The organism is Rhodococcus sp. AW25M09 (genome assembly GCF_000333955.1).
GTDB lineage: Bacteria > Actinomycetota > Actinomycetes > Mycobacteriales > Mycobacteriaceae > Rhodococcoides.
Genome location: NZ_CAPS01000063.1, coordinates 1 through 53,153 on the forward strand (window position 1 = coordinate 1; position 53,153 = coordinate 53,153).

General features: G+C 62.2%; 61 protein-coding genes, 1 pseudogene and 1 riboswitch. Of the genes and pseudogenes, 26 read left to right on the plus strand and 36 right to left on the minus strand.

All coding sequences use genetic code 11. The annotated features are described in order from the left end of the window. On the minus strand, positions 1-113 hold a 113-nt coding region (locus RHODMAR_RS28245; RefSeq protein WP_008714817.1), incomplete at its 3' end, for a CoA transferase. A 218-nt stretch (positions 114-331) separates the two neighbouring features. Here RHODMAR_RS28245 and upp point away from each other — a divergent pair. After that, the gene (upp, locus tag RHODMAR_RS11855) at positions 332-955 is read left to right on the plus strand and encodes a uracil phosphoribosyltransferase (RefSeq protein ID WP_042938910.1); all 624 of its coding nucleotides are present in this window, start codon (positions 332-334) and stop codon (positions 953-955) included. Between the two features lie 324 nt (positions 956-1,279). On the opposite strand, the gene RHODMAR_RS29050 is transcribed toward upp, so the two are convergent. Further along, positions 1,280-1,606, minus strand: a complete 327-nt coding sequence (locus tag RHODMAR_RS29050) for an amidase family protein (protein ID WP_332307762.1) — start codon at positions 1,604-1,606, stop codon at positions 1,280-1,282. Here RHODMAR_RS29050 and RHODMAR_RS29055 point away from each other — a divergent pair. Next, entirely contained in the window at positions 1,503-1,940 is a 438-nt protein-coding gene (locus RHODMAR_RS29055; RefSeq protein ID WP_051047978.1) for a hypothetical protein, read from the plus strand. The genes RHODMAR_RS29050 and RHODMAR_RS29055 overlap by 104 nt on opposite strands. A 58-nt stretch (positions 1,941-1,998) precedes the next feature. Here RHODMAR_RS29055 and RHODMAR_RS11870 read toward each other — a convergent pair. From RHODMAR_RS11870 to RHODMAR_RS11880, 3 genes and pseudogenes are all read right to left on the minus strand, one after another. Continuing rightward, a pseudogene (locus RHODMAR_RS11870) lies at positions 1,999-2,813 on the minus strand (Fic family protein); the annotation flags it as partial. 135 nt (positions 2,814-2,948) lie between these two features. Beyond that, positions 2,949-3,134 carry a hypothetical protein gene (locus tag RHODMAR_RS11875; protein WP_042938911.1) on the minus strand — a complete coding sequence of 62 codons (186 nt, stop codon included), beginning with the start codon at positions 3,132-3,134 and terminating at the stop codon, positions 2,949-2,951. Beyond that, positions 3,113-3,607 (minus strand): hypothetical protein, encoded by a 495-nt coding sequence (locus RHODMAR_RS11880; protein ID WP_008714832.1) that lies wholly within the window; start codon positions 3,605-3,607, stop codon positions 3,113-3,115. Before RHODMAR_RS11880 ends, RHODMAR_RS11875 begins: the two co-directional genes overlap by 22 nt. Positions 3,608-3,698: 91 nt before the next feature. On the opposite strand from RHODMAR_RS11880, the gene RHODMAR_RS11885 reads away from it, so the two are divergent. The 3 genes from RHODMAR_RS11885 to RHODMAR_RS11895 all read left to right on the plus strand — a co-directional run bounded on the left by RHODMAR_RS11885 (position 3,699) and on the right by RHODMAR_RS11895 (position 5,706). Further along, positions 3,699-4,406: a DUF3558 domain-containing protein gene (locus RHODMAR_RS11885; protein ID WP_008714834.1), complete on the plus strand. Its 708-nt coding sequence runs from the start codon at positions 3,699-3,701 to the stop codon at positions 4,404-4,406. Positions 4,407-4,419: 13 nt separating this feature from the next. Beyond that, on the plus strand, positions 4,420-4,821 hold the full coding sequence (locus tag RHODMAR_RS11890) for a hypothetical protein (RefSeq protein WP_008714835.1): 402 nt from the start codon (positions 4,420-4,422) through the stop codon (positions 4,819-4,821). Positions 4,822-5,129: 308 nt separating this feature from the next. After that, a riboswitch (SAM riboswitch) is annotated at positions 5,130-5,249 on the plus strand. A gap of 28 nt (positions 5,250-5,277) precedes the next feature. Next, entirely contained in the window at positions 5,278-5,706 is a 429-nt protein-coding gene (locus RHODMAR_RS11895; RefSeq protein WP_008714838.1) for a hypothetical protein, read from the plus strand. 39 nt (positions 5,707-5,745) lie between these two features. On the opposite strand, the gene RHODMAR_RS11900 is transcribed toward RHODMAR_RS11895, so the two are convergent. From RHODMAR_RS11900 to RHODMAR_RS28250, 3 genes are all read right to left on the minus strand, one after another. Then, positions 5,746-6,210 carry a nucleoside deaminase gene (locus RHODMAR_RS11900; RefSeq protein ID WP_008714840.1) on the minus strand — a complete coding sequence of 155 codons (465 nt, stop codon included), beginning with the start codon at positions 6,208-6,210 and terminating at the stop codon, positions 5,746-5,748. Positions 6,211-6,382: 172 nt separating this feature from the next. Beyond that, on the minus strand, positions 6,383-6,760 hold the full coding sequence (locus RHODMAR_RS11905; protein ID WP_008714841.1) for a DUF6941 family protein: 378 nt from the start codon (positions 6,758-6,760) through the stop codon (positions 6,383-6,385). Beyond that, entirely contained in the window at positions 6,757-7,575 is an 819-nt protein-coding gene (locus tag RHODMAR_RS28250; RefSeq protein WP_008714842.1) for a hypothetical protein, read from the minus strand. Before RHODMAR_RS28250 ends, RHODMAR_RS11905 begins: the two co-directional genes overlap by 4 nt. Before the next feature lie 74 nt (positions 7,576-7,649). Between RHODMAR_RS28250 and RHODMAR_RS11915 the strand changes: the two genes are divergently transcribed. From RHODMAR_RS11915 to RHODMAR_RS11945, 7 genes are all read left to right on the plus strand, one after another. Then, positions 7,650-10,109, plus strand: a complete 2,460-nt coding sequence (locus RHODMAR_RS11915; protein ID WP_157226075.1) for an SEC-C metal-binding domain-containing protein — start codon at positions 7,650-7,652, stop codon at positions 10,107-10,109. Positions 10,110-10,261: 152 nt separating this feature from the next. Continuing rightward, entirely contained in the window at positions 10,262-10,786 is a 525-nt protein-coding gene (locus tag RHODMAR_RS26990; RefSeq protein WP_157226076.1) for a DUF3558 domain-containing protein, read from the plus strand. An 11-nt stretch (positions 10,787-10,797) separates the two neighbouring features. Then, on the plus strand, positions 10,798-11,199 hold the full coding sequence (locus RHODMAR_RS11925; protein WP_008714850.1) for a hypothetical protein: 402 nt from the start codon (positions 10,798-10,800) through the stop codon (positions 11,197-11,199). A gap of 70 nt (positions 11,200-11,269) precedes the next feature. Next, positions 11,270-11,593, plus strand: coding sequence for an SAV_915 family protein (locus tag RHODMAR_RS29060; protein WP_008714851.1), 324 nt, complete (start codon positions 11,270-11,272; stop codon positions 11,591-11,593). After that, the gene (locus RHODMAR_RS11935; RefSeq protein ID WP_008714854.1) at positions 11,590-11,874 is read left to right on the plus strand and encodes a hypothetical protein; all 285 of its coding nucleotides are present in this window, start codon (positions 11,590-11,592) and stop codon (positions 11,872-11,874) included. Before RHODMAR_RS29060 ends, RHODMAR_RS11935 begins: the two co-directional genes overlap by 4 nt. Next, positions 11,871-12,944 (plus strand): hypothetical protein, encoded by a 1,074-nt coding sequence (locus RHODMAR_RS11940; protein WP_042938914.1) that lies wholly within the window; start codon positions 11,871-11,873, stop codon positions 12,942-12,944. The genes RHODMAR_RS11935 and RHODMAR_RS11940 overlap by 4 nt, the downstream gene beginning before the upstream one ends. Before the next feature lie 101 nt (positions 12,945-13,045). Beyond that, entirely contained in the window at positions 13,046-13,843 is a 798-nt protein-coding gene (locus tag RHODMAR_RS11945) for a hypothetical protein (protein WP_008714858.1), read from the plus strand. A 140-nt stretch (positions 13,844-13,983) separates the two neighbouring features. Here RHODMAR_RS11945 and RHODMAR_RS11950 read toward each other — a convergent pair whose 3' ends face one another. Continuing rightward, on the minus strand, positions 13,984-15,207 hold the full coding sequence (locus RHODMAR_RS11950) for a type II toxin-antitoxin system HipA family toxin (protein WP_008714861.1): 1,224 nt from the start codon (positions 15,205-15,207) through the stop codon (positions 13,984-13,986). Next, a complete protein-coding gene (locus tag RHODMAR_RS11955) occupies positions 15,204-15,464 on the minus strand; it encodes a helix-turn-helix domain-containing protein (protein ID WP_008714863.1) in 261 nt (86 codons plus the stop codon). Before RHODMAR_RS11955 ends, RHODMAR_RS11950 begins: the two co-directional genes overlap by 4 nt. Before the next feature lie 262 nt (positions 15,465-15,726). Here RHODMAR_RS11955 and RHODMAR_RS11960 point away from each other — a divergent pair, with 262 nt between their 5' ends. Continuing rightward, positions 15,727-17,472 carry a TerD family protein gene (locus RHODMAR_RS11960; RefSeq protein ID WP_008714864.1) on the plus strand — a complete coding sequence of 582 codons (1,746 nt, stop codon included), beginning with the start codon at positions 15,727-15,729 and terminating at the stop codon, positions 17,470-17,472. Positions 17,473-17,575: 103 nt separating this feature from the next. Continuing rightward, on the plus strand, positions 17,576-17,863 hold the full coding sequence (locus RHODMAR_RS11965; RefSeq protein ID WP_008714867.1) for a hypothetical protein: 288 nt from the start codon (positions 17,576-17,578) through the stop codon (positions 17,861-17,863). Between the two features lie 229 nt (positions 17,864-18,092). On the opposite strand, the gene RHODMAR_RS11970 is transcribed toward RHODMAR_RS11965, so the two are convergent. The 4 genes from RHODMAR_RS11970 to RHODMAR_RS11985 form a co-directional block, all read right to left on the minus strand. Next, positions 18,093-18,485 carry a tautomerase family protein gene (locus RHODMAR_RS11970; RefSeq protein ID WP_008714869.1) on the minus strand — a complete coding sequence of 131 codons (393 nt, stop codon included), beginning with the start codon at positions 18,483-18,485 and terminating at the stop codon, positions 18,093-18,095. A 311-nt stretch (positions 18,486-18,796) separates the two neighbouring features. Further along, positions 18,797-19,378, minus strand: a complete 582-nt coding sequence (locus tag RHODMAR_RS11975; RefSeq protein ID WP_008714872.1) for a zeta toxin family protein — start codon at positions 19,376-19,378, stop codon at positions 18,797-18,799. Between the two features lie 27 nt (positions 19,379-19,405). Continuing rightward, positions 19,406-19,759, minus strand: coding sequence for a TA system antitoxin ParD family protein (locus RHODMAR_RS11980; protein WP_008714873.1), 354 nt, complete (start codon positions 19,757-19,759; stop codon positions 19,406-19,408). Between the two features lie 84 nt (positions 19,760-19,843). Next, positions 19,844-21,469: a long-chain fatty acid--CoA ligase gene (locus RHODMAR_RS11985; RefSeq protein ID WP_008714875.1), complete on the minus strand. Its 1,626-nt coding sequence runs from the start codon at positions 21,467-21,469 to the stop codon at positions 19,844-19,846. Between the two features lie 101 nt (positions 21,470-21,570). Between RHODMAR_RS11985 and RHODMAR_RS11990 the strand changes: the two genes are divergently transcribed. Further along, positions 21,571-21,969 carry a PPOX class F420-dependent oxidoreductase gene (locus tag RHODMAR_RS11990; RefSeq protein ID WP_042938915.1) on the plus strand — a complete coding sequence of 133 codons (399 nt, stop codon included), beginning with the start codon at positions 21,571-21,573 and terminating at the stop codon, positions 21,967-21,969. A 3-nt stretch (positions 21,970-21,972) separates the two neighbouring features. Here the strand turns inward: RHODMAR_RS11990 and RHODMAR_RS11995 are convergent, their stop codons facing one another. The 3 genes from RHODMAR_RS11995 to RHODMAR_RS12005 form a co-directional block, all read right to left on the minus strand. Beyond that, a complete protein-coding gene (locus RHODMAR_RS11995) occupies positions 21,973-23,034 on the minus strand; it encodes an alpha/beta hydrolase (RefSeq protein ID WP_008714879.1) in 1,062 nt (353 codons plus the stop codon). A 45-nt stretch (positions 23,035-23,079) separates the two neighbouring features. Beyond that, positions 23,080-23,871 carry an acyl-CoA thioesterase gene (locus tag RHODMAR_RS12000; protein WP_008714881.1) on the minus strand — a complete coding sequence of 264 codons (792 nt, stop codon included), beginning with the start codon at positions 23,869-23,871 and terminating at the stop codon, positions 23,080-23,082. Positions 23,872-23,950: 79 nt separating this feature from the next. Beyond that, positions 23,951-25,000, minus strand: a complete 1,050-nt coding sequence (locus tag RHODMAR_RS12005) for an SDR family oxidoreductase (RefSeq protein WP_008714883.1) — start codon at positions 24,998-25,000, stop codon at positions 23,951-23,953. Between the two features lie 90 nt (positions 25,001-25,090). Between RHODMAR_RS12005 and RHODMAR_RS12010 the strand changes: the two genes are divergently transcribed. Then, positions 25,091-25,408: an ArsR/SmtB family transcription factor gene (locus RHODMAR_RS12010; RefSeq protein ID WP_051047982.1), complete on the plus strand. Its 318-nt coding sequence runs from the start codon at positions 25,091-25,093 to the stop codon at positions 25,406-25,408. Here the strand turns inward: RHODMAR_RS12010 and RHODMAR_RS12015 are convergent. Next, positions 25,392-25,697 carry a hypothetical protein gene (locus RHODMAR_RS12015; protein ID WP_157226078.1) on the minus strand — a complete coding sequence of 102 codons (306 nt, stop codon included), beginning with the start codon at positions 25,695-25,697 and terminating at the stop codon, positions 25,392-25,394. The two genes, RHODMAR_RS12010 and RHODMAR_RS12015, sit on opposite strands and share 17 nt — an antisense overlap. A gap of 62 nt (positions 25,698-25,759) precedes the next feature. Further along, entirely contained in the window at positions 25,760-27,262 is a 1,503-nt protein-coding gene (locus RHODMAR_RS12020) for an SAM-dependent methyltransferase (protein ID WP_008714885.1), read from the minus strand. A gap of 87 nt (positions 27,263-27,349) precedes the next feature. Here RHODMAR_RS12020 and RHODMAR_RS12025 point away from each other — a divergent pair, with 87 nt between their 5' ends. After that, positions 27,350-27,853, plus strand: coding sequence for a DUF1648 domain-containing protein (locus RHODMAR_RS12025; RefSeq protein WP_008714886.1), 504 nt, complete (start codon positions 27,350-27,352; stop codon positions 27,851-27,853). Between the two features lie 18 nt (positions 27,854-27,871). Continuing rightward, the gene (locus RHODMAR_RS12030) at positions 27,872-28,651 is read left to right on the plus strand and encodes a hypothetical protein (protein WP_042938926.1); all 780 of its coding nucleotides are present in this window, start codon (positions 27,872-27,874) and stop codon (positions 28,649-28,651) included. Positions 28,652-28,720: 69 nt separating this feature from the next. On the opposite strand, the gene RHODMAR_RS12035 is transcribed toward RHODMAR_RS12030, so the two are convergent. Beyond that, entirely contained in the window at positions 28,721-30,001 is a 1,281-nt protein-coding gene (locus RHODMAR_RS12035; RefSeq protein ID WP_008714888.1) for a TetR/AcrR family transcriptional regulator, read from the minus strand. A gap of 177 nt (positions 30,002-30,178) precedes the next feature. On the opposite strand from RHODMAR_RS12035, the gene RHODMAR_RS12040 reads away from it, so the two are divergent. Beyond that, the gene (locus RHODMAR_RS12040; RefSeq protein ID WP_008714889.1) at positions 30,179-30,439 is read left to right on the plus strand and encodes a LuxR C-terminal-related transcriptional regulator; all 261 of its coding nucleotides are present in this window, start codon (positions 30,179-30,181) and stop codon (positions 30,437-30,439) included. Positions 30,440-30,443: 4 nt separating this feature from the next. On the opposite strand, the gene RHODMAR_RS12045 is transcribed toward RHODMAR_RS12040, so the two are convergent. Continuing rightward, a complete protein-coding gene (locus tag RHODMAR_RS12045) occupies positions 30,444-31,067 on the minus strand; it encodes a DedA family protein (protein ID WP_008714891.1) in 624 nt (207 codons plus the stop codon). A gap of 87 nt (positions 31,068-31,154) precedes the next feature. Between RHODMAR_RS12045 and RHODMAR_RS12050 the strand changes: the two genes are divergently transcribed. Further along, a complete protein-coding gene (locus tag RHODMAR_RS12050; RefSeq protein WP_008714892.1) occupies positions 31,155-32,171 on the plus strand; it encodes an SMP-30/gluconolactonase/LRE family protein in 1,017 nt (338 codons plus the stop codon). 61 nt (positions 32,172-32,232) lie between these two features. Here RHODMAR_RS12050 and RHODMAR_RS12055 read toward each other — a convergent pair whose 3' ends face one another. Further along, positions 32,233-32,676, minus strand: coding sequence for an SRPBCC family protein (locus RHODMAR_RS12055; protein WP_051047991.1), 444 nt, complete (start codon positions 32,674-32,676; stop codon positions 32,233-32,235). A gap of 45 nt (positions 32,677-32,721) precedes the next feature. Next, positions 32,722-33,063 carry an ArsR/SmtB family transcription factor gene (locus RHODMAR_RS12060; RefSeq protein ID WP_008714895.1) on the minus strand — a complete coding sequence of 114 codons (342 nt, stop codon included), beginning with the start codon at positions 33,061-33,063 and terminating at the stop codon, positions 32,722-32,724. Between the two features lie 109 nt (positions 33,064-33,172). Between RHODMAR_RS12060 and RHODMAR_RS12065 the strand changes: the two genes are divergently transcribed. The 3 genes from RHODMAR_RS12065 (at position 33,173) to RHODMAR_RS28265 (ending at position 34,907) form a co-directional block, all read left to right on the plus strand. Continuing rightward, positions 33,173-33,862 (plus strand): DUF998 domain-containing protein, encoded by a 690-nt coding sequence (locus RHODMAR_RS12065; protein ID WP_008714897.1) that lies wholly within the window; start codon positions 33,173-33,175, stop codon positions 33,860-33,862. A gap of 114 nt (positions 33,863-33,976) precedes the next feature. Further along, positions 33,977-34,498 (plus strand): DUF3558 domain-containing protein, encoded by a 522-nt coding sequence (locus RHODMAR_RS26995; RefSeq protein WP_232433640.1) that lies wholly within the window; start codon positions 33,977-33,979, stop codon positions 34,496-34,498. Between the two features lie 172 nt (positions 34,499-34,670). Further along, entirely contained in the window at positions 34,671-34,907 is a 237-nt protein-coding gene (locus RHODMAR_RS28265; protein ID WP_157226081.1) for a hypothetical protein, read from the plus strand. Positions 34,908-34,964: 57 nt separating this feature from the next. On the opposite strand, the gene RHODMAR_RS12080 is transcribed toward RHODMAR_RS28265, so the two are convergent. Next, the gene (locus tag RHODMAR_RS12080; RefSeq protein ID WP_008714901.1) at positions 34,965-36,335 is read right to left on the minus strand and encodes a dicarboxylate/amino acid:cation symporter; all 1,371 of its coding nucleotides are present in this window, start codon (positions 36,333-36,335) and stop codon (positions 34,965-34,967) included. A 317-nt stretch (positions 36,336-36,652) separates the two neighbouring features. Between RHODMAR_RS12080 and RHODMAR_RS12085 the strand changes: the two genes are divergently transcribed. After that, the gene (locus tag RHODMAR_RS12085; RefSeq protein ID WP_008714902.1) at positions 36,653-37,330 is read left to right on the plus strand and encodes a SanA/YdcF family protein; all 678 of its coding nucleotides are present in this window, start codon (positions 36,653-36,655) and stop codon (positions 37,328-37,330) included. 30 nt (positions 37,331-37,360) lie between these two features. Here RHODMAR_RS12085 and ehuA read toward each other — a convergent pair whose 3' ends face one another. Genes ehuA through RHODMAR_RS12105 form a run of 4 tightly spaced genes read right to left on the minus strand, consistent with a single transcriptional unit; the run spans position 37,361 to position 40,429 of the window. Further along, positions 37,361-38,122: an ectoine/hydroxyectoine ABC transporter ATP-binding protein EhuA gene (gene ehuA, locus RHODMAR_RS12090; RefSeq protein ID WP_008714903.1), complete on the minus strand. Its 762-nt coding sequence runs from the start codon at positions 38,120-38,122 to the stop codon at positions 37,361-37,363. Positions 38,123-38,141: 19 nt separating this feature from the next. Continuing rightward, positions 38,142-38,786, minus strand: a complete 645-nt coding sequence (gene ehuD / locus RHODMAR_RS12095) for an ectoine/hydroxyectoine ABC transporter permease subunit EhuD (protein ID WP_008714905.1) — start codon at positions 38,784-38,786, stop codon at positions 38,142-38,144. Further along, complete coding sequence (gene ehuC / locus RHODMAR_RS12100; RefSeq protein ID WP_008714907.1) at positions 38,783-39,514, minus strand: ectoine/hydroxyectoine ABC transporter permease subunit EhuC; 732 nt, start codon at positions 39,512-39,514, stop codon at positions 38,783-38,785. The genes ehuD and ehuC overlap by 4 nt, the downstream gene beginning before the upstream one ends. 24 nt (positions 39,515-39,538) lie before the next feature. Next, positions 39,539-40,429 carry an ectoine/hydroxyectoine ABC transporter substrate-binding protein EhuB gene (locus RHODMAR_RS12105; protein ID WP_008714908.1) on the minus strand — a complete coding sequence of 297 codons (891 nt, stop codon included), beginning with the start codon at positions 40,427-40,429 and terminating at the stop codon, positions 39,539-39,541. Between the two features lie 365 nt (positions 40,430-40,794). Here RHODMAR_RS12105 and RHODMAR_RS12110 point away from each other — a divergent pair, with 365 nt between their 5' ends. Then, positions 40,795-42,390 (plus strand): ABC-F family ATP-binding cassette domain-containing protein, encoded by a 1,596-nt coding sequence (locus tag RHODMAR_RS12110; protein WP_008714911.1) that lies wholly within the window; start codon positions 40,795-40,797, stop codon positions 42,388-42,390. Between the two features lie 15 nt (positions 42,391-42,405). Here RHODMAR_RS12110 and RHODMAR_RS12115 read toward each other — a convergent pair whose 3' ends face one another. The 8 genes from RHODMAR_RS12115 to RHODMAR_RS12150 all read right to left on the minus strand — a co-directional run bounded on the left by RHODMAR_RS12115 (position 42,406) and on the right by RHODMAR_RS12150 (position 52,577). Then, positions 42,406-44,022, minus strand: coding sequence for an AMP-binding protein (locus RHODMAR_RS12115; protein WP_042938918.1), 1,617 nt, complete (start codon positions 44,020-44,022; stop codon positions 42,406-42,408). Positions 44,023-44,042: 20 nt separating this feature from the next. Further along, a complete protein-coding gene (locus tag RHODMAR_RS12120) occupies positions 44,043-45,344 on the minus strand; it encodes a DUF2786 domain-containing protein (RefSeq protein WP_008714915.1) in 1,302 nt (433 codons plus the stop codon). A gap of 89 nt (positions 45,345-45,433) precedes the next feature. After that, the gene (locus RHODMAR_RS12125) at positions 45,434-46,243 is read right to left on the minus strand and encodes a hypothetical protein (RefSeq protein ID WP_008714916.1); all 810 of its coding nucleotides are present in this window, start codon (positions 46,241-46,243) and stop codon (positions 45,434-45,436) included. A gap of 276 nt (positions 46,244-46,519) precedes the next feature. After that, a complete protein-coding gene (locus RHODMAR_RS12130) occupies positions 46,520-48,118 on the minus strand; it encodes an FAD-dependent oxidoreductase (protein WP_008714917.1) in 1,599 nt (532 codons plus the stop codon). A 60-nt stretch (positions 48,119-48,178) separates the two neighbouring features. Then, a complete protein-coding gene (locus RHODMAR_RS12135) occupies positions 48,179-49,198 on the minus strand; it encodes an AurF N-oxygenase family protein (RefSeq protein WP_008714918.1) in 1,020 nt (339 codons plus the stop codon). Positions 49,199-49,291: 93 nt separating this feature from the next. Next, positions 49,292-50,593 carry a T3SS (YopN, CesT) and YbjN peptide-binding chaperone 1 gene (locus tag RHODMAR_RS12140; protein WP_008714919.1) on the minus strand — a complete coding sequence of 434 codons (1,302 nt, stop codon included), beginning with the start codon at positions 50,591-50,593 and terminating at the stop codon, positions 49,292-49,294. Positions 50,594-50,684: 91 nt separating this feature from the next. Continuing rightward, positions 50,685-51,878, minus strand: a complete 1,194-nt coding sequence (locus RHODMAR_RS12145; RefSeq protein ID WP_157226082.1) for a hypothetical protein — start codon at positions 51,876-51,878, stop codon at positions 50,685-50,687. A 24-nt stretch (positions 51,879-51,902) separates the two neighbouring features. After that, the gene (locus RHODMAR_RS12150) at positions 51,903-52,577 is read right to left on the minus strand and encodes an NUDIX hydrolase (RefSeq protein WP_008714923.1); all 675 of its coding nucleotides are present in this window, start codon (positions 52,575-52,577) and stop codon (positions 51,903-51,905) included. Between the two features lie 61 nt (positions 52,578-52,638). On the opposite strand from RHODMAR_RS12150, the gene RHODMAR_RS12155 reads away from it, so the two are divergent. Further along, a partial coding sequence (locus RHODMAR_RS12155; protein WP_008714925.1) for an ADP-ribosylglycohydrolase family protein occupies positions 52,639-53,153 on the plus strand: 515 nt, incomplete at its 3' end.

Here is a 53,153-nt window from a genome sequence, read left to right on the forward strand (position 1 = left end):
TCGACCTTGATCACTCGCGCGCCGAGATCGCCCAGCATCATTGCGGCCTGGGGCCCGGCGAGTGCGCGTGAGAGGTCGACGACGAGACAGTCCGACAGCGGGCCGACGGTCATCGGATTGTTCCGCACGTGTCGATGAACTGTGTGTCGGCGGCGAGCCCGAAGGGAATGCAGCGAGGCGTCATGAGTCCGAGTCAACGTGTCCGTCGCCGCCGAGTCGTTGGCAAATGTTGCCGACGCTGATGGGTCGGCTTCGGACCTCGGTGAGCGCTTGTGGATCGAGGACACGGCAGGTGGACGAACGGCCGATCGACGGCCCATACTCACCGACCATGGACACACAGGTAGTCGACCATCCCTTGACCGCAGCGCTTTTGACGACCATGCGCGATGTACACAGTGACAACGCCACCTTCAGATCTGCGTTGCGAAAGCTGACCCACACGTTGGTCTACGAAGCGTTGCGCGATGCGCGAGTGGTGGAATTCGAGGTCGAAACTCCGGTCGCCCGCACCGCCGGGGTTCGGTTGGCGCACCCGCCGCTACTCGTGCCGGTGCTACGCGCGGGACTGGGCATGGTCGAACAGGCGAGCGCTCTGATTCCGCAGTCGGGCGTCGGGTTCATCGGAATGGCGCGCGACGAGGAGACACTCGAACCCGTCCCGTATCTGGAGTCCTTGCCCACCGACCTGTCGGGTACACCGGTCTTCGTTCTGGATCCGATGGTGGCAACCGGTGGATCGATGATCCGGACGATCGATCTGCTGGTGGCGCGCGGAGCAACCGAGGTGGTCATCGTATGCGTGGTCGTGACGCCCGAAGGCATTGCTGCACTGGAGAAGTCAGGTCATCCCGTCAGAGTCGTCACCGCAGCCGTCGACGATGAGCTCAGCGAGCAGGGCATCATCGTGCCCGGGCTCGGCGATGCTGGGGACCGTCAATTCGGGCCTCGCTGAACTGTCCTCGTCACCGGCCGCCGTATTTCGAGGTGATGCGGGTTTCCAACCACTGCCGCGCAATTGTGGGGGCAACACTGCGTCGACCATCTCGAACGTGGAAGTCATGGCCCCGCGGAATCGGTCGCGACCAGTGAGTGCACGGACGCGGTCGATCTCGGAGATGCTCAGAACCAACGCTATTCGCTCACGGGTGGCGCGTGGGAAGCGCAAAGGCTCAGTGTGGAGCAGGTGTCGATGGAAGCGAGCGAGATCGCTGTACGCGATCGTGTAGATGATGTCCTGGGCATCGGCCGCGTGCGTCAGCTCGATGGGGACGATCTCCTACCCCAGCTCGGCGAACGTGCGCACCGGGACCGCGACGGTCTGCTCGACGCCCGGGTCCACATCGGCGGTGAGGAACAAGCTGGGCACACCGATGCGCGCCACGGCCGAGGGCTCGGATGGGCTGGGGGACAGGACATGGAACAGAGCCCTGACCTCCGCGACCGACCGCGCCACCGGGCCGACGGTGTCGAACTGCTCGCTCACCGGGAACACCCCGTCGTTGCTGATCGATCCCCAGCTCGGACGTAGGCCGGGAATTCCGCACGTCGCAGCGGGTAGGCGAACCGACCCGCCGGTGTCGGTGCCCAAGGACGCAACGACCAACCCGGCGGCGACGGCAATCCCCGAATCGCCCCCCGTAGCGGTGTCGCGAAACTTCAGAGATGGCGACGCATTCGAGGCCGATACCCAGATGCTGGCAGGTCTCGGTTTCGTCGGTCGTGCGTGTATCCACCCGGCTCAACTCGCTCCTGTGCGAACGGTATTCGTACCCTCGGCGGATGAGGTGCGGGAGGCAGAGGAGTTGCTGGCGGACCTCGAGCAAGCGACCTCGGGTGTTGTCGTGGACAGCAAAGGATTCCTGATCGACGAAGCAGTGGCCCGAACCGCTCGACGAGTGGTGGAGCGGGGTGCTGCGCGGGAGTCGATCAGCACCTGACGTCAGCCGAAGTCGATGCGAAGCCCGACGCTCGCCGTGGCCCCGCCAGCGCTCGAGCTCACTGGCTGAGTGTCCGTTTTCCGATCGCGGCGCTCAGTGCGTCGAGCTCGGCCAGAACGTCGGTTGCCGCCCATATCTGGTTTCGCTTGCTGGTGGAGATCAACTCCAAGATGCCGGCTTCGGTCAGTCGACCAAGTGCGCGATACGCGCTGACATCGGTTGTCCGGTGATCTCTGTCGCCATGTCTGCGTTGAGGATCGGCACCTCGAGTAGTCGGGCCAGCAGGGCTTCGTCAGCGGAATTGGCGCGAGGTTTTGCTACGTGTTTCCACGCACCCGGCAGCTCGGAGAGAGCCTGCGCCGACTCCGCTGCTGCTTCGTTTGCGTGCACAGCGGCCGAAGCAAGATATTGGACGAACTCGTCAGCTTGTCCACTGCGGTATCCCGTCAAGAACTAGAAGTACCGTGTCGTGTCGGCGAGCATCGCCAAGGCCAGCGGAACGGTGATTCGACGAGTCAGGCCGCGTCGGCGCAATATTGCGCTGATCAATGCGCGTCCGACTCTGCCGTTTCCGTCGGTGAACGGGTGGATGGATTCGAACTGTGCGTGAGCGATGGCGGCCTGAGCGATGATCGGCATGTCCGTGCGGTTCGCGAACACGAGCAAGTCGTCCATCAGTTCGGGGACGAGATCCGGCGGCGGTGGAACGTACAGCGCATTGCTGGTTGTGTAGTCGCTGCCACCGATCCAGTTCTGCACATCGCATAGTGCGCCAATGTCTTTCGCAGTGTAGAAATCGGGAGCCATGAGAAACTGGTGAGCGTCGCGGAAGGTGTCGAGCGACATCGGTCCACGGCCCGCAGCGTCGACCAAGCACGAAGCTCTGTGCCACCGAGTCCGCGTCCTGGTCGTCTGGTGTCAGCCGAAGGCGATGCGAAGTCCGACGCGCGTCGTGGTCCCGCCGGCACTGAGGATGAAGTTGTGCCGCCCTTTGTCGCGGAACAGCTCCTACGCTGTCGTACGCAGAGCCCGCGCCCGCGCCCGCGCCAGCGCAAAGGTTGCTACGAGTACGCACAGCACCGTCACGATGACGGCGACGAAGGTGGATGCTGACGTCGAGAATCCGAGAACCCAGGCAGCCCCCATTCCGACGAGGGTGGCGAGGACACCGCCTATCGGAAGGAAGGCGGCCACAATCTTGGTCGTTCGGGTCGACAGTGGATCGTGAGCTGCTTTGAGCAGCAACTGAACCGAGATGGTTCCAAGCACATACGCCAAACCGCGGTGCCTGCATAGATCGGCAACAAGTAGTCGGTCGACACACTCGAACTCGGACCGGAAAAGCTCGCTCCGACCAGGACCAGCACGGGCGTCATCCCGAGCGTCACGCCGATCAGACCGGCAACGACGACCAGCCCCACTCGCCGAGTGGGTTCGACGGCAAATCGAACGCCACTCAGGTGCAGCACCAGGCCGGCGAGCATGCCGACCACTGCGCCGACCGCAGCGGCGACAACGGGCCGCACCCACGGCCCCAACGCGGTATCCGGACCGTAGAACGAACCGCCGGAGACGTACGCCGAGTACCCCGAATTTCCGGTCATCGACTGACCCAGTACTGCAATCACTGCGCCGAGCAGAGCAAAACCGATTCCCTGTTTGATCACCCGTCAATGATGACGGATGCCCAATCTGCGTAGACGAATTCGGAGGGAGTGTTGCGCGGTCGTTAATGGATGGTTCGGTCCCTGCCGCAGCGTGGCCCCGGGGTGGGACGACGTCCACCTGAGCGAGATCGTCGCACTCATCGCCGACGCCGGGCGCACCTGCGTCCGGTCCGAGGGAACCGATGCGACGTTGGCTGCGTCCAACATCAAGGATGGGTTCCATGGACGGAGTGCGGTGAACAAGATGCGATTGCTGATCGCGGTTGCGGTCGGTGCGATGCTGGTGGCAACCGGCTGTGGTGGGGCGACCGAAGGCGCGCCGGTTGCGGCACCGTCGACGACGTCGGTTGGCGCTGCCCCTGCGGCGAACGGGGCGTGGGATCCGTGCACAATCCCGGACTCGGCCATCGAAGACGCAGGCTTGGCGGTGGAGACGAAATCCTCGAACTTGATAGGGAAATTGCCGATTTCGGAAGACTGGATGACGTGCTTTTGGACTAATCCGCTACCCACGCCGTGGTACCGCGTCGGTATCTTCTCGTCCGTCGAAAGCCTGGACTACCTGCGTGAGCGGGGACCGTTCGAGAATTTCGAGCCCATCGAGGGGTTCGACGGCATGCGCTTTCAGCGGACCATCAGGTACGACGAGGTCAACTGTGGCGTCGCTTTCGGACACCCGGGTGGCGTCGTGTACCTGAATCTTGATGGGTTGGTAATGACACCAGCTCTGGGGGATCCGTGTGTCGAGGTCGAACGGTTGGCGCGTTCGCTCCGGCTGTCGTTGCCATCAGAAAAGTAGTTGGAGGTAGTCGATGGGTTCGGAGACGAACGAGCTGGCGTCGTCGATGCAGTACTGGCAATCGCTGTCGATGCAGGCAGAGTCCGGGCAGCTCGAGATTCCCGAAGGCGTGGCGTTCCGGTGCGACGAGGTGTGCGCTGCTTACATCAGGCACTTAAAGGATATGGTCGTCAAGACGCAAAACTTGGTCGACGTCGAGGCATTCGGCACGTTGGATTCGGCCAGGCAGCTCGGCGAAAAGTTCGAGAGGATTGCCTTCAGTGGTGACCGATCATTGCGCGTCGTGCTGATGCAGCACATCGAAGTTATCGAGTTGATGCGGTCGGTGTTCAGGCGCTATTTCGATGAGGCCGAATATGCCGATCAGCGGACATTGAAGTCCATCGGGGAGATCGCGGAGGGTTTGGGCAGGTGACTTTCATGCCGAGAGCCGGTGTGATCGGTGCTGCCGTGCATCTGAGCAGATGCTGCCCTGCTGTCGAATATGTACTCGCGCTGAGACTCGGTCGTGATTGAAATACATTGAGCAGCAGGGTAACCGAGTGTCGTGCCCGAACGGCAAGGTTGTACTGGTGGTCGTCCCTCATCTGGGCGGTACCGGTCACGTCCTTGATCTGCATGGCAGGTACTGGACTCACGCTGACGATCGCGTATGCAATCGGCGGTGACGAGCCAGCGATTAGTGATTGTCCACGTCGTACCCCTCGGCTATTGTCGAGGAAGGTTCAAGAGCGATAGCCGTAGGTACCTGGCCGGCTGTCCGGCAACCCCGTCTCCATCGACAGGGGTGCCCCAGGGGAAGAACCGGCGCGTCCCGCAACCGCAGGCGCGCAAGTCGATGGAGGGTCGCACCTCCAGGACGAGGTGAACTATGTCCGGTAGAGACGAACTCCAAGCAGCACAAGCGAAATGGGAACCCATTCCGCCGGAGCGCCGTCGTGCCTGGTGCCAGACGCTACTGAGTTACCCTCCGATCTGGTACGGCGTATTCCCGATGATCGACACTCGGAGGCGGGTACTCGAAGGTGGGCACACCAACGCCGAGGCCTGGATCGACCTCGCCAAACGTGCTGAAGCAGTGGGCTTCACACCGCAGACGTGGTTGATCTTTCGGCAAAGTCTCGACCCCGCTCACCTGAAGGATCGGTTCCCGTCTCATCCCGAGAACATGCCCAAGCGGCGAGGGAACGGTGGAGTCGAGACGGTGGTCGTCGATCCCGAGGACTTTTCCGAGTGGCCATGGCTGTTCGAGGCGGGGTATCGAGCGGGGGAGGCGACCTTGCACGCGCTTGCTCGTTGAGCTACTCAAGCAGGGGCCGGAAGGTTTCGGCGGCGCGGTTCATGCGTCCTCCCCAATATCCTCGAACCACAGGCTCGGGCGCTCAGCGAGCATGCGTTCCATCAGCTGCACGCATTCGGCGTTATCGACGACGTCGACCTGCACGCCGTGGTCAGCGAGCAATCGCTCCGACCTCTCGAACGACCGATTCTCGCCCACGACGATTCGCGGAATCTCGTACAGCAGGGCGGTTCCCGCACACATGAAGCATGGAGACAAGGTGGTGTAGAGCACCGACTTTCGGTACACCGAGATGGGGAGTCGGCCTGCCCGCTCGATGCAGTCGGTTTCGCCGTGACGGATTGCGCTGTTCATCTGAACTCGCCGGTTGCGGCCGACCGCGAGAACCTCACCCTCGTGGACCAGCGCCGCGCCTATAGGAACGCCGCCCTCCTCCCAACCGATCCTGGCCTGTTCGAGTGCAAGTGCGAGAAAGTACTCGTCGCCGCCCAATGGGGTGTTCACTTGCTCTCCTCGGTGTTCAGAAACAGGATTTGCAATTGGTGTCCATCGAATAGACCTGGGCAGACCATTCGCGAGGCGGTGCCTCGCGCCATGATGACCTCCGTTTGTGAGCGGTGCCGAGAACGCTGACGGGATCGGATGTCGGCGCGGCCATGAGTGGCGCGGGCCAGCGTCAGCCGAAGGCAATGCGAAGCCCGACGCTCGCCGTGGCTCCACCGGCGCTGAGGATGAAGTTGTGCCGCCCTTCGTCGCGGAAGACCATCTGCATCGGCAGGAACCAGAATCGATTCTCGCCGGTGAAGCCGGCTCCGGGGATCTGAAGGCCTCCCTGATTGACGATGTGCTCGCCGTTCGCGTCCAGCACTTCGAGTGTCGCGGGGAAGTCCTTACCGATGTCATCGGGTCCTGTTTGCAACAGTGCGACCAGTCGACATTCGAGCATGCGGGTGTCGCGTGGAACCGTGCAGGTATCCCAGACGCCGCCGAGAATGTCGAGCATGTCTTCGCTGACTCGCGCGTACTCCGCGAAGAACAATCCGGTGATGATCATCGGCTGGTGCCATCCGTGTCGTAGTAGGGAAGCGATGTCATGGCATCAAGGACGGCCGGGCGCAAGGGCTGCGGCACTTCGTACTTGCCGTCGCAGACCAGCCACCCGTCGGAGATGAATCGCTCCAACATGCCGCGAAGTATCAATGCCTCGATGTGTTCGTACAAATCCCCGGCGCCGGCCGGGCCGACTGCCGGGAGCTGCGTCCGTGGAGTGCTCGTCATCGCGGCGAGAACAATCTGTCCGGCGACGACATCGACGGCTTGGGACTGACGGAGGGGATCCTTACTGAAGAAGTGACGACGGATTACGTGCGAGAGCGCCGTTCGGTGAGCGGCCAAGGAACCGGGAAGTGAGTGTGCGAACTCGTGGGCATGCGGACCGGGAACGGCTGTGGTGGAGGTCAGCTCGATCAATCCGGCCGCCTTCGCCGCATCCCATAGTGTCATCAAGCCGGGAATCTCGAGCATCGATCTCGACTTCAATGCACGCATATCCAGCTCCACGCCGATGGCTTTCGCCATCTCGCTGACCGACCCTGGCCGCGGAACACCCCTGCCGGTGATCGGTCGCGACGAACCGAGCCAGCCGAGGAGCGAACGAAGCTGCGCTATCGGCTTGGATGCGGTCAGCGCTGCCAACTCGTCGACGGCGTCCGGAGTTGCGAGCTCGATGTCGTGGGGCGTCACCCTTTCGACGGGGGACTCGACTGCCGGCTCGACGTCGTCGGCGAAGTCCCAGGTGGTGTGAGATCCCCGGCGACCGAACAGTGGAATCACTTTTGCGAGGTCGCGGCCGGTGCGGTGGGGAGTCACACACACATCTTAGGAAAGACGCGGGGGTTCGTGCTGGTCCCACCTTCCTGCCCGTCACGTTTATGCTGGTCGCGATGAACGACAACGATGCTTACGACGAGCTCGATACCGCAGCCCTCGACGTCCTGCGGGAACTCGGACCGCTGAGTACCGAGGACTGGGCGAATGCCATGTCCGACCGAGGATTCGGACATCGACGCGATATGTACGAACTCGTCGACACAGTCGATTCGGTCGATCTGGCCTTTCTGCCGGACATGCGCAACATCGCAGTCGCCACGCTGTTGGAGGGCCGCTTCCTCACCCACCGGCTCGACCACCGGGAGGTGGCGTCGGACATCATCGACTCGATGGACGACCTGTCGCCGATCACGACTCTTTTACAGTTCGCCGGGGATCCAGCTGGCCTTCGCACGAAGTACCGAGGTATCGGTGACGACGAGATCTTCACCGTTCGCGGCATCGACGACCCGCTGTGGCCGCCCAGCGAAGCGCTCGTGCTTCCGCAGGGGACGCTGAGTGACTACGAACCAGGTGAACTCGTATCGCTCGTTGTGGCGGGTGGCGAGGTCTGTATTCGTTCCGTCTATGGCCCGCTGGAGCAGGTCGACGTCACTGCCGCCGTGCTAGAGGTTGTGCCCGAAGACGAGAGCGTCGATCGCGATGCTGTTGTCTATCAGCTGATGTACGACCAACCGGACCTGTTCACGAAACCAGGGCCGCCGCTGTCCGAGATCTTCGCCGTTGCCGGCTTCGAACAGTCGGAAGACAGTGTGGCCCGAACAGGATTCGACTTCGAGGCCGCGGCGGCCACCACTCGAACGAACATCGTCTCCAACACTTTCGGAGTCGAGGCCGCTGACGCTCGGGCTCTGATCCTGTTCGGCGACATCATTCGGGACATCCGCGGCGAGGCCGCCTATGACGCCCAGCAGCGTGCCGAGGCGGCGGTCTCGGACGGTGCAGACGAGCTCGCCCCACTTGGTCGATCCGAGGTTGCGGCACTGGCACTGCGGAGACAGCTCGACGGCGACGGGGCTGCGGAGGGACTGAAGCATGTGGCCGACGCGCTGCTGAAAGCAGGGCCTCGACAAGTGAAGGCAGCTGCGTACTGGTTACTCGCTACCGCGCTGGACCGACTCGGCGACGCAATCTCGGCTGAGAAGGCGTTGGAGAAGGCGCTGGACGCCGACTCGCATTTCGAACCTGCGGTGCTCTCTCTCGCCGAGTATGCGTCGACGCGGGGAGACGCGGTCCGTGGTCTGTCTCTACTCGGTCGTATCGATCCCGCCGCGGGCGCGGACCTGCGAGAAATGTTGGAGCCGTACGTTCCTCAGGATCGACCCGATCTGGGTCGTAACGACCGTTGCTGGTGCGGTTCGGGTCGAAAGTACAAGGTATGTCACCTCGGTAAGAACGTTCTCTCGCTCGACGAGCGCGCACACTGGCTATACCAGAAGGCCGGTGGCTATGCGGCCACCTCGAACGCAGCGGATCTCATTCTCGGTCTGGCCGAGATACGCACTGCGCATCTCGGCGGCGGTGACGATGCGCTGTCGAAGGCCTTCGATGACCCGTTCGTCAGCGATGTCGTGTTGTTCGAGGGCGGAGGGTTCGCCGAGTTCGTGACTTCTCATGGGCCGCTGCTCCCAGCCGACGAATTGATGCTGGCTCAGCAATGGCTTCTGGTGGAACGATCGATTCACGAGATCGAATCGGTCAGGCCTGGAGAAGGCATGTCGCTGCGTGACATTCGCACCGGAGATCGACACGACGTCACTGAACGTTCGGCTAGCCGAACGTTGGTTGCAGGACAATTCATCTGCTCGCGCGTTGTACCCATCGGTGAGATGTATCAGATCTTCGGTGGAATCGAACCTGTCGATCCAGCGCAACGCACGGAGCTGATCGCGATCCTCGACGCCGATCCTGTCGATCCCGAATCGTTGGTGAGTTTTCTCAGCGCCCGGTTTGCTCCTCGCCGAATCGAAACTCGTGACGGCGATCCGATGGTGTTGTGCGAGGCAGTCTTCGAGCTCGGTGAAGTCGGGGGACTACGGCGCAGGCTCAGCCGCAAATACGGGGCCGCGGATAAGAATCGTTGGCACTGGACGGTCGACTCGAGCATCCTCGGAACACTCACCCTGGACGGCACCTGCTTGACGGTGGAAGCAAAGTCCGAACGCCGTATGGACACGATGATCGATGACGTGATGACCCTTCACCCCGATGCGGACCAGATGAGCGAAAGACGTCTCTCGGCCGAGGAAGCGATGGCCGAGAGGTCGGGGGAGGCGGCAGAGCCTGTCGAGATGACTCCGGAGCTGGTTGCGCTCCTCGACAAGCAGGTTCGTGCATACGAAAAGAAGTGGATCGGCGAGTCCATCCCCGCACTCGAAGGTTGGACGCCACGCGATGCCGCTGCAGATCCGACTCGTCGCGATGATCTCGTTCGTCTTCTCGACTCTTTCCCGGACGAGGAGCGAGCTGGTGCGATGAGCGTGCGTCGACTGCGCGCCATGCTGGATCTGTGAGGAACACGTCGGCGCTTCTGCTGCTGAGGTGAATGGACTCGCGCGGTGGGGTGGAACCGATTCGTCAGGGGCTGCGTCCAACGCTGTGGACGGGGTCGATGGAACGGAGTGTTGTGAGCGCGAGGCGATGGTTGTCAGCGGGTGTTGTGGGCGTGGTGTTACTGGTCGCTGGGTGTGGCGGGGTTACCGAGGGTGCGCCGGCTGCAGCACCGTCGACGACGTCGGCTATCGCTACGCCCGCGTCGAAGGCAGCGTGGGACCCGTGCACCATCCCGGATGAGGCTATCGAGGCAGCAGGACTGGCTGTCGAGACGAAGCGCCAGAATGCAATAGGCGAAGAGCCGATTTCGCCGGATTGGTCGACGTGTATCTGGTCGAATCCGCTGCCGGACCCGTGGTACTTCCTTGGAATATTCTCGTCCAAGCACACCGTGGATTACCTGCGTGAGCGTGGACCGTTCGAGCAGTTCACGCCGATCGACGGGTTCGACGGTCTGCGATTCCAACGCAAAATCAAATACGACGAAGTCAGCTGCGGGATTGCCTTCGGACACGACGGTGGCGTCCTCTATCTGATCCTCGACGGTTGGATTTCGGCTGAGCCCCTCGTAGACCCGTGTGCAGAGGTCGAACGCGTGGCTCGGTCGCTTCGTCCGTTCTTGCCGTCGTCGAACTGACAGGGGGAAACATGGGTTCAGAAGCGAATGAGCTGGCGGCGTCGATGCAGCAGTGGAAGGTGCTGTCTGCGCAGGCAGAGGCGGGCGTGCTGGAAATTCCGGAGGGTGTGGCGTTCCAGTGTGACGAGGTGTGTGCGGCCTACATCAGACATCTGGAGTGGATGGTGCGTCAAACGGGATACTTGGTCGATGTCAAGGCCTACGGCACCCTCGATTCGGCCCGCCAGCTTGGTGAGAAGTTCGAGAGAATCGCCTACAGCGGCGATCGGTCGTTGCGCGTAGTCCTCACGCAGCATATCGAGGTCATCGAACTGATGCGCTCGGTGTTCAAGCGCTACTTCGACGAGGCCGAGTACGCCGATCAGCGGACGCTGAAGTCGATTACCGACATCGCGGAAGGTGTGGGGAAGTAACACGGCGCTGCCCGGACGCTGCTCGGTTCAGATGGGGAACCGAATAGTCACTCGCTGCGTCTGATCTGTCGTGGGGTTCGACCTCCCCACAGTCGATCAGGGGGAGAAGATGCGGCTGCCGGACAACATTCCACCCGTGGTGTACGTGCCGTGCACTGCGCATGTGTCCATCGTGGAGCAGGCAGTGGTCGACCTGCGCACAACCCGGGACGGGCGTAGTGCCTTGCTGGCGTATTCGGCACTGGATCGGCTTCATACCTGCTGCGGCGATGACCAACCCTGGATGGTGCTCCCCACCACAGCTCTGGCGAAAATTCACGAGTCGCACCCGTTCGACCTTCTGTTGATGGACGTCGTGATTCCCCAGCACGAACGTCGGAGTGTCCACCGATGACCCTGTACGTCGACGTTGCTGTACTGCGCGATTCCGCAACCGCAATGCTCCGAATTGCCGACGACTTCGACACTGCAGCGTCGTCTATCCCCGACGCCGCCGAGACCGGTATCGGAGCGCCGGCGCTGGCCGGGATTCTGGCTCTGTTCACCGGTCGCGGCAGCGAACTGCAGACCGCGTTGGCGTCGTATTCGGTGGCGCTCGATGAGTGCGCCTCTGAATACGAGACCCAGGATGCTGCCGCAGCGGACGAAGTCAACGCCGCACTCTGGGAGAAGTGACGGTGCCCATCGACACGAAAGTCGACGGCAACGTGGACTCGGTGCAGGCCGTGGCCGGGTGGCTTCGCAACAGCTTCGCCGGTGGCCTGCGCACCTCCATCGACACGCTCGACACCACCAGAAACCGAACCGACGCCGGATGGGACGGCCCGGCATCGGAGGCCTTCGCCGTGCAGGCGCACGCCACAACCTCCGGTGCCGCTGACTTGGCAAGTGCAGCAGCAGATTACGCCGCCAAGGTTGACGCCTTCGCTGCCGCACTGCAGGCATTGCACGACGGTATGTGTGACATCCGATCGGACGCAATCGACGCTGGACTCGACGTACTCGACGACGCCATCATCGAACCCATCGACGATGCCCTGCGCGATACATTCGACGCTCTCGAACGTAGAGTCGCGAAACTGCGAGACGACGAGACCGCTGCGGGCGAGCAGCTCAAACTCGACTACATCGACGCGGCAGCCAAGACCTTCTTCTTCGGCGGCTCGATAGCAATCGGCTTGGCGCAAGCGGCGATGGAAACGCGCGCGTGGTTGATGACCGCGAAAGCCAAAGGCCTGTATGCGCAGGCTGTTCGATGGGCCGACTTCGCCCGCACGGCCCCCGCCGGCTCACCGCTGTCGGCTGTCTACCGCGATTTCGGATTCTCCGACTTCCTTCGGAGCCAAGCCGACGACCTGGTCCGGAATGCAGACGACCTCAACTCGAAGGCCGGAAGATGGGGATTGCGTGCTGGAGGTGCCTTGGCGGTGCTCGGCATCGGCTACGACATCGCCAACGGTAAACCAGTCGACCAGGCCGTAGTTGCCGGTGGATTGGGATTCGGGGCGGCGGTGGCTGCAGGGGCATTGATCGGCACCGCGATTCCCGTTCCTGGTTTCGGCACAGCTGCGGGAGCAATAGGCGGAGCCGTCGTGGGGATCATCACCTCTGGCATGGTGGACGACCTCTACCAAAACGGATTTCACTCGGTGGCTGACTCCATCGACGCGGGATGGAACTCAGTAGGAGACACGGCGACGGCAGTCAAGGACATCTCAACCGGAGTGTGGGATGCGATCTTCTGAATCTTCTAGGTATTGGACCTCCGAATACCCGACTAAACAGTCGGTACAAATGCCGCAACTGACCGCCTCGCAAACTTGCTTCCACGACGACCGGAGACCCTGTGCACACCGATGACCCGAGAGCCTATGGACTGGCCGAGTACGTTCACGAAAACCGGATCGACTTCAAATTCATTGCCGGTCTGCTATTTCTGGAGTTTTTCGCATTCGCGATCAGCACCGGCGCGATCCGATCAATGGTCGCAGAAGGCTCGCTCGACTCTTTCTGGGGAGTTTCTATCGGGCTGATGATCGGAGTCACTCCTGCAATGCGTATCTCTCACCGAGCAGGACGCTCGACAGGACAGGCGGTCTATCGCACGACGACCGGATCGAGTGTCCGCTACAAACACGGCGTACTTCGATTGTGTCTGGTTCTTGCGGTCCTGGCGGGGACAGGAATCATGTGGCTAGGGCTACAAGACGGCATTGGCGGCGGAACCGTTGTCGGCGTTGTATTCACGGTTCCGTTCGTCGTTCTGTCCGTGGGCCTGATACGCGGTGGACGGCGTCGTCCGAGAATCCAACTCACCAGTGAAGGTGTCATTCAGGAGGGATATGGTTTCAGAAAAACAATTCCATGGGACTCCATGACAGATGCAGTGCTGCAACCGAAATGGCCACCAGAAATTGGTCTATTGGCACCGATTCCCGACTCGTTCGAGTACGTCAAGCTGACCCGACTGAAGCTGGACGAACAGCCGAACCACTTCCCCGGTGCGTTTATCGACTGCCGATTCTTCGACGTCCACCCCGTCGTCCTGACCCGATGGATCCGGCTATACCTCGAAAACCCCAAACTCCGACACGAACTTGGTACAGATGCCGCCACTGATCGCCTCGCTAACCTGCTGCCATGACGCGCGGAGGTCTGTGGACACATACGGCCCCAGGGCGTGTGGAGTGGACGATTGGAAACATCGGCAATTGGCTGTGGTTGCTCTCGGCATGACGCTGCAAGCCAGTATCCCTTGCACCGAATAGCGCCCACACCACCAGTTCAGGAGAGCTCGGTGCAGCGCTGATCGAGCAGGCGCTTCAACTGCTGTGTCTGCTTGTCTTCGAATCCGATCACATCGACTTCATCGATTCCGTCTCGAACGCCGGCGCAGACGTCGTCGAGGATTCGTCGAGTCGCTCGCTCAGGCATTCTCATGCGGCCGGCGGACTCGACGAAAAACTCTCGTGTCCAACGGTTTGCGCGGCCGTAAAAGTTCAGTGCCATCGGATCGCTCCATGAGGCATAGGGCTGCGTGCACAGAAGGTCGTAGGCGGGTGTCACCGACCAGATTCCCCGAGTGTTCTCGTGGATCGAATAGTTCTTGCCGTGCAAATTGCCGTTTCCGATCGCATACGAGTAGGCCGTCAATCGAAGAAGTACGGCGGTGGCCTGGCGCGCGGAACCGCCGCCGCGTTCGACAGTGTCGGCGAGGAGGGTAATCACCGCCTCGGTCTTCATTCGGTACTTCGACGCGGGATACAGTCCGGCCACCTGGCATGCATCCTCCTGCGGTAGCCGTTTCTTGCCGACCCGGTCGAATCGCGCCACCAGCAATCCGCTGACTCCCGTGTCGTCCTCGATCACGCGGTGTTCGGGAACCGAAAGCCCGCATCGACCTGCCAGATTCATGAAGAAGCTCTCGTTCTCGACCAACCGCGGAAGTCGCGCCGGCGGAGCGAGTTTCAAAATGGCAGGCCCGGCCGTAGTCGACACCGGGGTCGAGTACATCTGCGCGGACACTTTGCCCTGAACGCCCGGCAGAGCGGACGGGTCCTTTCTCACCGACTCACCCGTGGACAGGGAATCGAAGAGGCGACGAAGATCTGGAACAGGGTGTCTCCAGTCGAATGCGTTGCCCGCCAACGACATCTCTTGGCCGCGCGGAAGCACACGGACGTCCCCGATGGTGTCCGATCCGACCGCCAACAGCAGTGTGAAGTGATCGTCCTCGGACGTCTTGGTGGCTGCTACCACTCCAGTGAGACGAACGCCTTCGGGCAGCAGACCCGCGAAAAAGGCAGGGACGCTACCACCCGATGCCCGCGTCTGGAGTGACGACTTAGGAATCGACCACGCGAGATCCGGAGCAGACGCGCTGTCGAGGTACTCGCTGTCGTACCGAAACACGACGTCGTTTCCCGCACGCGTCAGTGAGCCGGCGAGAAGATCGCCCTTGTAGACATCGGCGACATCGACATCCCGCAGCTCGGATGCTGGGATCATGTCGGGTTCAGTGGCGGCACAGGCGATCCGGCGCGCGTGAATAATGTGATCTCGCAGCCCAATGCTTCCGCGACAGCGACCGCACCGTCGAGCTGCACCGTGTTCTTTCCGCCCTCGAGCGCCTGGACTGTCGAGCGCCCCACGCCGGCGAGCAGCGCTAACTCGGCTTGAGTCATGCGCAACTGATGCCGACGCGCGACGAAGGCTCCGGCCAACTCGCCGGAGTGCTTCCGGGCTCGTCGTCGTGGTTCGGCCATTATCGCTCCTTGTGCTTGCGCAGGCATGCATATGGAGCTTACATCGTGAACTATCCGGCGAACAGGCTTTATGCCTTGTAGCTAAGGCATAAGCGCCCAGAATGTGGCATCCGGACGGCTTCAGGGCGTTTAAGCATGTGTTCTCGAGCTTAAGTCTTAGGCGTGCACGCACCGGCTGTGTCCGGCCGATTCGACTCATGATCAGCAACTCGTACGGCATAGTGGCCACCACTGTCCGTATGCGTCGATTGGTGAAATCTTTATGGTGAGTGCGCTCGAACCCGGTAGCGACAAGTGGGTCGTGGTCGATGTCGAGACCTCGGGTCTGAAGGCATCTCGTGATCGTGTGCTGAGCGTGGCCGCGTTGACAATCGACGAGCACGGCCACATCGGGCGTGAACTATCCACTCTGGTGAATCCGGGCTGTGATCCCGGCCCGGTGCACATCCATAAGCTCACGCCAGAGCGGCTCGAGGGCGCACCGACGTTCGACATGATCGCCCCGCAGTTGATGGAACTGCTCGACGGCCGGACCATGGTCGCGCACAACGCGAGCTTCGACCACGGCTTCCTGAAGCTCGAATCGATGCGTGCGGGCATCGACATGCCGACGAAGCAACGGTTGTGCACCGTCGCACTGTCGAGGCGACTGCAACTCGATACTCCGAACCACAAGCTCTCGACCCTCGCCGCGCACTGGAAAGTGTTGCAGTCCAATGCACACGACGCCTACGACGACGCTCTGGTGCTGGCGCAAGTTTTCACACACAGTGCTCGACTCGCCAGATCGCTCGAACTTCCGCTGCCCGTCGTGACGTGCACCGAGCGTCTGACGCTGTATCCGGACACCGTTCCCCGCACACACTGCGACTGGGAAAATCCCGGTCCTCTTGCCATTGACGGCCCTCTGCTCCAGGGGATGCGTGTTGTCATCAGCGGTGCCACTCGAATCCCGCGATTGCGTTTGGCCGCTCAGATCACCGACGCCGGGCTCGACGTGATGAACTCCGTCAGCCGGTTCACCAGCGTCGTGGTGTGTTCGGATCCCACGACGGACAGCAGAAAAGTCGAACGCGCTCGGGCCCATGGCCTCCGGGTCATATCGGAGTCAGAACTGCTCGCTCTCCTTCGGGATGTGCGACCGGGAACGCCGAAAGATGTTCGGCCTCAGACCCAGCCGAAGCAACCTATGCCACAGCCCGCTCCAGTCACCAAGCCTTGGCAGTCACGAAGGGTCTTGGTCATGGGGGGCTCGCACGCGGAGTCTGTACTGATGCGTTCCCGCCTGATCCAGCTCGGAGCCACGCCCGCCGTGAATCTCAGTGCGGGCGTGACCGACATCCTGATCCTCGACGGCGGCGACGGGGACCCCCGGATGACGAAGGTGAAAGAACGGGACGTCACACTGCTGACGCCCGCATCGATCGACCGTGAACTGAACATCGAAGTGCCTGCGCCGCTTCCGGATCGACGACCCCGCATTGCACCACTGGTGCCGCGTGGTGGCGTCGTAGATCTCGATCCTGAAGCCACCGCGTTGACCGTGAACAGTTCTTGGCGTGCTGATGACACCGATCGGATAGGCGTCGACGTGATCGCGTTTCTGGTCAACGACGACGAACTCGTATCCAGCGATGAGGATTTCGTGTTCTACAACGCTCCCGCCACCTCCGACGGGGCCGTGTCGATGTCGATCGACGGCGACAGCGAACAGGGCGTTCGCATCGATCTGGCCTTGGTTCCCGAGGAGTGCGTTCGCGTCGTCGTTGCGGCAGCCATCGACGGCGACAATACATTCGGAGACCTCGGCGCGGTTGCGCTATCTCTCGACGGGATCGATTCGACTATCGTCACAGCGGTGCTCGATGCGGCCACGACGGAACGTTCGATGCTGCTGGCAGAGATCTACCGGCGGGGGAGCGGTTGGCGTTTCCGGCCCATCGGCCAGGGCTACGACGACGGGTTGGCGGAACTGGCCGTCAGATATGGCGTCGAAGTCGATGGATAGCTCTGACATCTGGCATTCACCGCCGGTAACGCGACTCGATTCCCACGCGACGTCACAGGGGAAGGAACCGACGCAGACCGTGTCACCGACGAGAGGCCATCAGATGAAACGCACCAGCCGCCGGATTGCAGTGTCGACCGGCCTCATGACGCTTCCGATTGCGGCCGGAGCCATGATGGGAGTCGCGACCGCCAGTGCCGATGAATGGCACTACGGGCCTGTTTATCGCGCCGAGCAATCCGGCGAAGGCGGACAGTACTTTTGCAACAAGGCGCTGTCACTCGAAAAGGCCTCGCAGTCGTACATCGTGGTGCCCTGCACCAACGTCGCGGGAACCGACGTCTGGTATCGAATCGTGGTGAACCCCTACAACTGGGGCTGGAAGGGGTAGCCCATTCCGTCTGATGGCGACCGACGCGAGAAGGTCGATGCAGATCAGTTCCCGGTGCAAGTTGCTGCGATCGTCCACGCGATTTCCCCGGGGCAGTCGCCGACACAGATTTTTTGGATTTCACCGCGTTCTCGGCTCGTGAGTGACGATTCGGCAGGTGCCACCGGCGCACTCACATGACGCAACCGAGCGCCTCGCACACCTGCTGCCATGAGGTAAGGAGGTCTGGCTAGAGCTGGCCCTCCAAGAACTGGGCCACCCCGTGACCGAAGGACCAGTCAGCGGGGGTGTTCTCGGACACCGCGATGATCAGGTCGTCGCCCGAGAGCCCGGTCTGCTCCTTCAACCGCTCGGCGAGCGTCGAGTACAGAGCCTTCTTGTTGTGTTCGTCCCGGCCCTGCTGGGTGATCTGAATCATGACGAGGTCGTCGGTGCGGGTGAAGCCGAGGCCGGTGTCCTCGGCGATCAGGTTGCCCGGCTTGTGCTCGGTGATGATCTGGTAGCGGTCCCGCGGTGGGGCATCGAAGGTCTCACACATGACGTCCTGGACGATGTCTGCGAGCTTCTTCACCTGGTCCGGCGTCCGACGGTTCTCGATGATGTCGATTCGCACGAGTGGCATGGTCTTTCCTGTCCTTCACATTCAGTGGTGGAGCTCGTTCGGTTTCCCACTCGGTTCGTTCGCCCTCAGGAGCGCATCACTCGATTGGTAGTCGGCTGATACCCTCGTGCGAAATTCGACAAACCGAATGGTGAACCTAGGTGCCTGAGACGCTGCCCACAACTGGGGCGCAGCCGGACGCGTAGATCACGGCAGCCCTCATTCGGCCACTCGCGCCAAGAGACGACTCACGAACAGCAGGGCCCCCGCGTCTCCCGATCGATCCCATCCGAGCGAGACGTGCAGCATGTCGATCAACGGGGACAGGGCGGTTACGAACGCAGTGCCGGCGGCATCCAGCTCGGCCATTCGGCCTTCCCCAGAAGTAACCCGCGATCGAACCGGGCGACAGTGCGGAATGGGCGTCGCGCCGATGAATTGTCGTACACCTGAACACGATCGACCGTCTCGAGGGCAGCGCGAAGGAGAGGCCACAGCCTGTCGTACCGTTCGCGAATTTTCGCCTCAGGAACCGAATGTCCACCCTGATCGACTCGGTTGTGCACTCGGGCCACTGCCGTTTCGAGCGGAACAGCGATGATGTGCAGCGTCACCAAATAGCCTGCACCGACCGCGGACTGGACCAGTTCGAGCTTGGACTCGTGCGAGAAGACAGTCTCGGTGACGAATGATGTTCTTGCCGATAGATATTCGACGCGCATCTCGGCAGCAGCCCGGGACGCGTCGTAAGCATGAGCCGACTCTTCCCCGGGCCATCGAGCATTCGCGATCTCATCGGCATTGACGAACGGAAGATGCATGACAGGCGAGAGAACGCGTGCGTTGAATGTGCTCTTGCCTGCACCGTTGGGTCCGGCGAGCAGGTGTAGAACCGGATCCGAGTTCGTCGTCATCACGATGGGCTGTCTCGAGAGCGAGATCTACCGAGGCTCGCTCCACCGGACGTTGCCGTCCTCGTCCGATTCGACGTACGCGCGACCCTCCGCGGTGAATTCACGCTCGAAGTCGAGCGCCGCCGCCGCCGATTCGATCTGTTCGGTCCACTCCGCGCGAACGACGGCCTGCTTGTGTGGCGTGAGGTCGTCGTAGCGCGCTCGGCCCGCAAGAACATCGGCAATGTCGCGGGCCGAGACGCGATGCGAAAGCTCCATCTCCCGGCCGATCAACGCCCAATGTGCGATCTGTTGCGACGCACTTCGGCTCGACGATGATCCGGCCACTTTCGCAGCATCGTAGAGGTCATCGTCGATACGGAGAGATGAGGTGGTGCCCATGATGGTGTCCTATCGCCGCAGCAGTACCGCCAGTGTAGCAATCTGCCACACAACTCGGTTGGGCGTCGCTGCTGAAGGCGCCAGTCAGACCAGCTCGATGACGTCCAATGCCCCGTCGGCGTGTGAGCTGCGCAGTCGCTTCTTGTCGTATTTGCCGACGCTGGTTTTCGGGACCTCGTCGATGAAGGTCCAGCGTTCGGGCAACTGCCAGTGCGCGACACGGCTGTCGAGGAATTCCTTCAGTTCCTCGGCCGTCACCGACGCACCCTCGCGCACGACGACGGCCACCAGGGGGCGCTCGTCCCACTTCGGATCGGGCACACCGATCACCGCGGCCTCGCGGACGGCCGGGTGTCCCATCACCTGATTCTCGAGTTCGACCGACGAAATCCATTCGCCACCGGATTTGATGATGTCCTTGGAGCGATCGGTCAGTCTGAGATAGCCGCTTTCGGAGATGGTGCCCACGTCACCGGTGCGCAGCCAGCCGTCGTCGAACTTGTCGTCTGCGTCCGCACGGTAGTAGCTGGCGGTGATCCACGGTCCACGTACTTCGAGTTCGCCGACGGCCTTTCCGTCCCACGGCAACACTGTCCCCGCGTCGTCGACCAGACGGGCCCGCACGCCCGCGACGAATCTTCCTTGTGTGCAACGCAAGTCGAACTCTTCCTCGGGGGAGAGGCCGGCATCGGGCCTGCCTGAGGTGCCCAAGGGGGAGGTCTCGGTCATGCCCCAGGCCTGAGAGATGTGCACGCCGTACTTCTCGTGGAATGCCCGCATCAGGCTCGGCGGGCACGCAGCACCACCTACCACCACATCGCGCAGACTCGACAGATCCGCTGGATGATCTTCGAGATGCGCGAGCAGGGCCTGCCAGATCGTCGGGACGGCGGCAGCGGCCGTCGGGCGCAACGTCGACATCATCTCCGCCAACGGAGCCGGCTGCAGAAACCTGTCGGGCATGATCAGCGACGCGCCGACCATCAGCGCCGAATAAGGCAGTCCCCAGGACATCGCGTGGAACATCGGCACGATGGCCAAGATCTTGTCGGACTGCGCAAGTGCCATCGCATCGGTCATGCACCCCTGCATCGAATGCAGATAGATCGAGCGATGCGAGTACACGACTCCCTTGGGATCACCGGTGGTGCCGGAGGTGTAACACATTGCGGCAGCAGATCGTTCGTCGAGCTCCGGCCAGTCGAACTCCTCCGGCTGGCCGGCCAGCAGGTCCTCGTAGCCCAGCACCTCGATGCCGTCGGGTGCAGTGACCTGCGCCGGGTCGACCCCAACCACGACGAGGTGCCGCACGGTCTCGAACGTCGGCAGCAACGGTGTCAGGAGCGGGAGCAGGCTCGCGTCGGCGATGATCACCTGGTCCTCGGCATGATTGACGATGTAGGTGAGCTGCTCGGGAAACAGTCGAATGTTCAGCGTGTGCAGCACTGCGCCCATCGCAGGAATCGCCATGTAGGCCTCCATGTGCGGGGCGTTGTTCCACATGAACGTGCCGACGCGCTGATCGTCGTCGATGCCGATCGATCGCAGACCGTGCGCCAGTTGCGCTGCTCGCCTGCCCAACTGCCCGAACGTGACCGTGGTGGGGCCACTGTCGGTCCAGGTGGTGATCTCGGCCGAGGAGTGTATGGACGTCCCGAATCGAACCAGCTGGCCGATGGATAGTGGGGTGTCCTGCATGGTGCTCTTCATCGATCTCGCTCCTGAGGTCTCCGCCGCGCACGTCGCTGTGCCGCGCGTCACATCATGCACACTACGGACTTCGGGGGAGGCCGGTGCGTAACTTGGTGACCATGGCTAACTCGTCGAGCTCCGCCCAGGCAATGGGCGACGAAGCATTCGTCTCGCTCACCACGTTCCGTCGAACCGGCGCACCCGTGTCGACACCGGTCTGGATCGCCCGCGACGGTGACGAGTTGGTCGTCATCACCCCAGCGGACAGCGGGAAGGTCAAACGGATCAGGAACTCGGATCGCGTCGAACTGCGCCCGTGCAGTCGGCGAGGAGCAGTTCCCGACGGTGCAGTGACGGTGAGCGGAAGGGCACGGATCGTCACCGGTGACTCCGTCGAGCGACCGACCGCTGTGCTGAAGAAGAAGTACGGCATCGAGTATCGGATCGTCATGCTGGTCGAGTTGATCGTTGCTCGACGCCGCAAGCCGCGTGTCATCCTGGCGATCGCTACCGACTGACAGTCAGACAGCGGCCAACGCAGTGTCCACGGCCGCAACGATGTCGGCCCAGATCTGCGACGTGGGATCGACGACGGCGAAATGCCCGCCCGGTCCCTCGACCGAGGTCACCGAATCGGAACCGGCCGACGCGGCGGCGTAGTACGCCCGGCTGATCTCGAGCAGATTCGGATCATCGGCGAGCGCACTCACCACCACAGTCGGCACCCCCATTGGAAGCCTCGAGATCGGCGACGACGCCTCGTAGGTGTCCTGTGCATCGGCAAATCGTGCACCGATCGCATTCGACACCGCACCTTCACCGAGCCAGCGCTGATCGCCGACCCGCAGATCGAGTACACCGGCCAGGCTGACCGCCAGCGCAGGTGTCACCGACTTCCCGGCGGAATCTGCTGCGAGTCGCAGCGCGAGCTGGCCGCCCGCGGAATGGCCCATCAGGACGATTCGCGACAGGTCCAGGTTGCCGGGTGCAGTCTCCAACGCAGCGAGGGCTGCCGCGACATCGCCGGTCATCGCGTCCCAGCCGTGCTCGTCGGGTCGACGATATTCGACGTTCCACGTGGCGTACCCGCGCTGGGTCAGATCGACTGCCATCGCGTCCATCAGGTCGAATTCCCACCGTGACCGCCAGTACCCGCCGTGGATGAGCATCGCGACGGGAAAGGGGCCGTCGCCCTCGGGCAACCGCTGTTCGACGCGTTGCTCGGGGTGATCCCCGTAGGTCAGGATCGTTCCTGGGTGGACGCGGTGGAAATACACACTGTCGATCGCGAACCGCAGACCGTCGAGCCCGCGGCCGCGGATGTGAGTGCGAATGCCCTCGGATCGATCCGGCGGGCACTGCCCGAGATCGACTCGAACCACACTGCTGTACGACGACGCATCGACGGGGATCCTGTCACCGGGAACGACAATCACCTCGTCGGAACCGGTTGCAGCGTCGACGATTCCGCCGGTCATGCCGCGCGCAGTCAAGGCTCTCCCGGCCAGTTCCTGTGCGGTCGTCAGATCGGCGAATACGCCAGGCGCGGCCACGATGTCGATGTGCTTCGAGGCTTGGGTCATGGAAGCCACGCTACTCAGCCCTCGCTACCGCTGACGGGCGTTGTTTCAGACCTTGTAGTAGACCACCTGGTGGCTTGTTGCCAGTAGCGTTCCGCTCTCGGTCCACAGCTCGGCCGTCTGATCGAAGTAGCCCCGATGGAAGCGGCGCGCCCGCGCCGTACCGAGGACGTACCCGTCGGCGTGGCGTTCGAGATCCTCGGGTGTTGCGAAGAAGTGGGTGGTGAGCGAGATGGTGCCGGCCGGCACGTAGCCACCGAGACGCTGGAAGATTCTGGGGTAGAACACATCACTGAGTGACGTCAACGCCGGGAAGTCCAACGGGCGAGGAGGAGTATCACGAATCCAGAGGGTCTCGGTCGAATCCGTCGACTCCTGGCCGCTGAGTGCGCCTGTGACGAAGCGCATTTCGTAGTTCTGCGCCCAGGCGATAGCGTCGGGAAATCTGCCACGAGGCGTATCTGCCGGAGCCGGCACGTCCGGAGCCGCCGCTTCGATATCGTCCCAGGTTTCGCGCCTGAACCCGAACACCGCCGTTGCTGTAGTTGCGACGGCACCGTCTTGCACCAGTTCGAGATACCAGTGCTGATTGCTTCGGTTGGTCCGCACAGCGCGCGCCGAGATCTCGAACTCACCCTCGGCGACCGGACCGGCGAAGTTGACCGTCAACGAGACCGGCGATCCCAGACAGTCCGGGTGCAGTTCGATGGCCCGGATGAACGTCGCGGCGGTCAGTCCGCCGAACGGGCCGACCATGTTGTTGTACGGAGCGGACGTCCTACCGCGATACGTGCCGTCGCCGACGGGCTCGAGGGCGACGGCGTCGTCGAACGGATGCATGGTTCTCCTGCTGCCTCGATCGAAGTGGTTTCACCGATCGTAGTGCCGCTGACAATCTCGCCTGGCGGTGGCAGCGATGTCAGGGGATGATCCGTTGGCGTCGTAGATCCGAGAAGATGTCGGCGAACATTTTCTCGGTGTCGACGAAGCGATGGAAGCCCATGCGACGCGCCTTGGAACCGTCGGCGATGACGTCGTAGTCCCAGGCGAACACGAAATCACCGAAAGCCCAGGACGATACGTCGGAGTACGGAATCTTCTGCAGTCCGTTCTCTGCGACGATGGCATCCCACAGCGGTTCCTTGTCTGCCATGACTTCGGCCAACGACATCGGCAACGGGCTGGCGGTGTCGAGATCGAAGAAATTCGCTATGCGCTGCCACATCTCGCTCCAGCGGAACAGATCGCCGTTGGTGATGTTGAACGCTTGGTTGGCGCAGGCAGAGGTGGTGGCCGCCCATACCGTCGCCTCGGCGAGCAGTGATGCGTCGGTCATTTCGAGTAGCGCCCCGAATGCACCCGGCTTGCCGGGAAACCGCATGGGGACACCCAGCTTCTTGCACATGGTGGCGTACACCGCGATCACGGTGGCCAGGTTCATCGGATTCCCGAGCGCGACGCCGCACACCACCGAGGGACGCATGGCCGACCACGTCCACCGCTTACCGACTTGTCGGGCCTCGAGAAACTGTTGTTGGTCGACGTTGAACTCGGGCGGCATGTGGGGCGGGTCGGACTCGCGCGCAGGGGTTTTGAACGGTCCGAGGTGCGCGCCGTACACCTTGTATCCCTGCATCAAACTCACGTGCTCGAGGTTCGGTGAACTCTCCTCGATGGCCGTGACCACGTTGACGAGCATCGCGAGATTGGGGGCGACAAGCTCGGCCCAGCTTGGCCGCTCCTGATATGCGGCGTAGAAGATGTGCGTGACCTCGGTCAGCTGCCCGAGCTGACGGCGCGATTGGTCGGCATCGAGCAGATCCACCGCGATGTGCCGGACGCGTCCGTTGTCAGTACCGCCGCGACGCGAAAGCCCGATGATGTCCCACTCGCCGGTCTGTTTCAGGTGCTCGACGAGGTTGCCGCCGATGACTCCGTTGGCTCCCACCACTACCGCTACTCGTGCCATGAACTGCTCCTATCTTGATATCGCGATATTGCGATGCATCAAAGTAGACCACAGATCGGGATATTGCGATATCGGAGTAAGCTTCGAGGGGTGGCGACGGAACTGGACCCAGGAGAGCTCGCGGCGGTGTTCGGTGCGCTGAGCAACCCCGCACGATTGGCGATCTTGCAGTGGCTCAAGGATCCCAGCGACTTTCCGCCTCAGCTCGAACCCGCCGAGGAGGTCGGGGTGTGCCTCAAGCACATTCAGTCGCGGGCCGGAGTCTCGCAGTCCACGGCCTCCCAGTACATGGCCGTGCTGCAACGCGCCCAACTGGTGACGAGCACCAAGATCGGGCCGTGGGTGCACTACAAACGCAACGCCGAATACCTCGAACGGCTGGCCGAGACGATCAAGTCAGATCTCTGACGTCGCTGCGGTGCGACACCAGGTTGATGAGTCCGGACAGTGTGAGGCTACCGCCGGGGTAGACGAGCCCTCCGAGGGAGAAGATGACCGGCTCCGATGCGTCCTTCACCATGTACACCGCGCCGATGACGGTGAGAACAACTCCCACGATGGTGGCGAGTGCGATGGTTCGACGGCTCCGACGGGCCAGTCGAGTAGATATCAAGGCGGCGAAACCAGCGAAGACGCAGAGGAAGATGGACGCGATGAGCAACGCGTCCCACTTCACCAAGGTAGCCGCTACGAACATGACTCCTCCGGCAAAGAAGAGCGCCACTTCCGGGACAGGTTGTCGCTGAGGAGGATCGACAGTCACAGTGTCCGTCCCCTCGCATCATCCACTGCGCGAGTGAGCGATGCTGTCTCGAACAGTAGACCGTGCGCAGCCGCTGTCGCGGCGGAACGGTCACGGAGGTTGGCGGGGTCTGTCGCCCGGGCGATGGCCGCGAGATCGATTCGCTGCAGGAGTTTCTTGGTCACCGGTCTCTTGCTGTCCCAGAATGCGAGTGCCGCAATAAGATCTGACGTCTCCTGGCTCGTGAGCAACGCATACGCAACGGCGCATACCGCTGGATCCTCGAACGGCAACAGATACGTTGCGTCGTCGAAAACCGCGGGTTTGCCGTCATAGGGGCCGACCATCCGGAACTGCGGAATCTTGTGGAAACCGGAGATTGCAATTTTGTACGGCGCAAACGTGTACGCCCCGACGCCGAAGATGCAGAACCTCGCGCGATTTCGGTAGATCGACGACTTCCGTCCGTCGAGAGCAGCGGCATTGTCGATCAAGTACTTCCATAGTTTGGGTGCGTGTTCTGCCAACTGGGCGGTGTCGTCGCCGGTGTGCGATTGGGGCACGATCATCCATCGTGACACCTCCTGCAACTTGTCGCGATAGACGTCGGTGCACTTGAAGAGTGGGAACAGATAGTCCTGCTCGATGTCCACCACGGAGCCGAGTTTCGTTCGTGGACCGTTGCTCTCGGCCAGCTCCATCACCGCGGATGCGTCGTGCTTGATGCCTTGACGCCACATCAGCGGACTGACTCCGTCGAACTGCTTACTGCGCTCGTAGGCATCGACATTCGCGACGAGTTGCCCGTCGACCGCGCCGATTCGGGTGGTGGAGTGAACCGAATCTACGCTCGGGTAGGTCTGCGCTGTGTAGTCGATCTTGCCGGGCCCGAGTTCGACGGTGAACCAGCAGGCGTCCACTCCGGCGTCGAACCACTTCTTGGCGTCGATCAGCCGCAGACTCGAGCCGGTGACCGGGAGAGTGTGCCGGGAGCAGTGCAACAGAATATTTCGTGCTACCTGGGTCTTGCAGATCATCGCGATGGTCACGGCTCGATCCGCGAACTCGGTCAGTAGTTTGATCCAGATGTACTCTGCGATATCGAAATTGGAGCTTCCGGTGATCGCGTCGATTCCGCGGGCATTCTTGATATTCGTGCGGGCAGGTCTGTTGGCGGAGTCCAAGACCGACAGTTGAGAGTTGGTCACCCACGGTGGGTTTCCGACGACGAGAGTCGGCCCTCGCTCCGATGTCCATTCGATATCGCGGGCGAGGTCGAAGTCGAAGATCGACGCGGTGATCACCCTGCCGAATGCAGATGCAGCCGCGGCGTACTCGGGTTGTACTTCGATCCCGACGCGTTCTGCGCCGGGGTGGCTGTGGGCCACCACCGACAAGAAGTTTCCGACTCCGCAGGTGGGTTCGAGAACCCGGGTCCATTGCCGCCGGGGGAGGGTGTTCACCAGAGTGCGCGCCAACTCGATCGGAGTCTGGAAGTCTCCGAACTCGTTGTTGGGCATCGGTGCCTCCGGTGGTGGAGCGGAGCCTGCGGAGCGAGCCATTCAGCGAGCATCACGCCACTGCCGCAGGCACTATTGTGGACTTCGATGAGGCTATCGCGCGGAGCACTGTTGCTGTCCACTGTCGTGTTCGTAGGAACCCTGATCTGGGTGGCGATCACCGCGGGCGATCAGATTCCCGCGCACTTCGACGGCTCCGGTCAGGTCGACCGGACGGACTCGAAGGCGTCGTTCCTGCTCGAACTCGGAGGTATCGGGCTGCTGGTGGTCGGCTCCTTCGCCACCGTCGGTTGGTGGTTCCCCAAGGTCCCGGCTCGGCTGGTGAATCTGCCGAGTCGGCGACTGCACCAGTACTGGACTGCCGAGGAGAATCGACCAGAACTGAACCGCAAAATGGCGGAGGACCTGGACTGGATCGGTGCCGCAACGGCTTTGCTGTTGGCCTGGTTCGTCGTCGTTACGGGGACGGCAACCGGAGACTCGGTCAGAGTCTGGGTTCTTGCCGTACCGACGGCTCTCTATCTTCTGGCAGTGCTGGGGTACGTGGTTTTCCTGGTAAAAGGCAGTCGATACCGTATTCCGAAGGACTGACTGCACGGGGGAGTGGACATGGGATGGAATCCGTTCGATCGTCGGTCGAAGGACCAGCGTGCGATCGACGACGCAATGGCTGGCCTCGGTAAGCCGGTATGGCGTGGTGCGCACGGCCATTTCGTGCGTGACGCACTAACGGCCTGGCGTCTCGCGGCCACCACGACTCTGCATGATCCACCGACGGCGACCAGGCTCGATAGAGTGCGCAAGGTGGTCGATCGGGAGCCGTCGAGTAGAGGGCAGGCCGACGTCGCGGAACTCGAGAATCTTCGCAAGACGGTGACCGGCAGTGTCGTTTACGCCGTCGCGGCTCTGGCCACTGTTATCGAAGGGCTGACGGCATGGACAGCGGACGACGTCGCGCACCGGATCGTCCGCATCGACCTGTCCGCGGAAGTAGCATCGGTGGCGCGCAGTGCGGGGCTGCTCGAGGCCGCCCTCCATCGTCTCGGTGACTCACCGTCGGGTCACCTCGCGAAAGACGCCGAGGTGCAAGCGATCTACGCCCGACGCACCGAAGCCCTCGCCGACCGGCAGCGCACCCTGATACTGCAATTGACTGCCTTGCGCTCGTACCTCGATGGGCTCCTGGACATCGAGAAGGAACTCGAGAAGATGCGGTGGATCGAGCATCACGGATCACCGGACTTCGCCGAGCTCGAAGAGCGCGAAAGCGATGAGCTGGCGTCGTTGAACCTCAGCGCAGCGCGAGATCTGTTCGACGAGGCGACCGACCGAATCGGCGTGCAACTACGTGAAGCGGCTGAGAAGCTCGGGGGTTCGGGGCCGCGCTGACGTCGGAAAAAGCTTGTCATGCCAAACCTCGAGGCAGCAAGGTTCGGTATGTTGCTGCCCGCCAGTCGGTCAGTTGTGTGGCGGTGTCGGGTCGACAGGCCGTGCCTGAAGTCCGTGCAGCAGCAGTTCACCGACGAAGGTCGCGTTGTCCTGTGGGCTGTTCTGTCGTCGAGTGAAGCACCGCATCAGCAAGGTGTTCGTGATGCCTGCTGCAAGATCGACCGGACTCGAACTGCCGCGGAAGACGCCACTGTCCTGCCCCTGCGCGATGATCGGTGCAATGATCGCCGGCAGGTTGAGCTTTTCCTTGATCGAGATCAAACCTTCCGGCTCGCCGTAGGTGTCGTGCGCGACGGCGACCAGCAGTGCGTCCATGAATTCGAGTTCGTCGGCGGCGAGTTGCGCACAGCGGAGTAGATGATTGTGCAGGATTGCGATGTCTTCGAGGCCGAGCAACTGGTCGTCGGCGACCGCCTCGCGCAAGTGGTCGACCCGATTCTGTAAAGCCGCCACGATGACGGACGGCTTCGTCGGAAAGAGCGTTCTGCAGGCCGATCTCGGTACTCCGGCAATATCGGCGACCTCGTCCATTCGCGTCATGAAGTAGCCGCGCTTTCCGAATTCGTCTCGAGCCGCAGTGACGATTGCGGCGCGCGGATCGCGGGGTAGCGGACGCTCCTCGACCTGCGCTCCGGTCGCGCCGATCACGTCGTCGAGGTGCTCGTGGCGTCCCTCGGTATCGATGACAGCCCCGATGAACGCCAGCACCGCGTCGGACATCACCTCGGCTGTCACCGCTTTGTCGTCCACTTTGCTGCGCAACCGGAAGCCGTCGACGATGGCATTGACCGTCGAGGCGAATGTCCGGGCCGTGAACGGACGGCGGAATGCTCCCGACGTGGAATCGAACAGCGCCTCGAACGCACCGAGCACGAGTTCGTCTCGCACGCGGTACTCGCCGGCGAGTGCGTGGGACTTCGGGTCTCTGAAGACGTGCTCGAGGATGGCTCCGTTGACGATGTTTCGGTCTACGACGGACGAAAAGTAGCGAGTCGCCAGGCTATTGATGGTGGAACGAACCGAATCGCCGTTACCCTCCATCAACTGGCGCACGCTCTGGTGCATCTCGGGCACCGTCAATGTGGTTCTACTGCCCAGGTGCTCGACGACTGCCTCGAGGAAGTCGGCCTTGGTTCCGAATTTGCGGAAGAAGGTGGCAGTCGACGAGTCGGCCCCGTTGACGACGTCGTCGATGCGCAAACCGCGCTCGAGGATCGACCGCGGATCTGCGGTCAGCAGTGCGATGCCTGCCTCGATGAAGTGGGCGGTAGTGGCGTCCAGTTCGGTCATGTCAATGGACTTTACGCAGTTCGGACCTACTGGAACGGACGGGTTGCAAGCATTCACTCTCGAGTGAGAGCGAACCCGGTCAGTAAGCGGAGTGACCCACGATTGAAAGTGCGATTTCATTGCCACCAGTCGCACCGCCGGGGCAGGGGTGGTGCCAGACAATCGGGGAACTACTACATGACAATTCTCGACATCCGCGTCGGCGAAGCGCCCAATCCGAAGCTCAGCGCTCGTGAAATCGAAGTGCTCACCACCTGGCTGGTATGCGACTCGAAGTCCGAGGCGTCGCGATCGCTCTATCTGTCGATGGGAACCGTCAACACGCACCTGACCCGTATCCGAGCCAAGTATTCCGCGGTGGGGCGCACTGCACCCACCAAAGCGACGTTGCTCGTGCGGGCTCTACAGGACGGGTTCATCGACATCGACGATCTGTGAGAGCTCACGGAGTCTCGACGTCACTGGACCTCAGTTTCTTGACCACGAACCAGGCGATCAGTGCGGCGATGATGCCGATGACCACGTATTGAAACACTGCGGCGTAGTTCTCCACATAGCGCCAGTTCGCGCCGAGGAAGTAGCCGGCGAGAACGAAGATCGAGTTCCAGATCAGGCTGCCCAGCGCGGTGTACAGAGTGAATTGCGGGATCGGCATCCGAGACACACCGGCCGGGATGGATATGCCGGATCGGACCATCGGGATCATGCGGCCGAAGAACACCGCAGATCGACCGTGACGATCGAACCAGTCCTCGGCCTTGGCCAGATCGGCGGTGTCGACGAACGGCATTCGATCGACGACGGCATACATTCGGTCGCGCCCGAGCTCGACGCCGAGCCAGTACAGAACCAGCGCACCGATGACCGACCCGGCGGTCGTCCAGAACAACGCACCGAACAGAGAAATGCCGCCCTGCGATGCGGTGAACCCGGCCAGCGGCAGGATGACCTCACTGGGCAGCGGCGGGAAGAAGTTCTCCGCGGCAACAGCGATTCCCGCGCCGGGGCCACCGATGGCCTCCATCAGACTCACTGCCCAGCCGGCTATCCCTCCGAGGTCGCTCATGACGTCGACTGTACGAAACCGAGGGGCTGAAAATCTTCTCACCAGCAGTAATGCCGGCAAATTGAGACATATGGAACACTCGACGGTGTGAACCGAGCCTCCCGGATAGTCCCTGCTGTTGCCGCCACCACACTGCTGCTGAGCGCCTGCGGGTCCTCGGATTCGGCGGAGCCGGCGTCGACTACTTCGAGCAACTCCTCCGTCTCTGCATCGACGGTACCGAGCGCGACCGTCTACGACCTGCCCGGCAATGGGGTGTTCCCCGAAGGCATCACCGCCGCCGACGGCACGTTCTACGTGACGTCAACGTCCGACGGCGCGGTGTTCCGCGGAACCGTCGGATCCCCGGATGTCTCGGTGTTTCTGGCCGGCGGCGCGGACGGACGGACCGGTGCTGCCGGAATCGACGTGACCGACGACGATCAGAGTGATGGAGCCACCTACCTGGTGGTCGCAGGCGGGGCGACAGGCAAGGTGTGGGTGTACGACGCCGATTCCGGTGATCTGGTGGCCACCTTCACCAACGGACTCGGTACCGACGCGACGTTCCTCAACGACGTTGCCATTGCCGACAACGGCGACGCCTACGTCACGGACTCGCGCAGCCCCGCGTTGTACCGCATTCCCCTCGAGCAGATGACGGCAGGAACGATGGACGGGCCGATGGAGACGTTCGTGAACTTCGACGGCACTCCGTTCGCGTACGGGGATGGCTTCAATGCGAACGGCATCGTCGAGAACGCGGACGACTCGGCGTTGATCGTCGTGCAATCGAGTACCGGAAACCTGTACCGCATCGACAGGGAGTCCAAGGCTGTCACGCAGGTCGACCTGGGCGGTGCCACGCTGGCCAACGGCGACGGAATGGAGATGGACGACGGCACGCTGTATGTCGTCCGCAATCGCGACGGTCTGATCGCCACCGTTGATCTGTCCGAGGACGGAACCACCGGAGAGGTGACCGGCGAAATCACCGACGCATCGTTCGCCTACCCGACAACCGTTGCAGCAGTAGATGGTCGACTTCTCGTAGTGAACAGTCAGTTCGACAAGCGTGGGGAAGAGCCCGTCGAGCCGTTCACCGTGAGCTCCGTTCCGAAGTAGAGCGGCTTCGCCGCATGTGCGCGGAAGTTCGTAACAGAGAACGAAGTTCCGCGCACAACGATCAATCGGCGAGGATGGTGTCGATCTGGCCGATAGCCAGCCTCGTACCCTCTTCCATGCCCATCGCGACGAGTTCTTCGAGCTGTTCGAGGGAATCGAAGCGGCTTCGGATCGTCATCCGTGACATTGCGTCAGCTCTGTCTATGGTCACGGCTGTGTGTATCGTCGGCATCTCGGACGACGGGTCGCCGCCCTCGTCGGTGAATCTGTCGTCGAAGCTCAGCGACGACGGCGCAGTGATTTCGGTGAAAACCCAGCAGTAGCAGATCTTTTCACCGTCAGGTCCGGTCATGTAGTACGCAGCGCGTCCGCCAGTCCTGAAGTCATGGGTCTCGAAGGTGACCGGCCAGTTGGGCGGGCCCCACCACTTCTCGAGCTGGCGTGGGTCCTCCCAGATCTGCCAGACCCGTTCGACGGTCGCGTCGAACTCTGCGAGCACGACCATGGTCAAGTTCTTTGCATCCCTGTGTGAGCTGATGAATGGCACGGTTCAGCCTTTCTCGTCTTGGGACAAAAGGTCGTCGATCCGGTCCACGCGATGCCGCCAGATCTCTTCGTACTTGCCGAGCAATGCACGAGCTGTTGCGATCGTGTCCAATCGAACTCGCACGATCTGCTCCCGCCCACGCTTGTGTTTTGTGATCACCGAGGCGCGTTCGAGAACCGCGACATGTTTCTGCACGGCCGCAAAACTCATGGCGTAGTGAGAAGCCAACTCCGATACCGACTGTTCACCGACAGTGACCTTCGCGACGATGTCACGACGCGTCGCGTCTGCGAACGCCTGAAACAATCGATCGACTTCGGAGTCACTCAATTCAGCTACAACCATGTGGTTGTACGTTATTGCAGGATGCTGCTTCGGTCAAGAGTGTGGAGCGATTTTTCAGGCACCATGGAGTAGTGATGGGGACCGACGTCGTCAGGCGGGTGGAGGCAACGTGCAGATTCTAACGGCCCGGACCGGCGCTGCATTGATTGTGTTGGGCGCGCTCACAGTTCTGCTTCTCGATCTCATCACCGCGTGGCAGACGCCCTCGCATTTGCGCCGCACGATCAGTGAATACGGACTCGGCACACAGCAGTGGGTGTTTTCGATCGGGATAGTTCTACTCGCATTCGGCTCGGCACTCACTCTTGCGTCCGCTCTACGTCAAGGCCTCACCGGGCGTGCATCTGTCGCGTCGATCTGCTTGACGCTCTGGGCACTCGGGCTTGTTGCTGTGGTCGCTGTGCCCAAACAGAGTTGGTCGAACGATGCTGCGTCGAGCCTCGGCGGGACGGTCCATCGACTCGCCGCCGCCGTGGCGTTCGTCAGCATCGCGATTGCCCTATTCGCGTTTTCGCGTCCGTGGATTCGAGACGCTGTGTGGGCCGTTCGCGCCCGGGTGACCATGGCCCTCGGCGTCCTATCGGTGGTGACGCTTCTGCCCATCGTCTACGCACTCGCCGTCGGTGCCGCCGGTTCGCGGCCCTGGTATCGCGTCGTCACCCTCGGATATGTGGAGCGAGTGCTCGTCGTCGCCGAAGTGATTGCGTTGATCTCCCTGGCTCTGTGGGTGCTGGCCGCGGAACGACGGAGCCTGGCCTCGGTCGCGACTACCTCGATGCGATCTTCTCAGCACGGCTAGGGAACCGAACTGGCTCGCGTCGCGTCCAACCGTTGAGTGACTCTGTCTCGAGAGGTTGAACGAATGCGGTTGATGGGTGGGCGTGTGCTTGCGGCGGTCTGTGCCTCGGCGCTCATGCTGGCGGGCTGCGCCGCGTCGACGCAGGGGAGCCCCGTCGCAAAAGGGGGTTCCACGGCGCAGGCTACGACTGTGGCGTCGGGGCCGAGGGAGCCGTTCGATCCGTGCACGATCCCCAAGGACGCGGTGACGGCTAGCGGACTCGACGTGAGCACGGAGAGGCCGGACTTCGCGGGACTCACGACATACCCAGGTTGGACGAACTGCACATGGGACGCCACTGGTGCGAGCGCCTGGCACTACCTGTCGGTGCTGTCGTCGATCAACTCGATCGACGATTACTTGCGTAGCCCGCAGAATCAGCGGCAAGTACCAGTACAGGTCGGTTTACGTGATGCCATCCGATACAACTCCGATTATCAAGGTGATCCACCAACCGGCTGCGACATCGTGTTGGACGTCAGCGGGAATTTAATCATTTTTGTGGTGGACACGATCGGCTCGGAAGACACCCTGGGGGATCCCTGCGTCGAGGTTCAGAAGCACGCAGCCGACCTCGAGCGTTACCTACCGAAGTGAGTGAGTGGACGTAATGACTGGCGAATCGTTCGGGCTTGTCGACAACCTCGTTTACTGGCAGACGCTGAGAGAACGGGCCTCTGCAGGCGAACTCCATGTAGAACCAGAGGTTGCTCAGCAGTGTGACAAAGCGTGCGAGAACTACCTGCGCGATTTGTCGAGGATGCTGGAGATGACCGCGAACTTGTCGAAGCCCGAAGCGTTCGGCGACTTGCCATCTGCGCAGATGCTCGGTGCCAAATTTCATCGCCTCGCGGTTGGTGAAGAAGGCTCCGCGCGCTTCGCGATCAAGCACCAGATCGAGATCATCAAGACGATGCGTGAGTTCTTTCGCCACTACTTCGCGAGTGTCGATGCGACGGAGGACGAGACCGCGAGCACTGTCGAAGCGTTGTCACCTCCGAAATAGCCGAATCCCGACGACCCAGCTGCTCGGTCGTCGGGATTCGTCGTTCGAGATATGTTGCTAGCGAGCCAATTCCACTTCGTCCTCGTCGACGAATGGATCGCCGTTTCGTGGAGCGTTGTAGCGCTCGAGGTCGAGGATTCCCTCTCGCTTGGCGACGATGGTCGGCACCAACGCCTGACCGGTCACGTTGACTGCGGTGCGGCCCATGTCGACGATCGGTTCCACCGCGAGCAGCAAGCCCACACCTGCGAGCGGCAACCCCAGTGTCGACAGCGTGAGGGTGAGCATCACCGTCGCACCCGTGGTTCCCGCCGTCGCCGCGGAACCGATCACCGACACCACAACGATCAACAGGTAATCGGTGATGGTCAGATCGATGCCGTAGAACTGGGCGACCAAGATCGCAGCGATCGCGGGATAGATTGCCGCGCAACCATCCATCTTGGTCGTCGCCCCGAGCGGCACCGCGAACGACGCGTACTCCCGCGGCACTCCGAGGTTGCGCTCGGTCACGCGCTCGGTGAGGGGCAGGGTTCCGATCGACGAACGTGACACGAAGCCCAGCTGCGTCGCCGGCCATACTCCCGAATAGAAGTTGCGCACCGAAAGGCCATGGGCCCGAACGATAAGCGGGTACACCACGAAGAACACCACCGCGAGGCCGACGTAGATCGACACCGTGAATACACCGAGCGAACCGATGGCATCCCAGCCGTAGGTCGCTACCGCATTGCCGATGAGCGCGGCGGTACCGATCGGTGCGAGGCGAATGATCCACCACAGCACCTTTTGCACGATGGCCAACAGCGACGCATTGAACTCGAGGAACGGCTCGGCCTTCTTGCCGACCTTGAGTGCAGCGATACCGATCGCGCCCGCAATGACCAGCAATTGCAGGATGTTGAAGCTCAACGACGTTGTTGCGGGGCCGCTCTCGGCGATGGAGGTCTTGGCACCGAGTGCGAGAAAGTTGTTCGGCACCAACCCGGTGAGGAAGGACCACCAGGACCCGACACTGGAGGGATCCTTCGCCGAGTCCACCCCGGCGCTGGTACGGGAGCCCGGCTGAGCGATCAGCCCGATCACGATACCGATGATGACGGCGATGAACGCGGTGATGGCGAACCACCACAGCGTCTGGATGGCGAGGCGGGCAGCATTCGCCACCTCACGCAGGTTGGCGATGGAGCTGACGATCGCCGTGAAGACCAGTGGGATCACCGCGACGGTGAGGAGTTTGACGTAGCTCGAACCGATGGTCGAGAGGGTACCGACCAACCAGTTTTCGTTGCCGTCGGCGGCGTCGGGCATCGAGCGGGCGACGAGCCCGACAACGACACCGAGGATGAGTCCGGCAACGATCTGTGGACCGAATGCGGTTGCCCAGGTAGGGACACGGCGCGTTCGGGTAGCGCTGGGCGCAGACATGGATATGCCTTTCGAAAGGAAGAGGTGTCGTCGAAGGTGGACGACAGGAATGCTCGTCGGCCGATGGGCCGGACGGAGGGGGGTGCGGTCTAAAGAACCGTCAACAGGTAGCGCTGGCTTGCAGACGCAAGTCGACATAGCGTCGAGAGGTCAGCAGCGGATTCACTGATAGGACGGTACTCGCCCGCCGAACTGGGTGGCCGGGCAGGTACTGCTCTGAGGGTTCACTGTGGAATCGGTGTGGGTGCGCGGCGACGGCGCTCGGACCCTGTGTCGGTGAGTTAGTTTGAGGTCCTTGTCACCGACGAAACGAGATCATGAGTACCGAATCGAAGCACCGATCGATGGCCGCACGCCTCATTCGCGTCCTGTGCGCGGTGGTCGCCGCTCTGGTCGCCATCGTTCTGGCATCGGCCGGTTGGGTTGCGTACGCGACGGCGGGGAAGGTCTACGACGTCGACGATGCGCCCGACGCGCCGGTGGCCATCGTCCTCGGTGCGCAGGTGCGTGACGGTAAGCCGATGCGGTTTCTCACGGGACGTCTCGATACTGCGATTGCGTTGATGGCGGCCGGCAAGATCAAAGCGATAATCGTCTCCGGCGACGCTGACGGCAACTCCGGCAACGAAATTCAGGCAATGACCGATTACCTGATCGAGCACGGGATAGATCCCGAGGTGATCATCGGCGACGATCACGGCATCGACACCTACGACACGTGTGCACGAGCGAAAGAGACGTTCGGCGTCGAACGAGGATTGATCATCAGCCAACGCATGCACGTGTCGCGAGCCGTCGCGTTGTGCGACGACATGGATCTCGACATCGACGGTGTCACGGCCGAGTGCGTCGACTGCAACACGCTCGCGGTGGTCCGAAACTACGCGCGGGAGTTGTTGGCGCGCCCGAAAGCCGTACTCGACCTGTGGTCGGGTCGCGACCCGATGGTGGTGTCGCCGCCCGTCGATTCGCTCGAGACCATCACCAATCCGTGAAGGTCGACCCGACTCACCGTCCTAGGTTCGTCACTCTGCAAGAACGGCCTTGAGGAAGCGTTGCGTCCGCTCCTCCTGTGGGTCGCTGAAGATCTGGTCCGGCGGGCCCTCTTCGAGGATCTTGCCCTCGTCGAACACCAGGACGCGGTCCGCTACGTCGCGGGCAAAGCCCATTTCGTGGGTCACGATGAGCATCGTGATGTCGGTGGTCTCGGCGATAGTGCGCAACACGTCGAGCACATCGGCGACCAACTCTGGATCCAGAGCAGAGGTCACCTCGTCCAGCAGCAGGATGTCCGGGTCCATCGCCAATGCTCGGGCGATGGCCACACGCTGCTGCTGACCACCTGACAGCTTGGTCAGGTGCGCATTCTCCTTGTCCGCCAGCCCCACAGTCTTCAGTAGCTCACGGGCGCGCTCGTTCGCCTCGGACTTGCCCTTGCCGAGCACGTGGATCGGCGCTTCGGTGATGTTCTGCAGCACAGTCATGTTGGGAAACAGATTGAACTGTTGGAACACCATGCCGATCCTCGTGCGCACTTTGCGCAGGTGCTTTTCGGAGGCGACGACAAGCTTCTCGCCCTTGCGCTGATGAGTCAGCGGCTCGTCCTCGATCCAGATGACGCCGTCGTTCACCTTCTCGATGGTCATCAACAGACGCAGAATCGTCGTCTTTCCGGAGCCACTGGGCCCGATCAGTGCGACGCGTTCTCCGCGGCGAACCTGGAAATCGAGATGATCGAGGACCACGTGATCGCCGAACTGTTTGACGACTTTCTCGAACTTGATCATCGGTGTGCTCACCGAATCGTCAGTAGGCAAGGGACTTCTCCAGTCTTCTGATGAGAATCGATGTCGGGTAGCTCGCGACCAGGAAGATGATGCCCGCCATCGTGATCGGCTCCAGGTATTGGAAGGTGCGTGCGCCGTATTGCTGCGCAGCGGTGACCATTTCGACGACGGTGATCGCGAACAGGAACGGCGTGTCCTTGAACATCGAAATCGCGTAGTTACCCAGCGCCGGAGTCGTGCTCCGCACTGCCTGTGGAAGAACCACTGCTCGCCACGTTCTACTACTCGGCAGCGAGAGAGCACGTGCAGCTTCCCACTGGCCGGCCGGCACCGCATCGATACCGGCGCGGTAGACCTCGGCCATGTACGTCGAGTAGTGGATACCGAGGACGGTGATACCGATCTGCAGTGCAGAGAACTGCGGCAGCAGGTAGTAGACGAACAACAGCTGAACGATCAACGGCGTCAACCGAATGAACTCGGTGAACATCCGCAGCGGAACGGTGACGAACTTCGGCCCGGTGTGTCTGACGACAGCGATGGCCAGACCGAGAACGGCCGCCAAAACGAAGCCGATGACCGTCGCCAGCAGAGTGATCTTGAAACCTTCGAGCAAGAAGGGGAGTGAATCGAACGCGCGCTCCCAGCTCCAGTTGCCGTTCATCGTCCCACCCCTACGTTCTCGTTGACCTTCTCCGGTCGCAGGCTCAGTACTTCACGCAGCGAGGGCCCGGCACCGAGCCGGCCCTTGGCACGAATCTCGAGCACGTTCATGAGCAGGGTGAGGATGTACGCGATGATGAAGTAGAGCACCAGCCCGATGCCGAACGCGAACAAGGTGTCGCCGGTTCCGCGCCGAAGTTGCTCGATCTGGTACGTGAGGTCCTGTAGCAGAATGAAACTTGCCAGCGCGCTTCCTTTGAGGAGCTGAATCAGCAGGTTCGTCAGCGGCGGAATCATCTGCACCCAGGCCTGGGGGAACACCACCCGATACAGGCGCTGCCAGGACGAGAAGTTCAGTGCCAGTGCTGCTTCCCACTGAGGCTTGGCCACTGCCGAGATGGAACCCCGGACGACCTCGGCACCGTAAGCGCCGTAGTTCAAGCCGAGAGCGAGGATTCCGCAGAACATCGACTCGAGTTGGAATCCGAGCAACGGGAGTACGTAGAACAGCCAGAACAGTTGCACCAATAGCGACGTGCCGCGGAAGAATTCGACCACGAAGCGCGCGGGGGCCCGCACGTACCAGTGTCGGTTGCTGGCGGCCAACCCCAGGATCAGCGCCAACACGAAGGCGAGCACAGCTCCGCCGAGCGTCAGGTAAACAGTGGTGAGGATCCCTTCCTGGATTCGCGGCCACGAATCCAGGAAGGTCCCGATATTGTCGTTCACGAGTTGTCAGTCAGCCGACGTCGTTCAGCCCTCACAGAGCTTCGCGGTGGTCAATTCCGGATCCGGCAGTTCTTCCGCGGTGAACCCGAAGTCGCCCACGATGGACAGGTACTTGTCCGTGTCGGAGGTGATCTTGGCGAGCTCCTCGTTGTACGCGGCGAGGAGTTCCTGGTCGTCGGTGCGGAACACCGTCGCGCCTGCGCCCACCTGCGGGACCCCGTCGATCTCGGCGACGAAGGACTCGGTGACGTCCACTGGAGCCGTCGGGTTGTTGGTCTTCATCCAGTTCAGCGAGATGGCAGTCAACGCGAAGACATCTGCTCGTCCGGAGGTCACGGCGTCCATGCCGTCCTGCGGCGACGCGACCTGAGTGCTTGGGATGCCAAGGGAGTCAGCATAATCCGATTCGATAGCACCGGTCATGGTGGACAGGCGAAGGCCGCTTTCCTTGACCGACTGCATGTCGGTCAACCCTGCGGGGTTACCCGCGGGAACCATCAGGGCCGTCGTGTAGTTGAACTCGGGATCACCGAAGGCTGCTTGCTCGCAGCGCTGCGGAAGAATCGACATTCCGGCGCTCACCACGTCGAAACGGTTTGCCTGCAGCCCGGGTATCAAAGCGCCGAAGTCGGTGTTGACGCCTTCGACTGTGTCGATACCGAGGTTGCCGAAGATCTCCCGGTGCAGTGCAATGGTGGCACCGGTCAATTGGCCGTTGTCCTCGTAGCTGTACGGTGCCTCACCTGCGACGCCGACGGTGATAGTGCCTGCATCCTGCAGTGACTGGAGGTGGTTCGAGTCGTCGGACGAATCGGTGGAGCTGCATGCAGTGAGGCCGGCAGCGACGAGGGCTGCGCCTGCAAGGGAACTGACGATCTTCTTGGTGGAGATAGTGTTCAGCACAGTTTGTGCCATGGGTCGAGGCCTTCCGGTCACTTGTCGTTGGACCGGACCTGCGATGCAGAGGCGGATCAAGTGCCCGCAGCTGAGCTCGCCGGGCCGGTAGACGATCTTTGAATCGTGTTGCTGTTTCTTTTACCGCATTTGAACGTAGCACGGGCAATCACGACTTCGTTGGACAAATGTGCTGTACACAGATCTGCAGTCGGCCGGAACGTCCAGAAAACGCCAGACCAGAGGGCATGAAACAGTAAAGGAAAACGAAACTGTAACGATGGCCCGACGGCCGGCGAATCGAGTCGGCAACACCCCGACGCTAGAGTGAGCCGTCGGGTTCGTCGCCGCGGCGAACCCACCATGTCTGCAGGAGTTGTGAACGCTTGAGCTGGATCCGATTGAACGACGTATCCAAAGGTTACGACCAGAAGGTCATGTTGCGAGAGGTGTTCTTCCGTCTCGCTGACGGTGACCGCATCGGCCTCATCGGACGGAACGGCACCGGAAAGACGACCCTTCTGCAACTCTTGCTCGGGCGAGAGGCTCCCGACACGGGAACAGTCGACGTGACCGAGGGCGCGCGAATCGGGTACTTCTCCCAATTCTCCGAACTCGACGGCAACAGCAGCATTCAGGCGGAGCTCGAATCTCTCTTCGGCGCGGTCCACGAAATCGAGACGGAGTTGGCCGAGGTCGAGTCAGCACTCGGCGGCGATCTCGACGAGAAGCAGATGTACAAGCTCGTCGATCGCCAAGCCGAACTACTCGACGCCATGGAGAACAGTGGCGGGTGGACCTACCATCAGCAGATCGACACAGTGCTGTCCATGCTCGGCTTCAACACCGAGCGGCGCGAACTACCCGTCGATCGACTGTCCGGCGGCTGGCGTAACCGCGCGGCGCTGGCCAAGATTCTCATCGAAGCGCCGGACGTCCTCCTTCTCGACGAGCCGACCAACTTCCTCGACGTTGCCGGGATCGCCTGGCTCGAGCGATGGTTGCGCGACTTCCGCGGTGCACTTCTGGTCGTCTCGCACGACCGCGCATTTCTCGAGCAGGTCGTCACCGGCATCGTCGAGATCGAAAATCACCACCTGCAAACCTATGACGGTAGCTACTCGGAATACGTTCAGCAGAAACAGTTTCGACTCAAGAACCTCGAACGCGAATTCAGCAACGAACAACAGCTGCTGGCCTACGAGCAGGAAGCGATCAGCGACCGCAAGGAAGCAGTGAAGAACCCCAGCGGCGTGCTCAAACGTCGCTTGGCCAACATCAAGAAGAGCAAGAGTCCACGTCCGGTCGACACGGTGGTCACTGCCATCTATGGCGGCCTTCATGTCCACGACAACCTGGCGGAAATCACCGGGATCGCCAAAAGCTATGGTGAGCAACGACTATTCGAGGACATCTCGTTCACCGTGCATCGCGGCGACCGCATCGCCGTCACCGGACCGAACGGCTGTGGAAAGACCACCCTCGTCGACATTCTCGTCGGTGCCGAGCAACCGGACAGTGGCAAGATCAAATGGAAGACCAAGGCCCCGTCCTTCATCTACTACAACCAGGTGCTGGCCGATCTCGACCTCGATGACACCGTGTCGCATTCGGTCAACGCGATGCCGGGCAGTCTCGCTCTGACAGCGACGAAGAAAGAAGTTCATCGCTTCCTGACACTGTTGCAGTTCTCCGAAATGGATCTCAAATCGAAGATCGGAGTTCTGTCCGGAGGACAGAAAGCGCGAGTTGCCCTGGCTCAATGCCTACTGTTCGGTGCGGGTGTCATCGTGCTCGACGAGCCCACCAACCACCTCGACCTACAGAGCACTCAGGTACTGGAACGTGCCTTGATGGCGTTTCCGGGCGCGGTGATCCTGGTGAGCCACGACAGGTTCTTCGTCGAGAAGGTGGCCTTTCGGCAGTTGTCTTTCGACGGCAAGGGCGGTGTCACCGAAATCGCCGGTGTGCAGATGGCGTGACCGTTCAGTTGGATTCTACCCCTTGATCTTCGACTCGGATGAGCCCCACTCGGCGTCGCGTAGCTCCTTCTTCCTTATCTTGCCGGTCGATGTCTTCGGCAACTCGACGATGAACTCGACGGCTCGCGGGGCCTTGTACGACGCGATCGCAGATTTCACGTGCGCCAGGAGATCCGCTTCCGATGCTTGTGCGCCCGGCACCAGGACGACGTAGGCCTTGGGCCGCTCGCCCCACTTGTCGTCCGGTACGCCGATCACTGCGACATCGGCTACTGCGGGATGACTTGCCAGCGCCTGTTCCACCTCGATCGTCGAGATGTTCTCGCCGCCCGAAATGACCACGTCCTTGGCGCGATCGAGTAGCTGTACGTAGCCGTCGGGATGCATCACACCGAGGTCGCCGGAATGGAACCACCCGCCCGCGAATGCCTTTGTGGTGCCGGAGGCGTCGTTGTAGTACCCCTTCATGACGTTGTTGCCGCGCATGACGATCTCGCCCATTTCCACGCCGTCTGGTTCGACATCGATCAGCGCCCCGCCGGTATCGGGCTTGTCCCGCACCACACGTAACCGGTCGGCGGTGAGCATGCCGACCCCTTGCCGAGCCAAACGTCGAGCCTGCTCGTCGGCGTCCAGTTCGAGCCACTCCTGCTTCGCCTCGCACACCGAGTACGGGCCGTAGGTCTCGGTGAGGCCGTAGACATGCACGAGCGTTGCCCCCAAGGCTCGGATCTTGGTGATGATCGTCGGGCTCGGGGGAGCTCCGGCTGTGACGATGGTGAGCGGTCGATCGAGTGAATGTGCCTCTGCTGCAGTGGCAAGCGTGGTCAGTACGGTCGGCGCACCGGCAAGGTGATCGACTCCGTTGTCGATGGCCGTCCAGATGGCATCGCCGCGCACTCCGCGAAGACAGACGTGCGTTCCGGACGCAGCCGTAACCGCCCACGTGGTGCACCACCCGTTGCAGTGGAACATCGGCAGTGTCCACAGGTAGCGGGTGTCGATTCCGAAACCTTGGTGGTGCAGTTCTCCCAGCGAATTGAGGTAGGCACCGCGGTGGGTGTACATCACGCCCTTGGGCCGGCCGGTGGTGCCCGAGGTGTAGTTGATCGTGATGGTCGACGTCTCGTCGTCCACCTCCCACACCATCGGATCGTCCGTGCCGCGTTCGAGGAAAGCGTCGTATCTCGTGGTGTGCGGCAACTTGCCGTATGTACCGTCCACCGAGGGAGTCTCGACGATCTCGGCGACCGAATCTGCGATGGGATCGGTTCCGAGCCCGGCCAACAGTGCCGAATCCCCGACCAGCAGAACCGAACCGGAGTGATCGCAGATGTAGCGAACCTCGGCCGGTGAGAGCCGGGTGTTGATCGCGACCAGAACGGCGCCGGCCAGTGGCACCGCGTAATGCGCGAACAGTAGCTCTGCGGAGTTGGACGCGATGTAGGCCACCCGATCTCCGTGGCCGACACCCGATGCGCGCAGTGCGTTGGCAAGCCGGGTGACGGCGGCGGCGAACTGCTCGTAGGTGAAGGTACGCGGACCATCCTCGACGGCAGTCTTGTGGGGATGGACCTCCGCAGCGCGTTCGAGGAAGCGAAGTGGCGTCATTGGAGTATCCAGACCTGTCATGCCAGTCAATGTAGCGCGCACTACGACGCCAAATCGGATTTGTCGATGCGTTCGCGCCCACCGGTCAGGTCCGCGCGTTCGGCGGCGGCACGGCCGGCGTACGACCCCTCTGCATTGTCGCTACCGAAGGTGATCGTTCTCGTCGACGGGTACCGGGCCGCGAACGCCCGGTCCACGGCGTCCGATCGCTTCGTCATGATCGGCACCAGAGCAGATCCGTGTTGTTGTGTTGCGGCCGCCGTAGCTCGCTTGCGGGCTTCTCTCAGCCGTTCCCCGACGCGATGGGCGTACGCGATCAAGAATGCGTTGCGGTAGCTGCGGGTCCGTGCGGTCGCTGACTCGGCGGCCTCGTCGAGTGCGCGTGCTGATTGGACCAGCAACGAGGTGTAGAGAAGCTCGCACAGATCGAGATCGACGGGAAGGCCGATCACGCTGGCCAGCAGGTACTTCTTCTTCCACAATGTCTTGGCACCGTTGGCTTCGCACACACTGTGCAGCAGAAGCAGTTTGGCTTTCGAGTACGGATTGCTCACCATGATGCGACGAGTGACGACATCGCGTTCCAGGCCGCGTGAGTCGCCCTCATCGAGAAGTGCGCTGTCGATGGCGTACCGCGTCATCAAATCCTGGGCCTTGGTCGAGAGAGCCTCCGCCTCGGCTGGGAACTGCGTCGACTCGGCCTTGGCCAGCAGTCCTCGAATCCTGGTCAGCATTTTCGAGTCCGCGACCCGGGCGGGACTGGCCGGTCTCGTGTGTGAGGTCCATCGAGTCGGAGGGGGTAGGAGTTTCTCGAGTGGCAGCAGCCATGTCGAGCAGCCGAGTACCAGCAGCAGGGTGAACCACGACTGAGCCGACGATCGCCGGTTGTGCGAGCGCCACCGCGCAAGACGATCGGCAGTCGTGCCGCCTGCGGAGTCGACCTGCAGCTCGAACAGCTGATGTCGCCAAGAATCCGGAGCATGGCTGTCGGCCGAGCTTCGCGCCGCGTGTGAGCCGATAGCCTCGGCCATGACCGCTGTGCCGTCGCTTCCAGCGCACTGGCGCGTCACGTGCACCAGCTCGGCCGGCTGCCAACCATTCTCGAAAGCTGTGTCGAGAGCTTCGTCGAGTATTCTGGCCGCCCGGTCGTGCACACTACGAGCCCGTTCGGTGTCGTTCACTGCGGACAGGCGCTCCGCCATCAGCCTGGCCATGTCTTTCCCTGACGGCCCCAGCTGGGCAAAACCGATCCCGCTGTCGAGCAGTTCATTCGGATCTACAACCTCTCGCGCATTCGTAGCGCGCGAGTACTTGAAAAAGCTGTCCAAATCGATACGACTCATCGTCGTCCCCTCCACGTCCCCCGGTGTGGTCCCCGAACTTTTCGGTGAATCGCAGAGTAGGGGAGGGGTCTGACAATCTTTCGAACGTATTAGCGAGGAGCTAGCATCTGGAGCAATTCTTCTACCGACGGCAGGCCTGGAATCACAGGAAGGTCGGTGACGGCACCGGGAGCGGGTGGTGCCGTCAAATCGACGTCCCCGAGTGCGGCCAGCACGTCGTCGGTCTGAGCTCGGCGCGGTCCGTAGGTGTTGGATGCGACGACGAAGTCGTCGCCGATCGAGGCGGACGCCACCACGCTGTATCCGTCGTCCGCCCAGCCCCACTTGCTTCCCGTCACACCGGGCAACCGTTGGGTGCCCCAGTCCTGCACTGTGCCGTCCGCTGCCACCGGCGCAGCGGAATTCATCCAGGCGAGCACCGGGCTGGTGGGATCGGTTCGTTTCTTCGCTGAGAGGAAGCGAACGGTATCGGCGGTGCTGGTGGACGAGTTGCCCCAGAACGAGCCACGCGAGGTCGAGTTCAGCCCGAATTCGGAGGCCGTGGCAGAGATGGCCTGGGGGTACTTGCTGTCGAGCACCGAAGCGACACCGTCGTCGCTGACCTCGATCAACCGTCGAGCGAGGTCGCGATCTCGCGCAGAACCGTCGCCGAAGCGCACGACGTAGTCGGCAATGTACAACTTGACCGTCGACAATCCTGGGCGCGGAGCGTTGTCCTCGGCGCTTCCGACATACGTGCCCGTGGGCAGGTGTTCGTAGGACAGTGCGGTTCGGGCCGGGACATCTGCCATGTCGGCGGGTGTCGGTAAGGCTTGGGCGGGTGCAGCACATAGCAACGCGGCAGCTATACCGATCAGAGGGGCAGCAGTCCTGAAGAACATGCGTCGCAGGGCCGGCATCTCGGTCTCCTCGAGGTGTTGGCCCGCCGCGAATCGGTGGCCTATGAATGTAACTACCCAGATGGTAGACGCTTCAACCTCGCCCTGCCTGGATGCTCGCCCCACCCGGATGCTCGCCCCACCCGGATGCTCGCCCCACCCGGATGAATGCGCCTCTGTTGCACTCTGACCGACTGAAACCCACATTGATCCCGGCTGGGGCTGGGGCTGGGGCTGGGGCTGGGGGCGGGCTGGGGGCGGGGTGGGGCCGGAGGGCGGAGGGCGGGGGACGTTGGATCAGGAACGGCGCAGCGTCGAGAGCATCTCTTTCGAGCGTCGAAGGGGGCCTCGGCTCGACGCGTCCTGCACGGTCTCAGGCGACTCGATCGGATCGGTCAGGCGGCCGGCGTTGAAGTCCTCGACCAGATGTCCGACGGTTTCTTGGGCGCAGGATTTGTTGGTGCCGATGAATCCCGAGGGTCCACGCTTGATCCAGCCGGTGACGTAGGTACCGGTCACCGGCGACCCACCCGCGTCCTGGAGCACGCGGCCGCCGGCGTTGGGGATGATGCCGGCGCGTTCGTCGAAGGGAATCCCGGGTAGCGCAACGCCTCGGTAGCCGATAGACGTCAGGACGAGTCCGGCGTCGATGCAGTCCATCTCGCCGGTCGGAGTGCTGCGCACCACGTCGTCGCTGTCTGCCGACAGACCCATTCGCTCGAACTCGATACCCGTCACGCGATCGGTGCCCAGGATTCTGGTGGGGGAGAGCAAGTAGCGCAGGGTGATGCGTTTGCGGTTGTCGCTGTGCTCGGGCGATTCGTCGACGTGGCGAAGCAGTTGCAGCTTCTGTGCGACTGCATGGGGCAGATCGTTGGTTTCGGCAAGCCGGACCGTTACGGGGTCGAGTGCCAGTTCGCTGCGGTCGATGGCGAGGTCGATATCGGCGACCGTCAGCAACCCGGCGAACTCGGGAACGGTGAATGCGGACTGCGCCACACCTCTGCGGCCGACGACGACTACTTCGCGAACAGCGCTGTTGCGTAGAGTTTCCAAGGCGTGCGGTGCGATATCGGTCTGAGCGAGCGTTTCCGGATTCATCGTCAGGATTCGGGCGACGTCGAGTGCCACGTTGCCGTTGCCGACCACGACGGCGCGTTCGTGCGAGAGGTCGAACGTGCGGTGCGCGTGATCGGGATGGCCGTTGTACCAGGCGACGAAGTCGGTTGCCGAGCTTCGTCCGGGCAATTCGGCTCCGGGAATGCGGAGTTCGCGGTCCGATGACGCCCCGACCGCGTAGATCACCGCGTGGTGGGTGTCCGTCAACTCGTCGTGGGTGATGTCCTTACCGACCTCGACACCGAGATGGTAGGTGAATCCCTTTTGTGCAGAGATGGTTTCGAATAGGCGTGACACCTGACGCGTTTTCTGGTGGTCGGGTGCGACGCCGAGTCGCGCGAGACCGTGTGGTTGCGGGAGCCGGTCGTAGACATCGACGCTGACACCCGGTTGCGTGAGCAGCTCGTCCGCCGCATACATGGCAGACGGGCCGGAACCGACGATCGCGACTCGAAGCGGTTGACGATCCCTCGACACGGAAGCAGCCGGGGTGACCGGGGCCAGGATCGGCCGAGGCGGGCGTTCCTGCTTGTAGAAATCAGCATTGATCGTCAGGAACGGAAGTTGAGCCTCGGTCAGCTTCGCTTGCGGCACAATGGCATCGACCGGGCAGGCCGAGACACACGCGCCGCAGTCGACACACGATTGGGGATCGATGTGCAGCATTTCCGCCGTCAGGAAATCAGGTTCGTCGGGGGTGGGATGGATGCAGTTGACGGGACACGCGAAGACGCATGACGCGTCGCTGCAACATGATTGGGTCACGACGTGGGGCATGATGTTTCCTGACGGCGGGCGCTGCTGTACGGATAACTGGCGCGTGGAGTGTCGAGAGGGCTATGCGGCGAACTGGCTCGAGCTGCGGTCGGGTTCGCTGCGGAAACGCGATGCCTTGCCGTCGATTCCGCAGAATTTCCACATCAGCCGAGCGGCACGATTCATCATGCCGGTCTCGGTGGCCAGCATGCGGACATCGCCGAAGTAATCCTGCAGTGCGTGCTGCGATTCCGCGGTGCCCCAGAACAAGTCTTTCTTGACCTGCTTCGGAATGTCGAACTTCGTCCAGAACTTCTTCGGCGGAATGACGATGACATCGCACAGGATTCGCATCGTGATCGGGAAAGCGAGGGAGAGCAGGAAGCGTCCGGCCTTGGACATCTTCGGGACGCGGCGACGCAGTAGCTGGTGTGCGAAAGAGATGTGGCGAGCTTCTTCGGCAACGTGAATTGCCATGACGCTCTGCATGATCGGATGAATGTCTTCACCGGATCGCAACACTGACTTCTGAATGTGGTCGATGGGCTCCTCGCCCGCGAGAACGCCGACGAAGAACAATTCGGGCAGCAGCGTTGCGAACAGCGGAATGAACGGTGACAGCAGCTTCATCGGCCGACTCATGCCGGGTGCATCGGAACCGACGCGGTTGACCATCTCCTGGAACATCAGGGTGTGGTTGCACTCTTCGATGGATTCGTGGGTGCAGTAGCGCGCCTCGGCGGAGCCGTTGGGCAGCGAGAAGACGTACTGCATCATGCCGCGAATCAGGATGTTCTCGAACTGCAGGCCGACCTTGGCAACATTTGCCTGACGCCACATTCCGATTTCGATCTGCTTGTCGAGCGGAAGCGCTCGGTACCAGTCGTGGCCACCGATGGGATCGGTCTTCGCGGGGAGCACCCAGCGTGGATCGTTCGCAGGCACAGCGAATTTCTCGGACTCCCAGTCGATGTCGACGTAGGGCTCGAAGTGCTTGTGCACCGACCCCTCGGACAGCAAGGTGAGTGTCTCGATGTACTGCTGCTCGTCGGTGGTGTCGGTGTCAACCGAAACGGACGGAATGCCTGTCGTCAGTGTCATGGCTTCTCCAAACGTGGTGCGAACATGGAGTTAATGTAACCCCAGTTAACACGAAAGGGAAGCCAGTCCGAAAAGTCTGGTTCGCTGTGGCCTCTACTTATCGTCCGAAATGTCGTCGGATACTTCGGCCACTTCGTCGGTCTCGAACAGCTGCAGCTGGATCGCCGAGGGGTCGACCACCGGCGTGACCTGCTCAGGAGTGCTACGGAGTACCTCGCGTAGAGCGGCCACGGTCCGGCTCCACTTGGCGGCTTCTCGATCCGCATCGTCGACATCGCAGTGCTCGTCGCCCAGATCTGCGGCAACCGCCATTGCACGCCACAACGCTTCCTGTTCTGCGCTGATGCGCAGATAGGAGACGACGACATCGCGGTCGGACGAGCAGCGCGCGAGAACGGCCTTGAGGTCGAGGGGCGCGTCCGACTCGGCGGCCAGTTCGACCAATTCGAGCAGGCCGTCCGGGAAATCGGCCGCGGTCACGGTCGGCGGCGCCGGCTCTCCGAGCATGCCGCCGAAGTCCTCGGCGAACTTCTCGTCGACCTGCTCCCACACGTGACTGAGCATGCGCACCGCCCACAGCAGGTGATCGGCGACGAAGGGTGAGCCGCTGACCCGCACCTGAGCGACGATGCAGTCCTGGACCAGGTGCAACATCACATCGGGCAGCTGCAGATTGAGGTCGACCAGCAACTCGGCCGCGCGAGTGCGACCGGACACGGCATGCACCAGGGTCGAATTGATCTCGACGACCGGTTCGGTGGGCTTGACCGATACGTACGCGGTGCCGCCCACGAATCGCAGGGGAATGTCGCCGTCGGGGTCGTGATCCGGCGGGAAACCGAACCACGGTTCGAGAGCGTGATCGACCAGCTGCTGCAAGTGCTCTCTGCCCTTGGGCTGCACGCAGAGGGGGACAACGGTGCTGTCGGGCTCGGTAGCAGAGACGTCGAAGCTGGGCACGTCGTAACGCCCGGTGGCGCGTGAGCTCAGGAAAGACGGGTGGGGCAGTCCCCAGATGTCGCGAAAGACCGAGACGGTTTTCTTCGCGAGATCATCGGACCACGATCGATTGCGGTCCACGTGTGGTGCCGTTGGCTCGGAATTCAGCGATATACGAAATCCCAGTGCGCTCAAAGCTTGTCGCTGCTCTTCGGTGATGGAGCGGCTGCTGTGCAGGTGCTCGTTCGCGGGGATCTCGCACCGAACCATATCGAGATCCCAGGCGTAGAACTGCACACAGGCGGCGGTGTCGGGTACGCCGTCGGTGGTGTCGTAGCGCGACTCGATCACCAGCGCGTCACCGTCACGCATGGCGCTGACGTAGTCGCCGAGCGTGCGCTGGAACTGCATCCAGGCGGCGTCGACGTCGAAGTCGAACTCGAGTGAATCGCTCATGTCGGCTCCTTACCCAGATCGCGCTGATGTAACGCGCTCCCGGTCACGCTAGCGGCGACCACCGACACGGTCTCGGCGCTCGCGGTTGCGGTCACGTCGTCGCCGAATCCTCGACCGCGGGGCTCAGCGGGTCATCGAGCGATTCGTCATCGATCGCACCGAAGGGCTGCGCCTCGGCCACACCGTCCAGCACCGCCGGACGCAATGCGTGCGGAACGGCCAGTACCTCCTCGATCCTGACCAGGATGCCCTGCTCGATGAGAGATCGAACCCGGTGATCGATCAACTGCGCCGTACGCAGATCCTCGCCCTCGAGTTCCGCGTAGTCCTCGCCCTCGTTGTTGACCGGTAGCTCGTCGGTCATCGCGGCGAGCAACGTCTGCACCGCGAATGTGTTGGCGAGAGACCGCGAGACATCGGGATCGTCGGCATCCCCTGACAGCTGCACACGCACGTGCTCGGCGACCAGTTCGTGCACGGTTTCGGCCCCGCGGCCGGCCAACGAATGGGCGTTGTCGCCGGGCTTTGCGGTGTCTCCGTCGATTCGAATCAGTTCCGTTGCGATGGCCGTCGACCAGTAGTCGACCGAGGCGATGTCCGCGCCCAGCTGGGCGGGATCGAACGGAGCCGAGCTGACGGCGCGCTGCAGATGAGCATCGTTCGGCACGGCCAAACCATCGGCCACCCGAGCGACGATGTCGTCGAGTGCGGGCAACAGCGGCAGCGCCGAAATCGCTGCCAGCTCCTGAGCGAGAGAGACGGCGGGCAGATCGATGTCGTCGGCGTCGAGCATGTCGGGCTCGTCGCCTTCGAGGAAGTCCGACAGGTCGTCCATGCAATGGGCGTAGTCCTCGGGAGTGCCGTCCCAGAGATCGGTCTCGTCCAGGAAGGTCAGATACTGAAGTGAGGTGAGCACGAGATTGACTGCGGTGTCCTCGGCAGTCTCGGACTCCTCCTGCAGGATGCGTTCTGCGGCGTCCACCAATAGATGTGCATCGGCGGGCATCCAGGCGCTGGGGGAGAAGCCGGGCCGGGCACCGGAGAGTTGAGTCAGTGTCGAGGAGACGAGCCGCGAGATCGCTTCGGACTGCTCCGACATGTCGCTCTCGTTCAGCCACTCGACGAACCCGTCGATCAGATCGGCGATGCGCTCGGTGTCGACACCGGACGGGGCCGGTCGGGATTGTTGGTGACGCCGTTGCCGGGCCTTGGTCTTTTCTGCACGTTTCTGTCCGCGGTTGGCAGGCCGCTTCGATCCCATGGCTGCCAGCTTATCTGCTGGCATGTCCGCTTTCGTATGTCCATGCCTTCAGCCGAGCAGGAAGGAACCGGCGGCCGGAGGAAGGGTCGGATCGGGTGCGCGTCGATACAGCTCGGCGGGTCGGCCGCCGCCTGCAGTCGACGTGGTTCCGGTTCCCTCCAGGGAATCGATTACATGGCGCCGGAACGTGTCTTTCGAGAGCGGGCGATCGAACACGATCTCGTACAGCTCTCGCAGCTCCAGGAGAGTGAATTCTTCTTCCGTCAACCGTGCCGGGTCTACCTCGTGCGCGTAGCGATGGCGCAGGTCGAGAACTGCTTCGGTCACCATGTGGTCGTGGTCGAAGGCCAGCGTCGACACCGGCCTCGCTCGATCGATGAGCATGGATTCGGTTGTTGCGGTGAGTGATCGGGCCGAGACAGCTGCACTGTGTGCCATCGACAGCACCCATCCGCGGTCATCGCGGTCCGGGGCGTCGAACATCTTCAGCTGATGAAACGTGAGATCGTCGATGCCCGCTTTGATTCGCAACGCGCGCTCGGCTGCATCGGCGAGATTTTCGGCGGGTCGTAAAAACGTACCCGGAAGCGCACGGCCACGCTCCGATGGCACCACCACGACGTGCAATCGCCGTTCGCGGACGGTCAATACTGCAACGTCGACTGCCACCGATGGGCGTGGGTAGTCGGTCAGAGCGTTGCCTTCGCGGTCTCGCCATGTCATGTCTTGCATCTTAGCGTGAATCTGATCTATTGTTAGCGCAACATCGATCAAAGGGGTGGATATGTACTTGACGGACATTCAGCACGATCGAGCGCGAGGCGTTCTGCTCGGAACCGCCGCGGGCGACGCGTTGGGAGCGGGCTACGAGTTCGGATACCCCGCGCCCGAGACCGCTATCGCCATGATCGGCGGCGGTACATTCGATTGGGCTCCAGGAGAATGGACCGACGACACCTCGATGGCGCTGTGTGTCGCGCGTGCCCTCGAGACCGGCGGAGACGTCGATGACATCGCCGAGAACTTTCGTACATGGTTTGCGCAGAACCCTCCCGACGTCGGCAACCAGACTCGCGCTGTGCTCTCACAGATCACGCGCAGCGGTGCGGAGATGACCGCGGCGGCAGCATCCTTGCCGGGCAGAACGGGCGGCAACGGATCGCTCATGCGGACCGCGCCGGTCGCCCTGGCCTACCTCGACGATCCCGTTGGATGTGGAGCCGCTGCGGCGCGGATCAGCGCTCTCACCCACTCGGACCCGCGCGCCGGTGAAGCGTGTCAATTATGGAGTCACGCAAT

What these genes read in the sequence shown, in the direction of transcription:
- upp (WP_042938910.1), top strand. Translation starts at nt 332, where the DNA reads ATGGACACACAGGTAGTCGACCATCCCTTGACCGCAGCGCTTTTGACG.
- RHODMAR_RS11890 (WP_008714835.1), top strand. Translation starts at nt 4,420, where the DNA reads ATGGGTTCGGAGACGAACGAGCTGGCGTCGTCGATGCAGTACTGGCAA.
- RHODMAR_RS11895 (WP_008714838.1), top strand. Translation starts at nt 5,278, where the DNA reads ATGTCCGGTAGAGACGAACTCCAAGCAGCACAAGCGAAATGGGAACCC.
- RHODMAR_RS11905 (WP_008714841.1), bottom strand. Translation starts at nt 6,760, where the DNA reads ATGATCATCACCGGATTGTTCTTCGCGGAGTACGCGCGAGTCAGCGAA.
- RHODMAR_RS11915 (WP_157226075.1), top strand. Translation starts at nt 7,650, where the DNA reads ATGAACGACAACGATGCTTACGACGAGCTCGATACCGCAGCCCTCGAC.
- RHODMAR_RS11925 (WP_008714850.1), top strand. Translation starts at nt 10,798, where the DNA reads ATGGGTTCAGAAGCGAATGAGCTGGCGGCGTCGATGCAGCAGTGGAAG.
- RHODMAR_RS11935 (WP_008714854.1), top strand. Translation starts at nt 11,590, where the DNA reads ATGACCCTGTACGTCGACGTTGCTGTACTGCGCGATTCCGCAACCGCA.
- RHODMAR_RS11950 (WP_008714861.1), bottom strand. Translation starts at nt 15,207, where the DNA reads ATGATCCCAGCATCCGAGCTGCGGGATGTCGATGTCGCCGATGTCTAC.
- RHODMAR_RS11955 (WP_008714863.1), bottom strand. Translation starts at nt 15,464, where the DNA reads ATGGCCGAACCACGACGACGAGCCCGGAAGCACTCCGGCGAGTTGGCC.
- RHODMAR_RS11960 (WP_008714864.1), top strand. Translation starts at nt 15,727, where the DNA reads ATGGTGAGTGCGCTCGAACCCGGTAGCGACAAGTGGGTCGTGGTCGAT.
- RHODMAR_RS11965 (WP_008714867.1), top strand. Translation starts at nt 17,576, where the DNA reads ATGAAACGCACCAGCCGCCGGATTGCAGTGTCGACCGGCCTCATGACG.
- RHODMAR_RS11970 (WP_008714869.1), bottom strand. Translation starts at nt 18,485, where the DNA reads ATGCCACTCGTGCGAATCGACATCATCGAGAACCGTCGGACGCCGGAC.
- RHODMAR_RS11975 (WP_008714872.1), bottom strand. Translation starts at nt 19,378, where the DNA reads ATGACGACGAACTCGGATCCGGTTCTACACCTGCTCGCCGGACCCAAC.
- RHODMAR_RS11980 (WP_008714873.1), bottom strand. Translation starts at nt 19,759, where the DNA reads ATGGGCACCACCTCATCTCTCCGTATCGACGATGACCTCTACGATGCT.
- RHODMAR_RS11985 (WP_008714875.1), bottom strand. Translation starts at nt 21,469, where the DNA reads ATGAAGAGCACCATGCAGGACACCCCACTATCCATCGGCCAGCTGGTT.
- RHODMAR_RS11990 (WP_042938915.1), top strand. Translation starts at nt 21,571, where the DNA reads ATGGCTAACTCGTCGAGCTCCGCCCAGGCAATGGGCGACGAAGCATTC.
- RHODMAR_RS11995 (WP_008714879.1), bottom strand. Translation starts at nt 23,034, where the DNA reads ATGACCCAAGCCTCGAAGCACATCGACATCGTGGCCGCGCCTGGCGTA.
- RHODMAR_RS12000 (WP_008714881.1), bottom strand. Translation starts at nt 23,871, where the DNA reads ATGCATCCGTTCGACGACGCCGTCGCCCTCGAGCCCGTCGGCGACGGC.
- RHODMAR_RS12005 (WP_008714883.1), bottom strand. Translation starts at nt 25,000, where the DNA reads ATGGCACGAGTAGCGGTAGTGGTGGGAGCCAACGGAGTCATCGGCGGC.
- RHODMAR_RS12015 (WP_157226078.1), bottom strand. Translation starts at nt 25,697, where the DNA reads ATGTTCGTAGCGGCTACCTTGGTGAAGTGGGACGCGTTGCTCATCGCG.
- RHODMAR_RS12020 (WP_008714885.1), bottom strand. Translation starts at nt 27,262, where the DNA reads ATGCCCAACAACGAGTTCGGAGACTTCCAGACTCCGATCGAGTTGGCG.
- RHODMAR_RS12025 (WP_008714886.1), top strand. Translation starts at nt 27,350, where the DNA reads ATGAGGCTATCGCGCGGAGCACTGTTGCTGTCCACTGTCGTGTTCGTA.
- RHODMAR_RS12030 (WP_042938926.1), top strand. Translation starts at nt 27,872, where the DNA reads ATGGGATGGAATCCGTTCGATCGTCGGTCGAAGGACCAGCGTGCGATC.
- RHODMAR_RS12035 (WP_008714888.1), bottom strand. Translation starts at nt 30,001, where the DNA reads ATGACCGAACTGGACGCCACTACCGCCCACTTCATCGAGGCAGGCATC.
- RHODMAR_RS12040 (WP_008714889.1), top strand. Translation starts at nt 30,179, where the DNA reads ATGACAATTCTCGACATCCGCGTCGGCGAAGCGCCCAATCCGAAGCTC.
- RHODMAR_RS12045 (WP_008714891.1), bottom strand. Translation starts at nt 31,067, where the DNA reads ATGAGCGACCTCGGAGGGATAGCCGGCTGGGCAGTGAGTCTGATGGAG.
- RHODMAR_RS12055 (WP_051047991.1), bottom strand. Translation starts at nt 32,676, where the DNA reads ATGGTCGTGCTCGCAGAGTTCGACGCGACCGTCGAACGGGTCTGGCAG.
- RHODMAR_RS12060 (WP_008714895.1), bottom strand. Translation starts at nt 33,063, where the DNA reads ATGGTTGTAGCTGAATTGAGTGACTCCGAAGTCGATCGATTGTTTCAG.
- RHODMAR_RS26995 (WP_232433640.1), top strand. Translation starts at nt 33,977, where the DNA reads ATGCTGGCGGGCTGCGCCGCGTCGACGCAGGGGAGCCCCGTCGCAAAA.
- RHODMAR_RS28265 (WP_157226081.1), top strand. Translation starts at nt 34,671, where the DNA reads ATGACCGCGAACTTGTCGAAGCCCGAAGCGTTCGGCGACTTGCCATCT.
- RHODMAR_RS12080 (WP_008714901.1), bottom strand. Translation starts at nt 36,335, where the DNA reads ATGTCTGCGCCCAGCGCTACCCGAACGCGCCGTGTCCCTACCTGGGCA.
- RHODMAR_RS12085 (WP_008714902.1), top strand. Translation starts at nt 36,653, where the DNA reads ATGAGTACCGAATCGAAGCACCGATCGATGGCCGCACGCCTCATTCGC.
- ehuA (WP_008714903.1), bottom strand. Translation starts at nt 38,122, where the DNA reads ATGATCAAGTTCGAGAAAGTCGTCAAACAGTTCGGCGATCACGTGGTC.
- ehuD (WP_008714905.1), bottom strand. Translation starts at nt 38,786, where the DNA reads ATGAACGGCAACTGGAGCTGGGAGCGCGCGTTCGATTCACTCCCCTTC.
- RHODMAR_RS12105 (WP_008714908.1), bottom strand. Translation starts at nt 40,429, where the DNA reads ATGGCACAAACTGTGCTGAACACTATCTCCACCAAGAAGATCGTCAGT.
- RHODMAR_RS12115 (WP_042938918.1), bottom strand. Translation starts at nt 44,022, where the DNA reads ATGACAGGTCTGGATACTCCAATGACGCCACTTCGCTTCCTCGAACGC.
- RHODMAR_RS12120 (WP_008714915.1), bottom strand. Translation starts at nt 45,344, where the DNA reads ATGAGTCGTATCGATTTGGACAGCTTTTTCAAGTACTCGCGCGCTACG.
- RHODMAR_RS12125 (WP_008714916.1), bottom strand. Translation starts at nt 46,243, where the DNA reads ATGCCGGCCCTGCGACGCATGTTCTTCAGGACTGCTGCCCCTCTGATC.
- RHODMAR_RS12130 (WP_008714917.1), bottom strand. Translation starts at nt 48,118, where the DNA reads ATGCCCCACGTCGTGACCCAATCATGTTGCAGCGACGCGTCATGCGTC.
- RHODMAR_RS12135 (WP_008714918.1), bottom strand. Translation starts at nt 49,198, where the DNA reads ATGACACTGACGACAGGCATTCCGTCCGTTTCGGTTGACACCGACACC.
- RHODMAR_RS12140 (WP_008714919.1), bottom strand. Translation starts at nt 50,593, where the DNA reads ATGAGCGATTCACTCGAGTTCGACTTCGACGTCGACGCCGCCTGGATG.
- RHODMAR_RS12145 (WP_157226082.1), bottom strand. Translation starts at nt 51,878, where the DNA reads ATGCCAGCAGATAAGCTGGCAGCCATGGGATCGAAGCGGCCTGCCAAC.
- RHODMAR_RS12150 (WP_008714923.1), bottom strand. Translation starts at nt 52,577, where the DNA reads ATGACATGGCGAGACCGCGAAGGCAACGCTCTGACCGACTACCCACGC.